The organism is Halobium salinum (assembly GCF_026586625.1).
GTDB classification, from domain to species: domain Archaea; phylum Halobacteriota; class Halobacteria; order Halobacteriales; family Haloferacaceae; genus Halobium; species Halobium salinum.
This window is the reverse complement of sequence record NZ_JAODIW010000006.1, coordinates 784,239-839,265: the sequence shown is the minus strand read 5'-3', so window position 1 is coordinate 839,265 and position 55,027 is coordinate 784,239. Positions and strand designations below refer to the sequence as shown.

The 55,027-nt window shown below is 70.0% G+C and carries 55 protein-coding genes and 2 tRNA genes (1 of these 57 running past the window's edge); 28 read left to right on the top strand and 29 right to left on the bottom strand.

Annotation, left to right across the window (positions count from 1 at the left end; all coding sequences use genetic code 11):
- The 3 genes from N5095_RS07600 to N5095_RS07590 all read right to left on the bottom strand — a co-directional run.
- Positions 1 to 1,192: the 5' portion of a sensor histidine kinase gene (locus N5095_RS07600; protein ID WP_267622155.1), read on the bottom strand. Its footprint begins 767 nt before the window's first position; 1,192 of the gene's 1,959 nt are visible here — the first part of the coding sequence; its start codon is at positions 1,190 to 1,192; its stop codon lies beyond the left edge, outside the window.
- A gap of 87 nt (positions 1,193 to 1,279) precedes the next feature.
- Positions 1,280 to 2,029 carry a twin-arginine translocase subunit TatC gene (locus tag N5095_RS07595; RefSeq protein WP_267622154.1) on the bottom strand — a complete coding sequence of 250 codons (750 nt, stop codon included), beginning with the start codon at positions 2,027 to 2,029 and terminating at the stop codon, positions 1,280 to 1,282.
- Positions 2,030 to 2,164: 135 nt separating this feature from the next.
- Positions 2,165 to 2,794: a ribonuclease H family protein gene (locus N5095_RS07590; protein ID WP_267622153.1), complete on the bottom strand. Its 630-nt coding sequence runs from the start codon at positions 2,792 to 2,794 to the stop codon at positions 2,165 to 2,167.
- 154 nt (positions 2,795 to 2,948) lie between these two features.
- Between N5095_RS07590 and N5095_RS07585 the strand changes: the two genes are divergently transcribed.
- Complete coding sequence (locus N5095_RS07585; protein ID WP_267622152.1) at positions 2,949 to 4,610, top strand: ABC transporter substrate-binding protein; 1,662 nt, start codon at positions 2,949 to 2,951, stop codon at positions 4,608 to 4,610.
- 155 nt (positions 4,611 to 4,765) lie between these two features.
- Positions 4,766 to 5,716, top strand: coding sequence for a DMT family transporter (locus tag N5095_RS07580; RefSeq protein ID WP_267622151.1), 951 nt, complete (start codon positions 4,766 to 4,768; stop codon positions 5,714 to 5,716).
- Positions 5,717 to 5,746: 30 nt separating this feature from the next.
- Here the strand turns inward: N5095_RS07580 and N5095_RS07575 are convergent, their stop codons facing one another.
- Entirely contained in the window at positions 5,747 to 6,022 is a 276-nt protein-coding gene (locus N5095_RS07575; protein ID WP_267622150.1) for a DUF8072 family protein, read from the bottom strand.
- 715 nt (positions 6,023 to 6,737) lie between these two features.
- Between N5095_RS07575 and N5095_RS07570 the strand changes: the two genes are divergently transcribed.
- The 3 genes from N5095_RS07570 (at position 6,738) to N5095_RS07560 (ending at position 8,523) form a co-directional block, all read left to right on the top strand.
- Complete coding sequence (locus tag N5095_RS07570; protein ID WP_267622149.1) at positions 6,738 to 6,986, top strand: DUF8028 family protein; 249 nt, start codon at positions 6,738 to 6,740, stop codon at positions 6,984 to 6,986.
- Between the two features lie 280 nt (positions 6,987 to 7,266).
- The gene (locus N5095_RS07565) at positions 7,267 to 7,860 is read left to right on the top strand and encodes a DUF1684 domain-containing protein (protein ID WP_267622148.1); all 594 of its coding nucleotides are present in this window, start codon (positions 7,267 to 7,269) and stop codon (positions 7,858 to 7,860) included.
- Positions 7,861 to 8,523: an RNA 2'-phosphotransferase gene (locus N5095_RS07560; protein WP_390203038.1), complete on the top strand. Its 663-nt coding sequence runs from the start codon at positions 7,861 to 7,863 to the stop codon at positions 8,521 to 8,523.
- A gap of 5 nt (positions 8,524 to 8,528) precedes the next feature.
- On the opposite strand, the gene N5095_RS07555 is transcribed toward N5095_RS07560, so the two are convergent.
- Both N5095_RS07555 and N5095_RS07550 read right to left on the bottom strand, forming a co-directional pair.
- Complete coding sequence (locus tag N5095_RS07555; RefSeq protein WP_267622146.1) at positions 8,529 to 8,891, bottom strand: hypothetical protein; 363 nt, start codon at positions 8,889 to 8,891, stop codon at positions 8,529 to 8,531.
- 315 nt (positions 8,892 to 9,206) lie between these two features.
- Positions 9,207 to 9,357 (bottom strand) — tRNA-Met (locus N5095_RS07550).
- A 137-nt stretch (positions 9,358 to 9,494) separates the two neighbouring features.
- Here N5095_RS07550 and N5095_RS07545 point away from each other — a divergent pair.
- The gene (locus tag N5095_RS07545) at positions 9,495 to 10,751 is read left to right on the top strand and encodes a DUF7115 domain-containing protein (RefSeq protein ID WP_267622145.1); all 1,257 of its coding nucleotides are present in this window, start codon (positions 9,495 to 9,497) and stop codon (positions 10,749 to 10,751) included.
- A 7-nt stretch (positions 10,752 to 10,758) separates the two neighbouring features.
- Here the strand turns inward: N5095_RS07545 and N5095_RS07540 are convergent, their stop codons facing one another.
- On the bottom strand, positions 10,759 to 11,103 hold the full coding sequence (locus tag N5095_RS07540) for a DUF5830 family protein (RefSeq protein WP_267623017.1): 345 nt from the start codon (positions 11,101 to 11,103) through the stop codon (positions 10,759 to 10,761).
- Between the two features lie 450 nt (positions 11,104 to 11,553).
- Here N5095_RS07540 and N5095_RS07535 point away from each other — a divergent pair, with 450 nt between their 5' ends.
- Positions 11,554 to 12,189: a VTT domain-containing protein gene (locus tag N5095_RS07535; protein WP_267622144.1), complete on the top strand. Its 636-nt coding sequence runs from the start codon at positions 11,554 to 11,556 to the stop codon at positions 12,187 to 12,189.
- A 31-nt stretch (positions 12,190 to 12,220) separates the two neighbouring features.
- On the opposite strand, the gene N5095_RS07530 is transcribed toward N5095_RS07535, so the two are convergent.
- Together N5095_RS07530 and N5095_RS07525 are read right to left on the bottom strand one after the other, a co-directional pair.
- Positions 12,221 to 13,024 (bottom strand): M14 family metallopeptidase, encoded by an 804-nt coding sequence (locus N5095_RS07530; protein ID WP_267622143.1) that lies wholly within the window; start codon positions 13,022 to 13,024, stop codon positions 12,221 to 12,223.
- A gap of 103 nt (positions 13,025 to 13,127) precedes the next feature.
- Positions 13,128 to 13,610, bottom strand: coding sequence for a DUF309 domain-containing protein (locus N5095_RS07525; protein WP_267622142.1), 483 nt, complete (start codon positions 13,608 to 13,610; stop codon positions 13,128 to 13,130).
- 186 nt (positions 13,611 to 13,796) lie between these two features.
- Here N5095_RS07525 and N5095_RS07520 point away from each other — a divergent pair.
- Positions 13,797 to 13,880, top strand: a tRNA-Leu gene (locus N5095_RS07520).
- 336 nt (positions 13,881 to 14,216) lie between these two features.
- On the opposite strand, the gene N5095_RS07515 is transcribed toward N5095_RS07520, so the two are convergent.
- Complete coding sequence (locus tag N5095_RS07515; RefSeq protein WP_267622141.1) at positions 14,217 to 14,489, bottom strand: hypothetical protein; 273 nt, start codon at positions 14,487 to 14,489, stop codon at positions 14,217 to 14,219.
- Positions 14,490 to 15,103: 614 nt separating this feature from the next.
- Here N5095_RS07515 and N5095_RS07510 point away from each other — a divergent pair.
- On the top strand, positions 15,104 to 15,958 hold the full coding sequence (locus N5095_RS07510) for an inositol monophosphatase family protein (protein WP_267622140.1): 855 nt from the start codon (positions 15,104 to 15,106) through the stop codon (positions 15,956 to 15,958).
- A 7-nt stretch (positions 15,959 to 15,965) separates the two neighbouring features.
- Here the strand turns inward: N5095_RS07510 and N5095_RS07505 are convergent, their stop codons facing one another.
- The 3 genes from N5095_RS07505 to N5095_RS07495 form a co-directional block, all read right to left on the bottom strand.
- Positions 15,966 to 16,910 carry a DNA-3-methyladenine glycosylase family protein gene (locus tag N5095_RS07505; protein WP_267622139.1) on the bottom strand — a complete coding sequence of 315 codons (945 nt, stop codon included), beginning with the start codon at positions 16,908 to 16,910 and terminating at the stop codon, positions 15,966 to 15,968.
- A gap of 165 nt (positions 16,911 to 17,075) precedes the next feature.
- A complete protein-coding gene (locus N5095_RS07500; RefSeq protein WP_267622138.1) occupies positions 17,076 to 18,677 on the bottom strand; it encodes an APC family permease in 1,602 nt (533 codons plus the stop codon).
- A gap of 86 nt (positions 18,678 to 18,763) precedes the next feature.
- Complete coding sequence (locus N5095_RS07495; RefSeq protein WP_267622137.1) at positions 18,764 to 19,720, bottom strand: mechanosensitive ion channel family protein; 957 nt, start codon at positions 19,718 to 19,720, stop codon at positions 18,764 to 18,766.
- A gap of 297 nt (positions 19,721 to 20,017) precedes the next feature.
- Here N5095_RS07495 and N5095_RS07490 point away from each other — a divergent pair, with 297 nt between their 5' ends.
- Complete coding sequence (locus tag N5095_RS07490) at positions 20,018 to 20,242, top strand: hypothetical protein (protein WP_267622136.1); 225 nt, start codon at positions 20,018 to 20,020, stop codon at positions 20,240 to 20,242.
- Between the two features lie 87 nt (positions 20,243 to 20,329).
- On the top strand, positions 20,330 to 21,448 hold the full coding sequence (locus N5095_RS07485; RefSeq protein ID WP_267622135.1) for a lysylphosphatidylglycerol synthase transmembrane domain-containing protein: 1,119 nt from the start codon (positions 20,330 to 20,332) through the stop codon (positions 21,446 to 21,448).
- Positions 21,449 to 21,467: 19 nt separating this feature from the next.
- On the opposite strand, the gene malQ is transcribed toward N5095_RS07485, so the two are convergent.
- The 3 genes from malQ to N5095_RS07470 all read right to left on the bottom strand — a co-directional run bounded on the left by malQ (position 21,468) and on the right by N5095_RS07470 (position 24,396).
- Entirely contained in the window at positions 21,468 to 22,961 is a 1,494-nt protein-coding gene (malQ, locus tag N5095_RS07480; RefSeq protein WP_267622134.1) for a 4-alpha-glucanotransferase, read from the bottom strand.
- A 116-nt stretch (positions 22,962 to 23,077) separates the two neighbouring features.
- On the bottom strand, positions 23,078 to 23,662 hold the full coding sequence (locus N5095_RS07475) for an HAD family hydrolase (protein ID WP_267622132.1): 585 nt from the start codon (positions 23,660 to 23,662) through the stop codon (positions 23,078 to 23,080).
- A 53-nt stretch (positions 23,663 to 23,715) separates the two neighbouring features.
- A complete protein-coding gene (locus N5095_RS07470; protein ID WP_267622131.1) occupies positions 23,716 to 24,396 on the bottom strand; it encodes an alpha/beta hydrolase in 681 nt (226 codons plus the stop codon).
- A 97-nt stretch (positions 24,397 to 24,493) separates the two neighbouring features.
- Here N5095_RS07470 and N5095_RS07465 point away from each other — a divergent pair, with 97 nt between their 5' ends.
- From N5095_RS07465 to N5095_RS07455, 3 genes are all read left to right on the top strand, one after another.
- Positions 24,494 to 26,404, top strand: coding sequence for an alkaline phosphatase D family protein (locus tag N5095_RS07465; RefSeq protein WP_267622130.1), 1,911 nt, complete (start codon positions 24,494 to 24,496; stop codon positions 26,402 to 26,404).
- A 119-nt stretch (positions 26,405 to 26,523) separates the two neighbouring features.
- Positions 26,524 to 27,420, top strand: a complete 897-nt coding sequence (locus N5095_RS07460; protein WP_267622129.1) for a PspA/IM30 family protein — start codon at positions 26,524 to 26,526, stop codon at positions 27,418 to 27,420.
- 188 nt (positions 27,421 to 27,608) lie between these two features.
- On the top strand, positions 27,609 to 28,652 hold the full coding sequence (locus N5095_RS07455) for a DUF7972 family membrane protein (RefSeq protein WP_267622128.1): 1,044 nt from the start codon (positions 27,609 to 27,611) through the stop codon (positions 28,650 to 28,652).
- 177 nt (positions 28,653 to 28,829) lie between these two features.
- Here the strand turns inward: N5095_RS07455 and N5095_RS07450 are convergent, their stop codons facing one another.
- The 4 genes from N5095_RS07450 to N5095_RS07435 all read right to left on the bottom strand — a co-directional run bounded on the left by N5095_RS07450 (position 28,830) and on the right by N5095_RS07435 (position 33,683).
- Entirely contained in the window at positions 28,830 to 29,870 is a 1,041-nt protein-coding gene (locus tag N5095_RS07450) for a dipeptide epimerase (RefSeq protein WP_267622126.1), read from the bottom strand.
- Positions 29,871 to 29,877: 7 nt separating this feature from the next.
- Complete coding sequence (locus N5095_RS07445) at positions 29,878 to 30,969, bottom strand: N-acetyltransferase DgcN family protein (RefSeq protein ID WP_267622125.1); 1,092 nt, start codon at positions 30,967 to 30,969, stop codon at positions 29,878 to 29,880.
- A gap of 549 nt (positions 30,970 to 31,518) precedes the next feature.
- Positions 31,519 to 32,583: a siroheme decarboxylase subunit beta gene (gene ahbB, locus N5095_RS07440; protein ID WP_267622124.1), complete on the bottom strand. Its 1,065-nt coding sequence runs from the start codon at positions 32,581 to 32,583 to the stop codon at positions 31,519 to 31,521.
- Positions 32,584 to 32,642: 59 nt separating this feature from the next.
- On the bottom strand, positions 32,643 to 33,683 hold the full coding sequence (locus tag N5095_RS07435; protein ID WP_267622123.1) for a diacylglycerol/lipid kinase family protein: 1,041 nt from the start codon (positions 33,681 to 33,683) through the stop codon (positions 32,643 to 32,645).
- Between the two features lie 556 nt (positions 33,684 to 34,239).
- On the opposite strand from N5095_RS07435, the gene N5095_RS07430 reads away from it, so the two are divergent.
- On the top strand, positions 34,240 to 35,379 hold the full coding sequence (locus N5095_RS07430) for an anthranilate phosphoribosyltransferase (RefSeq protein ID WP_267622122.1): 1,140 nt from the start codon (positions 34,240 to 34,242) through the stop codon (positions 35,377 to 35,379).
- A gap of 86 nt (positions 35,380 to 35,465) precedes the next feature.
- A complete protein-coding gene (locus tag N5095_RS07425) occupies positions 35,466 to 36,014 on the top strand; it encodes a hypothetical protein (RefSeq protein ID WP_267622121.1) in 549 nt (182 codons plus the stop codon).
- Here N5095_RS07425 and N5095_RS07420 read toward each other — a convergent pair.
- The 4 genes from N5095_RS07420 to N5095_RS07405 form a co-directional block, all read right to left on the bottom strand.
- Complete coding sequence (locus N5095_RS07420) at positions 36,004 to 36,291, bottom strand: hypothetical protein (RefSeq protein ID WP_267622120.1); 288 nt, start codon at positions 36,289 to 36,291, stop codon at positions 36,004 to 36,006. The two genes, N5095_RS07425 and N5095_RS07420, sit on opposite strands and share 11 nt — an antisense overlap.
- A gap of 104 nt (positions 36,292 to 36,395) precedes the next feature.
- The gene (locus N5095_RS07415) at positions 36,396 to 37,400 is read right to left on the bottom strand and encodes an alcohol dehydrogenase (RefSeq protein WP_267622118.1); all 1,005 of its coding nucleotides are present in this window, start codon (positions 37,398 to 37,400) and stop codon (positions 36,396 to 36,398) included.
- A 118-nt stretch (positions 37,401 to 37,518) separates the two neighbouring features.
- A complete protein-coding gene (locus N5095_RS07410) occupies positions 37,519 to 38,547 on the bottom strand; it encodes a succinylglutamate desuccinylase/aspartoacylase family protein (protein WP_267622117.1) in 1,029 nt (342 codons plus the stop codon).
- A 75-nt stretch (positions 38,548 to 38,622) separates the two neighbouring features.
- The gene (locus N5095_RS07405) at positions 38,623 to 38,856 is read right to left on the bottom strand and encodes a hypothetical protein (RefSeq protein ID WP_267622116.1); all 234 of its coding nucleotides are present in this window, start codon (positions 38,854 to 38,856) and stop codon (positions 38,623 to 38,625) included.
- Positions 38,857 to 38,980: 124 nt separating this feature from the next.
- Here N5095_RS07405 and N5095_RS07400 point away from each other — a divergent pair, with 124 nt between their 5' ends.
- The 8 genes from N5095_RS07400 (at position 38,981) to N5095_RS07365 (ending at position 46,172) form a co-directional block, all read left to right on the top strand.
- Positions 38,981 to 39,508 (top strand): peptidylprolyl isomerase, encoded by a 528-nt coding sequence (locus N5095_RS07400; protein WP_267622115.1) that lies wholly within the window; start codon positions 38,981 to 38,983, stop codon positions 39,506 to 39,508.
- Positions 39,509 to 39,587: 79 nt separating this feature from the next.
- The gene (locus tag N5095_RS07395) at positions 39,588 to 40,220 is read left to right on the top strand and encodes a hypothetical protein (RefSeq protein ID WP_267622114.1); all 633 of its coding nucleotides are present in this window, start codon (positions 39,588 to 39,590) and stop codon (positions 40,218 to 40,220) included.
- A gap of 189 nt (positions 40,221 to 40,409) precedes the next feature.
- Positions 40,410 to 40,760, top strand: a complete 351-nt coding sequence (locus N5095_RS07390) for a DUF5802 family protein (protein ID WP_267622113.1) — start codon at positions 40,410 to 40,412, stop codon at positions 40,758 to 40,760.
- 291 nt (positions 40,761 to 41,051) lie between these two features.
- On the top strand, positions 41,052 to 41,951 hold the full coding sequence (locus N5095_RS07385; RefSeq protein ID WP_267622112.1) for a Vms1/Ankzf1 family peptidyl-tRNA hydrolase: 900 nt from the start codon (positions 41,052 to 41,054) through the stop codon (positions 41,949 to 41,951).
- Positions 41,952 to 42,047: 96 nt separating this feature from the next.
- Positions 42,048 to 42,788: a helix-turn-helix domain-containing protein gene (locus N5095_RS07380; protein WP_267622111.1), complete on the top strand. Its 741-nt coding sequence runs from the start codon at positions 42,048 to 42,050 to the stop codon at positions 42,786 to 42,788.
- Positions 42,789 to 42,987: 199 nt separating this feature from the next.
- Positions 42,988 to 44,412 carry an APC family permease gene (locus N5095_RS07375; RefSeq protein WP_267622110.1) on the top strand — a complete coding sequence of 475 codons (1,425 nt, stop codon included), beginning with the start codon at positions 42,988 to 42,990 and terminating at the stop codon, positions 44,410 to 44,412.
- A 2-nt stretch (positions 44,413 to 44,414) separates the two neighbouring features.
- Positions 44,415 to 45,668 carry a M20 family metallopeptidase gene (locus tag N5095_RS07370; protein ID WP_267622109.1) on the top strand — a complete coding sequence of 418 codons (1,254 nt, stop codon included), beginning with the start codon at positions 44,415 to 44,417 and terminating at the stop codon, positions 45,666 to 45,668.
- A 159-nt stretch (positions 45,669 to 45,827) separates the two neighbouring features.
- A complete protein-coding gene (locus N5095_RS07365) occupies positions 45,828 to 46,172 on the top strand; it encodes a hypothetical protein (RefSeq protein ID WP_267622108.1) in 345 nt (114 codons plus the stop codon).
- A gap of 220 nt (positions 46,173 to 46,392) precedes the next feature.
- Here the strand turns inward: N5095_RS07365 and N5095_RS07360 are convergent, their stop codons facing one another.
- The gene (locus N5095_RS07360; protein WP_267622107.1) at positions 46,393 to 46,803 is read right to left on the bottom strand and encodes a VanZ family protein; all 411 of its coding nucleotides are present in this window, start codon (positions 46,801 to 46,803) and stop codon (positions 46,393 to 46,395) included.
- A gap of 181 nt (positions 46,804 to 46,984) precedes the next feature.
- On the opposite strand from N5095_RS07360, the gene N5095_RS07355 reads away from it, so the two are divergent.
- On the top strand, positions 46,985 to 48,919 hold the full coding sequence (locus N5095_RS07355; RefSeq protein ID WP_267622106.1) for an aldehyde ferredoxin oxidoreductase family protein: 1,935 nt from the start codon (positions 46,985 to 46,987) through the stop codon (positions 48,917 to 48,919).
- A gap of 409 nt (positions 48,920 to 49,328) precedes the next feature.
- Positions 49,329 to 50,705, top strand: coding sequence for a polysaccharide deacetylase family protein (locus N5095_RS07350; RefSeq protein ID WP_267622105.1), 1,377 nt, complete (start codon positions 49,329 to 49,331; stop codon positions 50,703 to 50,705).
- Here N5095_RS07350 and N5095_RS22530 read toward each other — a convergent pair.
- From N5095_RS22530 to N5095_RS07335, 4 genes are all read right to left on the bottom strand, one after another.
- Entirely contained in the window at positions 50,593 to 51,564 is a 972-nt protein-coding gene (locus N5095_RS22530) for an SIMPL domain-containing protein (RefSeq protein ID WP_390202785.1), read from the bottom strand. The genes N5095_RS07350 and N5095_RS22530 overlap by 113 nt on opposite strands.
- 71 nt (positions 51,565 to 51,635) lie before the next feature.
- Positions 51,636 to 52,034, bottom strand: coding sequence for a DUF8048 family protein (locus N5095_RS07345; protein ID WP_267622104.1), 399 nt, complete (start codon positions 52,032 to 52,034; stop codon positions 51,636 to 51,638).
- A gap of 1 nt (position 52,035) precedes the next feature.
- A complete protein-coding gene (locus tag N5095_RS07340) occupies positions 52,036 to 52,335 on the bottom strand; it encodes a MoaD-like domain-containing protein (protein ID WP_267622103.1) in 300 nt (99 codons plus the stop codon).
- On the bottom strand, positions 52,332 to 52,610 hold the full coding sequence (locus tag N5095_RS07335) for a ubiquitin-like small modifier protein 1 (protein WP_267622102.1): 279 nt from the start codon (positions 52,608 to 52,610) through the stop codon (positions 52,332 to 52,334). Before N5095_RS07335 ends, N5095_RS07340 begins: the two co-directional genes overlap by 4 nt.
- 147 nt (positions 52,611 to 52,757) lie before the next feature.
- Between N5095_RS07335 and cofH the strand changes: the two genes are divergently transcribed.
- Entirely contained in the window at positions 52,758 to 54,194 is a 1,437-nt protein-coding gene (gene cofH, locus N5095_RS07330; RefSeq protein WP_267622101.1) for a 7,8-didemethyl-8-hydroxy-5-deazariboflavin synthase subunit CofH, read from the top strand.
- Between the two features lie 40 nt (positions 54,195 to 54,234).
- On the top strand, positions 54,235 to 54,789 hold the full coding sequence (locus tag N5095_RS07325; RefSeq protein ID WP_267622100.1) for a metal-dependent hydrolase: 555 nt from the start codon (positions 54,235 to 54,237) through the stop codon (positions 54,787 to 54,789).
- Positions 54,790 to 55,027: the final 238 nt, after the last annotated feature.

Below are 55,027 nucleotides of genomic sequence, written 5' to 3'. Positions count from 1 at the left end.
CCGAGTCGGTAGTCGGGCCGAGCCCGAGCTCGGCGAGCGACTCCACGGCGAGGCGGGCGTACCCGTCCGCGACGTTGAGCGGGTTCCGCAGGTCGTGTGCGACGGTGCTCGTGAACTCGTCGAGCTGTCTGTTTTTCTGTTCCAGTTCGCGGCGGTAGGCAACGAGTTCGGTCACGTCCCGGAGGACGAGCGTGTGACCGACGCGCTCCTCGCCGCTCGACACCGGGGTGACGCGCAGCGAGAAGTGCCGCCGCTCGCCCTCGACGGTGAGTGTCAGCTCCCCGGTCGGCGACGACCGGGGCCGCGCCGGGAGGAGCCCGGCGAGTTCCGGCAGAGCGGTCCCGAGCGGCTCCCCGATGTGGTCGCGCTCGCCGAGCGTGGGCCAGAGCGTCGCGGCCGCGACGTTGTGGTCCGCGAGGCGCCCGCGGTCGTCGAATACCAGCACGGCGTCGTCGAACGCGTCGAACAGTACGTCCCGCGCGACCGGCTCGACGTTGAGCGCGCCGAGCCGGAAGACGACGAGCGCGGTCAGCGCGGCGAACCCGCCGATACCGTACACGGAGTAGTCGTAGCCCGCCGCGGGCCCGAGTTCGAGCACCGTCACCACCGCCGGGGCGCTCGCCACCAGCGCACCCACGAGCAGGACGTATACGGCCGCCCGGGAGCGATGGCGCGAGCGGGTGAACAGCTCGGCGAGGTAGTGGATGCCTAGGCCGGTCGCACCGAAGATGTAGAGGTACGTCCCGAACAGCAACGGCCCGGGGGTCAGCTCCAGGAACGGGAACGGGCCGGTTCGGAGCGTCACCGAACTCCAGTAGAGTCCGTGGTACCCGTTGGTGAGGAGGGCGAGGACCGAGGTCGCCCAGCCGGCGGCGAGGAGGCCGTGGACCGGCTTCGAGAGCGAGAACTCCCGACGCGTGTGGGCGGCGGTGAAGCGCACCCAGACGAGCGGAATCGTCGCCTGCACGAGTCCACGGACCACGAGGAGCTCGGTCTTCGCCGGCGGCGCCACGAGCAAACTGAGAGCCGCGGTAGTGGCCCAGACCGCGTCGGCGGCGAGGAGCACGCCGAACCACCGCTGTCCGCTCGTGGCGGTCGTCGAACGAACCCACGCCGCCAGCCCCAAACAGAGCAGGGCGGAGAGTGCCAGAACGACGACGTGGGCGATTCCGGGAGTACCGAGCGATACCATCGGTTACTACACGCTACAACCCGACCTACGTCAAACTGTCGCAATGGGCGATAGTCAACCGAAGTTATGTTAGCCCGTCGAAACGGCTCACCCGAACTCCAGCCACGCGAGGCCGACCGCGAACCCGGCGAACGGCGGGACGGCGACGAGGGCGAGGCTGGGGAGGTCCGGCGGGGAGTACACCGCCGCGAAGGTGACCAACGCGAGCGCGACGAACCCGCGCATCCGGTCGCTGGTGTAACGCGGCGCGAGTCCCGCCCGAACGGCGCCGACGAGGAAACACGGGAGGGCCGCCCCGACGCCGACCGCGACGGGGACGAACAGGCCGAGTTCGGCGAGGGCACGGAGGGCGACGACGGCTCCGGAGGTACCCGATTCGAGGACGGTCGCGGCTCCGACGGTGTCGAGGAGGTGGATGTCGCGGAGGAGCGTCGAGACGAACGTCCGCCCGACGCTCACACCGGCGACGAAGGTCGCCGCCGCGAGGAGGAACTGTGACCGGCCGGCCGCGAGTTCGACCCGGTCGTCGTCCCGTGCCGCCAGCCCGGTCGCGACGACCAGCGCGAGCGTGCCCCCCACGAGCGACGCGACCTCGGCCCCGAAGAGGAGGGCGTCCGTCGGGTCGGTCCCCACGACGGTGACGTCCGAAGCGGACGAACTCAGCGGGGCCGCCGTCGCGAGGAGGTCGACTCCCGAGCCGACGAGCACCAGGAGGGTGACGACCGTCGTGAGAAGCCAGACCCCGAGGAGCACCCCGAAGCGGTCACGAACCGTGGCGCCGAGCGGGGTGTAGCGCGCTCGCCGGAGTCGGACGTCGTACGCTGTGGAGGGAGCCATGCGAGTTCGGTCACTCGACCGTGTTATCAACTTTCTGTACGGTGTTGCGGAGGTCCCGGGTGGCTGGTGATGGTTCCGGCGTTCCTCCCTCCCCGGCAGTCAATGGCCGGTCCGGCGCTCCTCCCTCCCCGGCAGTCAGTGGCCGGTCCGGCGTTCCGACCGCGACGGTGGCGGGACGCCCGGACCCGTCGCTCCTCCGCTCGTCGGCGGTTCCGGGAGGACACAGCGCGGCGCTCGGTCGTTCACGTGGGCGTACTCCTCCGGCGTGTTCGCGAGCGGGTGTGCGGGGTTGCGTCGACCGTCGATTCGGGCCGCACGCAGTTCGCCGAAGCCGGCGATGCGCGCCTGAATGCCGCGCCAGTGGTGCTCGCTACCGGCGGGGATACGGCAGTCGCCGGGCGCCCAGTCGGGGTCGTCCGCGGCGAGGACGGCCCGGTTGACGTTGGCGGCGAGGTCGTCCAAGTCGACGAGCACGCCCACGCGGGCGGTGCGGGGCGCACGCGCGGCGAGCACGTCGAGGCCGAGGTGGAGCGCCCGGTACTCGGCGACGTTGTTGTTCGGCGCCGAGTCGGGGACGGCGAGGCGGGCGATGCGCTCCCCGTCGCGCGTCTCGATGACGGCCCCGAGTCCGCCGCCGTCCGGCCGGTAGGACCCGTCGGTGGCGACGTAGAAGTGACGACGATGGGTCCGCGGCGGGTGCGCGATGTGCGGCGTGGGCGACTCGTCGAACAGGTCACGAAGTCTCGACCGGCCGTGAACGGCCATGGTGGCGTTTCCGGCGCCACCGTACTTAAACGTAATCCGCATCCCGGAAGTGACCCGCCGGCGGGGTCAGCCGTCCGTACATCCCAAGGACGACTCGGGGGCCCGTCCGGGACATGCACAGGCTATTTACGCCAGAGTCTCTGATGTATCTCGCATGCCGGGTGAGGAACGGACTGGTGTGGGGAGGCGGCGCTTCCTGTCGCTCGCCGGGGGTGCGGCGGGTTCGGCGGCGCTCGCCGGATGCTCCGGAGTCCTGGGTAACGACCCGACGGGGGGGACGACTACGGACACCTCCTCCGGGAACGACTCCGGAGGAGCGACCGAGACCGAGAGCGGTGGTGACGGAGCGGACGACGGAGAAGGTGGTGCCTTCCCCATCCGCATCACGCAGGGACAGGTCCCGCAGGGGCTGGACCCACACGACCACCGGCAGACGCCGGCGAAGACGGTGCTGTTGCACTGTTACCAGGGGGTGCTGTCGACCGACCGTCACGGCCGAATCGTCGAGGGACTCGCGACGAACTACCGTCGCATGGAGAACGGGAACCGAGTGCGGTTCGACGTGCGCGAGGACGTCAGCTTCCACGACGGGAGCAGTCTCACCCCCGAGGACGTGGTGTTCAGCGTCGAGCGCGTCGCCGACGACGCGACGGGGTTCAGCAGCCCGCAACGTGACCAACTCGACGGGGTGACCGACGCCGCCGTCGTGGACGGCGAACGGAGCGTCGAAGTGCGCTCGTCGGGCGTCGACCCAGTCGTGTTCACGACGTTCGCGAGCTACTGCGACGTGCTCTCGAAGGAGTGGGTCCAGTCACACGACCGGTCGTACATCGCCTCCAACGCGATGGGGACGGGCCCGTTCGTCCTCGAGAGCTACGAGTCGGGGTCGCGGGTCGAGTTCTCCCGCTTCGAGGACTACTGGGGGGACCGGCCCGCGGCGTCGGCGGTCAGCTTCAGCGCCGAGACGGACCCCGTTGCCCGCATCGACGCACTCCTGGAGGGGGAGGTGGACGTGGCGGTGGGTGTCCCCCCCGCCGGCGTACGTCGCATCAACGATGGAACGCGAGCGCGGGTGGAGGTGGCACCCTCGACGCGGCTCCTGTTCACGGGGATGCGCGACGACACGCAGCCGTTCGACTCGGTCGCCTTCAGACGCGCGCTGAACTACGCGGTCGACCTCGAGAGCGTCGTCGGGAACGTCCTGCAAGGGTTCGGTGAACAGACGGGGCAGCCGACGCTCGAGGGGTTCACCGGCCACAACCCGGACGTAGAACCGTACCCCTACGACCCCGAACGCGCGGAGCAGTTGGTCGAACAGAGCGGCTACGCTGGCGCCGAGATCACCTTACACGTCCCCACCGGGCGCTACCTCAAGGGGTTCGAAATCGCCCAGTCGGTCGTCGGTTACGTCGACGAGCTGTCGAACGTCTCCGCGACGGTCGAACGCCGCGGGTTCCAGTCGCTTGCGTCGGACCTCCTCTCCCCGACCGACAGCGACGACCCGGCGTGGTACCTGATCGGCTGGAACGAGCCGACGGCAGACGGCGTCCTCGTGATGCGGCCGCTGCTCACGTCGGACGGCCGGCTCTCGACGTGGAGCAACGAGGCGTTCGACCGCCTCCTCACCCAGGCCAGCAGCCAGACCGGCGACGAACGCGTCAACACGCTCCGTGACGCGAACCAGCTCGCACACGACCGTGCCCCGTGGGTGTTCCTGAACCGACAGTACAGCGTCTACGGCGTCTCTTCGGCGATTGACTGGCGGGCCCGGACGGACGAGCGCGTCGACGCCGCCGAGATGCGCCGCTCGGAGTAGACTCGGCTCGCCAGCTGCAAGCGGGACCGGAGGTCCCGCTCTGTTCGCCGGGAACGCGGTCGTTCCGCTCACTACGTTCGCTACACTCTCTGCACCCGGCTCGCTTCGCTCGCCGGGAGCGAAACCTTCAGGCGACGCGAGCGGCTTCACCCACCGTGACCCGGTACCGGAATCTCGTCCTCTTCGTCGCTCTCGCCGCCCTCTGGGGCTCCGCCTTCATGGCCATCAAGGCCGGTCTCGACTACTTCCCGCCCGTCCTCTTCGCCGCGGTTCGGTACGACGTAGCCGGCGTCCTCATGCTCGGCTACGCCGTTTACGTCCTCGACGACCCGTTCCCACGGGGTCGCGACCAGTGGGCGGTCGTCGCCGTCGGCGCCGTCCTCCTCATCGCCGCCTACCACGCACTGCTGTTCGTCGGTGAGACCGACCCGGCGGTCAACTCCGCCACGGCCGCCGTCATCGTGAGTCTCTCGCCGGTTCTGACGACCGGCTTCGCCCGCGCGTTCCTCCCGGACCAGCGGCTCACCCTCGCCGGCGTCGCGGGCCTCCTGCTCGGCCTCGTCGGCGTCGCGGTGTTGACCGGTGCCGACCTCGGCGCCGCCGTCTCGGGCGGTGCCGTGGCGAAACTGCTCGTGCTGGCGGCCGCCGCGGCGTTCGCACTCGGGAGCGTCCTCACCCGCCGAATCGACGCCGACCTTCCCATCGAATCGATGGAGGCGTGGTCGATGCTCGGCGGCGCGCTGCTGATGCACCTGCTCTCGGTCGGCCTCGGCGAGTCCGTCGCCGCCGCCGAGTGGACCAACCCGACCGCCCTCGCGGCCCTCCTCTTTCTCGCCGTGGGGTCGAGCGCCGTCGGCTTCCTCATCTACTTCGACCTGCTCGAACGCCTCGGCGCGGTCGAAATCAACCTCGTCTCCTACGTCGCGCCGGTGTTCGCCGCGCTCACGGGGTGGCTGTTCCTGCAGGAGGCGCCGACGCCGGGGACCGTCGTGGGGTTCTGTCTCATCTTCGGGGGCTTTCTCCTCATCAAACGCGACGCCATCCGCGACGAACTGCCGCGGGTCCGACGCGTCGCCTTTCGCGTCCGGACACTGTTCTCACGGTAGGAACCCTCGTTCGTCCCTGACCGGCCGCACTCAGGCCGCCTCCGCTTCGGTCACCGACCCGACGACCGACCAGTCGTCGCTCTCGCCGTCGCGCCGGGCGACGAGCACCCGTTCGTTGTCCTCGCTCGTGACGAACCGGTACTCCCCGTCGTCCCCCTCGCGACGACCTTCGGCGCGGAACTCGAGCTGGAAGAACTCGGTCCAGTCGAGGTGGAACACGGCCGTCGAGCCGTCGTCGAGCGTGCACTCGACCGGGTCGGGGCTGACGTTGTGGAGTCGCTTCGCGATCGGGTTGAGCTCTGCCATGCGGCGAGGTGGGACGCCGGCGTCTAAACCCTTCGGAGACGACAGTAGGGGACCCGTACAGTACAGTAGGCGGAATACACCTTTCCGTGTCGGGTCCCGAGTGTGGGGTGCGCCGACGACCGCGACGCGTGCCATGCAACTCGTGTTCGGCGGTCGGCGGCGCACCGACGCCGGGACCCCCCCTCCCGGCGCCGTTTTCTCGCGTGATAGCTGTCGAGTCGCGGCTCACGGGACGCTCTCGTGTGAACCCGGAGTCTCCGCTCACGGGCGTGGACCCGCGCGGTCACGACGCCACACCGGTCGGCGCCGGTGACGGAGGCGATAGCGGCGGCCTCTCGGCCTCGAGGACGCGCACACGGCCACACTCCTGGTGCACCCGCCGGTCGCGGAGCGTGCGCGTCAGTCGGACCGGCAACGTGTGCGTCGGACGAGTTCCGACCCTTTCCGGGACGGGTCGCGACGAGGGTGGAGGCCGAGCGGGCATCCCTCCACCGTCGAAAGCGGTCGTCACCACCCGAACCATATTCCGTCCTAAGTGACAAGTCATAATACTAGAAAAGCTTCTGTGCCGACCATAAACGGTCTAAACGTCGCTCCACCCGCGATGAAACGTCTTTACTCCCGGCCCAAGGTCGTGAAACGCCCCGAAAGCGACCGAACGCTCGCCCCACTATATGACCCCTTAGGATAATGGAACTATCGAGGAAAACGAACGATGTCGAGTCCCTCCACGCTGGTCGACGAACAACACACGAAGGTGCCACTCGCGGACGGTGCGGCGGCCGGGCGTCGACTGATCGCCGCCCCGCTCCGGTTCGTCGGGTTCTGGGCCGCGGTCGTCATGCCGTTTCTCTACTTGCCTCTGCTGACGAAGGGGCTCACCCCGAGCGAGACGCCCGTGTTCGTCGGGCTCCTCCTCCTGCACGTGGTCGCGCTCGTCGCGGGCCACGGGTACAACCGATAGCTGACCGGCGCCGACACGACGGCCCCGTCGACCCCGCCGCCTACCGTCCCGCCGACCCCGCCGCCCGCCATCTCCTCACCTCGCCGTCACGCGTCCGACCGTTGTCGACGCCCCCGTCCTGCCGTCGCCACACTCCGCGTCCTGCTGTCGTCGCACTCTCGTCGTCGACGTTCACCATCCTCCCGAACGACGTACCCACACAGTCCTCCCTCCTTGCTTCAGTTTCCTCCCGCCGACGCGTCGCGGTCCGCTTTTCCGTCGTCGGGGCGAACCCGGTGCCATGAGCGACGAGCAGACCGACGCCGGCCCCGATGCGGTGTCCGACGCCGAGTTCGACGCCGACGCGTGGGCGGCGCGCCTACGGGAGAACCGGGCGGAGAAGGACGCGTTCTTCGGAGACCACCCGCAGTCGCCGATTCCACCCGAGGAGCGCGAGGCGTTCGACGGACTGGACTACTTCGCGCCCGACGCCGAGAGTCGGGTGACGGCGACCGCGACGGTCCACGACGAACCGGACCCGGTCGAGATGGCGACGACGGCGAGCAACCCGGTGCGATACCTGCGCGTCGCCACCTTCGAGTTCGAGGTCGGCGGGGAGACGCACTCACTGTGTGCGTACAAGCAGGACCCGGCGGAGGACACCCTGTTCGTCCCCTTCCGCGACGCGACGAGCGGCGAGGAGACGTACGAGCACGGTCGGTACATGGAGTTCGAACCGACCCGCGACCTCGAGGCGGGCGACGAGGTCGTCCTCGACTTCAACCTCGCGTACACCCCGTTCTGTGCGTACAGCGAGACGTTCTCCTGTCCCATCCCGCCCGAGGAGAACGAACTCGCCGTCCCCGTCCGGGCCGGCGAGCGCCATACGGCGTGACTGATGGACCCCGTTCGTCGGTGCGCTCGACACGGGTTCTTCGCGGGCGCGACGTGTCCGGCCTGTGACGCGGCGGGCGACCCCGTGGTGGACGGCGACCGACGCGTCCGCCTCTCGCGGTTTCTGAGCGGCGCGTTGCGACACTTCCCCAGGGAGGTGGGTCTCGACCTCGATGAGGCGGGCTGGACGAGCCGGGAGGCGTTCGTCGACGCGGCCTGCCGGAAGTACGACTGGGCCGACGCCGAGACCGTCGAGGGTGTCGTCGCGACCGACCCGAAGGGGCGCTTCGAGCGACGAGAATCCCGTGTTCGGGCCGTCTACGGTCACTCGGTCGCGGTCGACGTCGACCGCGATTCAGGCCGGGAGAGGACGGCCGACGACGAGACACCGGACCGCCTCTACCACGGGACGGCACCCGAGAACCGCGCCGCCATCGAGACGGAGGGACTCCGACCGATGGGGCGACGGGAGGTTCACCTGTCCCCGAGCCTCGAGGAGGCACGGGCGGTCGGCCGGCGCCACGCCACCGACCCGGTCGTGTTCGTCGTCGACGCGGCGGCGATGCGAGCCGACGGTCGACGGGTGTCGAAGCGCGGGACGTCGACGTACACGACGGACGCGGTCCCGCCGACGTACCTGCGGCGGGTGGACCGAGAGGGGTAGCGACACTACTGCGGCGTCTCGTCGACGTGGGACCGGCGTCGGTGTCGGGTCTGCCACCGATACGTTCGGTACTCGGCAACCAGCGTCGCGAACAACAGGGCGGCGACGAACAGCGCCGCCACCTCGGTGGAGTCGGACACGTCCCAGCGGTCGAGCGCGCGATGGAACCAGAAGAGGTCGGCCCACGCGGAGTCGTGCAGCGCCTCCATCGTCGGCGACTCGACGAGGTGCGGCGCGTCGGGGACGAGCGCCCAGCCGCCTCCCGCGAGGGTCACCGTCCGGGGGTACGGGACGAAGGGGAGGAGGAATGCGACGACGAGTGCCGTCAGCGCGGCCCCGAGCGCGAAGTGAGCGATTCCTTGTGACATGCCGGGGATACGTCGGTAGGAACGAAAAGCACAGTCGTTACCTCGCGGTCGGCGACACTCGCCGACGACCGTGCCGGGTTCGTCGCGACTTCCGGTCACGTTCTTCGGTCTCGCCACTCGCTGCCGTTCGTGGCTCAACGAGAGAAAGTGGCCGGGGCGGGCTCCGAACTTCCGGCGGAGCAAGCTCCGCCGACTCACCGCTCACTCCGCTTCGCTCCGTTCGCGGTGACCGCGAGCGGGTTCTCCGCCGCGGTCGCCGATTCGCGTTTCGGCGTCGTTACTCACTTCGTTCGTGACGCCGCGAGAAACGCGAAATGGCCGGGGCGGGCTCCGAACCCGCGATCTCCGCATAACCCAGGTAACGAGGCTCGGCGGGCCTCAAGGGGCGGAGGCTTCCAAGGCGTACCGCACCGAATCTCGGTAAACCCTATGAGTGCGGCGCTATGTCCAGCTAAGCCACCCGGCCGCACTCTCTCGTACTGCCATCGTACCCTTCAAGCTTCCTATCTCCGGGGAGCGTGCACCGTTCTCCCACACCATTTTATCAATTTAATTGACATTCACTCGGCGGATTTATAACATATGAACCGAACATCCCCTCCCATGAGCCTCCCGGAACTCGTGAGTTCGCTTCTCGGCGACGAGTCGGTGGCGGCGGAGGTGTCCCTCGGCGGCGAGGACGCTCTCTACGTCACGCCGTCGCGAACGCTCCTCTACCGCGCGGAGGGACTCCTGTCGGACGAGTCCGTCGACCAGTACGGCCACGACGCCGAACGAATCGCCGTCTCCGAAGGCCGCCGCAAGGCCAAGGTCACCCTCGACTACGGTCTCGACGGCGAGGAACGGTTCTCCGTCCCCGCGAAACGTCTCGACGACGTGCTCCACCCGCTCGTCGCCGGCGTCCTCAACGCCGCCGACATCACGGGGTCGGGCGAGACTGTCCGGCAGACGTTCCGGTTCTCGGAGCTCACCGTCGTCGTCACGGACGCACGCGTGGTGAAACACATCGGGGCCGCCGTCTGGGACGGCGACTTCGAGGAGTTCCACTACGACGACGTGACCGACCTCGACTTCGAGGACGGTACGGTCGCCACCTCGGTCGTCGTCACGATGGGCGACCGGCAGGAACGGTTCAAGGCGCCCAACGAGTCCGCGCGCGCGGTCCGCGAGGCGCTCAAGGCCGCGCTGCTCTCCTATCACGACGCCCCGAACCTGCCGGCGTTCCGGAAGGCGATGACCCCCGACGAAGGCCCCGAAGCGCCGTCGACCGGGTCGGTCGACTTCGGCGACGGACCCGACCCCCTCAGCGCCGAACCCGCCGCCGACGCCGAAGCCGAGGCGGAAGCCGAGACGGACGGCCGGACCCGGACCGACGCGGCCGGGGCCGCCGACCCGGCCCAGCGCGCCGCCGGCGGCGCCACCGGAGCCGAAACGTCGGCGACCGGCGAGTCGTCGACCCCGTCGGCCTCGTCGGCGTCGGTCGCCGTCGCCGCCACCGAGGCGGCCCCGTCGGCCGCCAATGGGTCGGAGACGACGGGCGAACGGCAGCCGGCCTCGCAGTCGACGGCGCCCGCCGACGGCTCCACCGCGGCCGCCGCGGAGCCCGCCGAGTCGACCGAGTCCACCGGGTCCGTCGGGACACCCGGGACCGCCGAGTCGGCACCGACTGCCGACGAGTCGGGTACCGCCGAGGACGAGTTCGCCGAGTCCGGCTTCCAGCCGGCCGGCCCCGTCGACGACCGCGACGTCGCGGAGGGACTGGCGGAGCTGACCGCCGCGGTCGAGGCACAGAGCGAGGAGCTCCGCCGCCAGCGCGAGACGTTCGAGCGGCTCGTCGAGGAGCTCCGTCGCGGCCGATAGCTCCCGCTCACTCCCGCCCGAGCACTTTTCTGACGCAGGAGGGCCCGAACGGACCGAGTTCGCCGGCGTCGAAACGGACGAAGTGGCCGGTCGAGAGCCCGGCCCCACAGCGACGGCACTCGAAGTCGCCCTCGCGCCTGACGACCTGACTCTCGAAGCGGACGAAGGCGCCGCCCCGGCGCGTCCGAATCCGTCCGGACTCGCGGTCGACGACCCCCCGCTTGTCCGCCTCGTCGAGTATCTCTCGGGTGAGCGCCGGGTCCGTCGTGACGGTCTCGATTCGGTCGACGACCGCCGAGAGCGGGAGTTCGTCGTGCTCGAGGTGGGCGAGGAGTTCGAGGGCGAGCTCCACGCGCTCGTCGCGGTCGAGCCCCGAACCGGGTCGGTCTTCGTCGAAGTCGCCGTTGGAGTCGCTGTCGGGGTCGTCGGGGTCGCCGCTCGAACGGTCGGGACGGTCCGCAGTCACGGACTCGGGTTCCCGGCGGGCCGGCTTGAAGCTTCCGCGCTCGCGGAGGCGGTCGCTCGTCGAAGTCGAGTCGGCATCCCGGAGAACATGGCAGGGGGTGGGATGCCGTCGATGTCCCGACATGGCACGCGGGACGGTACCCCGGCATGGCAAGCGGGGCAGCACCCGGACCGTCGTCCCGAGGGGGAACGGGTCGACGTCCGCGCGTACTTTGTCGAATGGGTGCTACTAAAAACAAGATTCTGCCAAAACGATTTGGGAGACGCGGTGGCGCCCTCGGTGACCCGTCCCGTCGCCGAGGGCAAGTGGTTTGGTTCCCGGAGAAGGAAGACCGGTATGAACCGTCGGACGCGCCTCGCCGCCGGCGTCGCCACGCTGGCGCTGGTCGCCCTCCTCGCGTGGCTGGTGTCGCCGGCCGTGGCGCTGTCGGGCCTCCGGTGGCTCGCCGGGCGACCGGCCCTGTTCGGCCTCGTCCTGCTCGTGCTCGCGGTCGTTCGTCCGTTTCTCGCGTGGCCGACGACGCTCCTCGCCGTCGCCGCCGGCTACGGGTACGGCCTCGCCGGGTTCCCGGTCGCTCTCGGACTGATGACGATTACCGCCGTTCCGCCCTACGGGTTCGGTCGCCGGGCGCGAGGACAGGGCGGGCGCGTCTCCGCTACCGCCGAGCGGTTCGTCGCGGAGACCGGCGGCGTGCGGTCGGTGGCGGCGACCCGACTGCTCCCCGCGCCGTCGGACGTGGTGAGCGTCGCCGCCGGCGTCGCCGGAGTCCGCCTCCGAGCGCTCCTCGTCGGGACCGCCCTGGGCGAGGTGCCGTGGGCCGCCCTCGGGACGCTCGCGGGCGCGACGGTCGGGACGCTCACGGCGGGGACGCTCGCGCGAGTCGCCGACCCTCGGGTCGTCGTCGGAGCCGCGACCCTCGGTGCGCTGGCGCTCGCCGGGCCGGTGTACCGGATGGTTCGAGCGACGGAGTGAACAGGAGCCGACCGGACTCGCGACCGTCGCGTCAGTCCAGCACGCCGACCATCTCGCCGGCGTAGCCGAACACGTCCTCGTAGCCGTTCGAGGAGAGGAGGATGGGGTAGAACGGCTCGTCGGCGGTGAACGTCTCGCCGTCGGCCGTGGCGAAGCGCGCGCCGGCGTCGACGGGTTCGAAGTTGTTCACGAACACCTCGTACTGGCCGGCCGGCGGCTTCGGAATCGGCTCGGTGAGGCGGTACACCCGAACCCCCTCGCGCTCGCCGGCGTCGACCGGGTCGTCGGACAGCGGCGCCGGGAGGACGCCCGTCGCGGTCAGGAACGCCCGGACGAGCCAGTAGGCGTTCTCGGCGGCCTCGTCGGAGCCCTGGAGGCCGCACTCGACCTCGACGGTGTGGGGGTGTTCGATGAGCCGGCCCTCGGAGAAGGCGTCGGTCTCGACGACGAGGTCGACCGGGAGGTGTGGACAGATCGACCGAGCGACGGCGTCGACCTCCTTCACGAGCGCGAACGGTTCGCTGTACGACTGCGTCGAGTGCAGCGACAGGACGGTGCAGTCCCGGAGTTCGTTCGTCAGCGCGTGTGCGAGGCGTGCCTCGTGACTGTCGCCGTTCGGGTCGCCCGGGAACGCGCGGTTGAGGTCCTCGTCGACGTAGCGGACGCCGCGCTCCAGCGCCTCCTCGTTGACGACGATGAGCTTCACCGGTCGCTCGACCTCGAGGTCCTCGGTGAGGAGGCGCTCTACCGCCCGCGCCCCGCAGGGTTCGTCACCGTGGATGGAGGCCACGACCGCGACCTCGGGGGTGCCGTCCCCGAGCTGATGGATTCGCATACACCCAATCTACCCGTCAGGGGTTGAAGTGGGTTTAGATTCCGCTCGGACGTGTCACCCGGCTCGAACGTCGGTCGAGGCGGCGTCGACGGCGCCGGCGGCGCTACTCCAGTCCCTCGGCGTACTCGTAGTCGGCGGGGTAGGCGTCCGGGCGCTGGCCGTCGATGGCGATGCGCCAGTCGTGGATGGCCGTCGGGTCCGACAGCGCCGCCCGGAGGGTCTCCTTGATTTCGGCCACGTCGACGCCGTAGAAGTCGTCCGGCACCCCGTGGAGGTACTGGAGGGCGGTCTCGAACAGCGAGCGCATCCCGTCGTCGTTCTCGAAGTCGAAGTGCTTGTACGCGCCCGCGGCCACCTGCACCATCCCGTGGAGGAACGCGCTCTCGACGCTCCCGCTGCCGTAGTTGTACCACTCGTGTTCGAAGCAGTCGTGTGACTCGTGGAAGTCGCCGGCGTTGTAGAGGCGGACGCCGTGTTCGACCGCCCGACGCAGGGTGGCGTGCTCCCAGACACGCCGGTCCTCGGCCCACCCCGTCGGGTTCCCGAGCGGCGGGGCGACGCCCGGGTCGCGGGTGTGTTCGTCCATGGTGATGGCATGTGCATCGAACGGGGTAACTGCGTCGGCGTGGCGGGTGGGACGGGCCGGCAGTCGACGACGGGAACCCGGTCGCCGACACAGGTGACCCCCGCCGAACGATACCGCAGTCGGTTTATATTTCGGTCGACCATAGGTGACAACGCGGGTTCGACGCCCGCGAACAGACTCACCGGTGCGAGGGTAGCCAAGCCTGGAAACGGCGGCGGACTCAAGATCCGCTCCTGTAGAGGTCCGTGGGTTCAAATCCCTCCCCTCGCACTGCGTCCTCGAACGGCAGTGAGAGGACGAGTGCAAGAGGGGTGGGTTTGAATCAGGGAACGCCTCCGGCGCGACCGTGGTTCAAATCCCTCCCCTCGCACTGCGCCTGCCACACAGGCAACGTGCGCGAAGACCGCTCTCGGAGCGCTCTTCCCTCGCAAAATCCTCATCGAAACCGAACCGGGAGCGACCGCTCCGTACCCGCGAGAACTCGAGGGTCGGTGTCGAATCGAGAGCGGTCGCTCTCCGGCCGAAGTCTCGTAGAAAAGCGTCCGGGAATCGCCATCGTCTCGGACCGCGCTCCCTGACCGTGGTCGCGTTCCGGGTTCGACGGTCTCAGTTCTCGGGACCGCCGTCGGTCAGCGGTCGGCCGCCCTCGGTGCAGAGGGTGTCGGCGAACTGCATCATCTCCGGACCCTTCGGCCGGTAGCCGTCCTGCACCTCGTCGCAGATACGGTCGATGACGGCGCCGACGTGTTCGGGCTCGCCGTTCTGCTCTACGTGCTCGAACACCTCGCTGTAGACCTGTGCTTCCCAGTGACCCCACTCGTCTCCGAGTCGGGAGGCGACGGCGTACTCGAGTTGACGGACCGCATCATCCGAACGCATACCAACACGTATGCCCCCGGACACTCAAAAAGGTACTCTGATTCGAAACCGAGTTAATCAACTGGGTGAGAGCTCACGCCCGCGAGTGCGGGCCCGAGAGGACGTTCGTCCGGTGGGCCAGAGCGTCCTGCAGGAGAGTAGAAAGATTCATGTGGTGTGGTGTCGTATCTCGTACTTACGGGAATCACGAGGATTCACCGAACGGCCGCAACTGGCGACGGTTGTGGTGCGACGCAACAACCGAGAACTCCCTAAGAAGAGTTCGAGGTCAACACGTCACGGAGAACCGTAGTGATCCGATTCCACCCGATTCGGGTGGTGTGAAGGCCAAGTACCGGACGACGCAAACGCGGCGTTCTCGAACGCATCGCGTTCGGGGACACGCTACACGCGAACCGCGTTTGCGGCGTTCGCGAAACCGACGTCGTCGGGAAACGGACGACGGCCGGACGAGCCGTAACGGATCACGGACAACGTCTCTCGTTCGGGTCCAATTCGTGGCGCCCGTTCTCCGTTATTCGACCGCCGAGCGACGCCCCCGTCCGAGACTCGGCCCCGAACCGACTACCACGACGAACCGACGGTTATTCGGCGAGCGCGGGCGCCGTGGTGGTATGACCGACCACACCGACCACACCGACCACACCGACCACACACCCGGCCACGACGCCGACGGCCCTGAGGACCGGTCGACGGTCGTCGAGCGGGCCGCCCACGCCGGCGCGGAGGTCGCCGTCCGGCAGTTCCGAACCGACATCGACGTCGAGACCAAAGACGGGAAGACCGACGTGGTGACGCAGGCCGACCGCGACGCGCAGGCCCGCGTCATCGAGACCATCCGCGAGTCTTACCCCGAGGACGCCGTCGTCGGCGAGGAGGAGGACGCGCTCAAGACGGTGCCCGACTCGGGTGCGTCGTGGGTGGTCGACCCCATCGACGGGACGAACAACTACGTCCGCGACATTCGGGTGTGGGGGACCGCGGTCGCGGCCTGCGTCGACGGCGAGCCCGTCGCCGCCGCGACGGTCTGTCCCGCCCTCGGCGACGTGTTCACAGCCGCCGACGGGGGAGCCTTCCGGAACGGCAAGCGGGTCTCGGTGAGCGACGAAACCGACCCGGAGGGGAGCGTCGTCGCCCCGACGGTCTGGTGGGACTTCGACCACCGCGACGAGTACGCCACCGCCTGTCGCGAGGTCGTCGAACGCTTCGCCGACATGCGTCGGTTCGGCTGTGCGCAGGCCACCCTCGGGATGGTCGCCGACGGCTCGCTCGAGGCCACCATCACGAACGTCGACTGCAACCCCTGGGACACCGTCGGTGGCGTCCACCTCGTCCGGCAGGCCGGGGGCACCGTCACCGACCTCGACGGCGAGCCGTGGCGCCACGACTCCGTCGGCCTCGTCGCCTCCAACGGCGGGGTTCACGAGGAGGCGCTCGCGGCGGCGCAGGGTATCGCCCGGCGGAACTGACTCCCGGCTACTCCCCGCCGGTCCGAAGGTGGTTGAACACGTACGTCTGGGCGTAGCCGGCGTACTCGCCGCCGAGTCGTTCGCGGATGGCCCGCGAGGTCTCGGTGTAGCCGCCGCGGTCACAGCCGGAGAAGTGCTCGGCGATGGCCGTCCGAATCCACGTGTCGAGCGGGACGGCCTCCGCGAAGCCCAGCGAGAACAGGAGCACGCAGTCGGCGACCTTCTCGCCGACGCCGACGAACGCCGTGAGGTGTTCGCGAGCCTCCTCGTAGGGGAGCGCCGCCGCCGCCCGCGGGTCGGCCTCGCCGGTCGCGACCATCTCGGCCGTCCGCCGGACGTAGGGGGCGCGGTAGCCCAGCTTCAGCTCTCGGAGGTCGTCCTCCGTGCGGGCCGCGAGCGCCTCGGGCGTCGGGAACGCCCGGTACGTCCTCCCGTCGACCGTCAGCGACTCGCCGAACTCGCGGGCCATCGCCTCCTGCATCCGCTGAATGCGCGAGACGCGCATCTGCGCCGAACAGATGAACGAGACGAGACAGGGAAAGACGGGGTCGCGGACGAGTCGGAGTCCGTAGTACGCGTCGATGGCGCGGTCGACCAGCGGCTCGTCCGGTAGCGAGTCGAATATCGCCTCGAGGTCGTCGTCGAGCCGCAGAAGGTGTGTTAGGAGCGGAACGGCGTCGGTCGTCGACTCCCACTCCAGCCGACCCGTGTCGGGGTTGCCGACCTGACGAACCCGGACCAGTTGGCGCTCGTCGGTGACCCCCGCCACCGGCGGGACGACCGTCTCGTACCACGCGTCGCCGCCGTGAGCGCCGAGCGAGGCGTACATCTCCCCGTCGGCGCGTCGCCAGCAGTACGACTGGCCACATTCGAGGGTCGCCTGCAGGTCGAACGGCCCGTCGAGGTCGGCCACGTCGAGCGCCCCGGATTCGAGCGAGGACTCCGTCTCCATCGGTCGGACCGACGGACCGGACGGGTTTCGGGGTTTCGAAAGCGGCGTTTCGGTGGTCGGCGGGCGGTGGTCGACGGGCAGTGGTCGGCGGGCGGTGGTCGGCGGGCGGCGGCCAGTGTTGGTAGCCGGCGGCCGGTGCTGACAGTCGGCGGGCAGCAGGCGAAATCAGCCCTGCTCCGGAGCCTCGGACGCACCCGACACCTCGCTCCCGTCGCGGACCCCCGTGGCCTCGCCGCTCCCGTCGGGGGTCCCGGTGGTCCCGTCGCCGTCGTCGAGAGTCCGGGGTGCGTCGGCTTCGGCGGCTCCGTCGTTCTCGCCGGGCGCCCGGTAGGCCGCGGCCGTCGGCTCCGTCCCGACCCCGCGCTCGGCGCGGTAGTCGCCGGCGACGACGTACGCGAGGGCGCCGACCGTGAGCCAGCCGAGGAGGGCGGGGACGACGCTTCGAGTCGGCGAGACGAGCAGGAGGGACTCCGGGACGACCGGGACGGCCGGCCGGTGGGTCGTGTACAGCAGCGTCGACACCGGGTCGAGCGTCAGCGCGAGCGCGGCGAGCCCCCCCGCGGCAAGGAGGCCGCCGAGACCGAGGCCGACCGTCGCGGCGACGGGCGGTCGCGGGTCGCAGACGGCGTAGAGTCGCGGACGAACGGCCGGGAGCGCCGCGACTGACAGCGCGTGGACGGCGTAGGCGACCGCCGGCCCGACCGGCACGAGGTAGAGCGCGTAGACGAGCGTGTCGCTCGCGACGAGGGCGCCCGCGGTGCCGACGGTGACGACGAGGGCGGCGTCCGGTGCGCCGAACCGGTTCGTGTGCGCGAGCGGGGGGACGACCTCCCCCATCCCCCGGAGGAGGCGGCTCGGCGCCCACGGGAGGGAGACGAGCCCGACGAACGCCGCGACCGGGAGGCCGACCCCGACAAGGGGGGCCGCACCGACCCCGAGGGAGCCGCCGGCGGCCGCCGCGAACGGCGCTCGGGCGAAGACGAGCCGCGTCCACGGAATCACGCCGAGCGTCACCGTCGCGACGAGCGTCAGGAGGACGCCGACGCCCGCGACGCCCGCGACGAGCGAGCGGGGGACGGTTCGCCGTGCCTCGCGAGCCTCGCCGCCGAGGGTCGCGGCGGCGTCGACGCCGAGGAACGCGGCGGTCGCCGCCAGCGCCGCCCGACCCACGGCACCCAGCGGGTCGTCGCCGATGGCGGGGGTCGGAAAGAGCGGGCGGAAGTTCCGCGGCACCACGTCGAGGGCGGCCGCGACGAGGGCGGCGACGAGTCCGAGGAGGGCGACCGCGACGAGGCCGGCGGTGACCGCGCCGGCGGCTCGGGGGTGGAGGTGGACGACGGAGACGAGCGCGAGCGCGAGCAGGGCGAGACCGGTCGGGTCGACGCCCAGGAGCGGGCCGAGCGCCGGCGCCGCGAGTTCGCCGACCCACGCCGCGACGAGGCCGAGGACGGCGACGTAGCCGCCCACCTCGGCCCAGCCGACGAGGAAACCCAGGCTCCGTGAGTCCCACACGCGCGAGACGTGGAGGTAACTGCCGCCGGTCCGCGCCCCGAGCGGGCTCCCGGCGAGGAGCGCGTAGCCGCCGGCGACCGCGACCGCGCCGACCGCGGCGAGCAGGTAGGCGACGGGAGTGACGGGGCCGGCGAGGTTCTCGACGCCCTTCGGGACGAAGAGGACCCCACCGCCGAGGAGCGAGCCGACGGCGACGGCCGTGACCACCACCGACCCGGGGCCGCCGCCATCGGACTCGCCGCCGACTCCGAGCATACGAGTCGTGTGTGGGTCGGTGACACATAGCTCTCGCGGTGAATCGGGGCCCGGGGCCCGGACCGGGAGACGACCCGTCCCCTCCTTCACCGGTTGCGTCCGACCGGGAACGAGACGCGGTCGGGATGTTCGTTCAGCCGCCGGAGCGCGCGTTCGTACAGCTCGTTTCGGACGCTCGTCGCCTTTCTGGTGGGGACCACGTAGCGAACCGAGAGCTCGACCCAGGAGTCGCCGGCGACGACGTTCACCGTCGGTTCGGCGGCGACCTCGAGGTCGACGGGGGTCCGCGCGAGGCGGCGGCGGTAGTTGGCGATGCGGGTCCCCATCTCGTCGCCGAGGTAGTCGGTCGTCTCCTCGACGAGTAGGTCGCGGACGAACGCGAGGTCCGTCTCGTAGGCCACCTGCACGGTGAACTCGTTCCACACCCACGGGAGGGACTCCTCCCCGAAGGTGACCACCTGCGAGGAGAGGACGACGCTGTTGGGGACGGTGACGACGCGGCCGGACGGTTGGTTGGTCGAGACGAGGCCGCCGTTCACCTCCCACAGCGTCGTGACGAGGAAGTCGACGGCGACCACGTCGCCGCGGACGCCCTCTATCTCGACCCGGTCGCCGACGGCGAACGGGCGCTCGACGACGATGTACCCCCACGCGATGAGCGAGAGCAGGGGCTGTTGGAGCGCGAACGTCACCGCGAAGCCGACGACGCCCAGCGAGAATAGCACCCCGACCCACTGTTCGGTGACCACCCCGAGGGCCGCCACGAGCGCCACCGCCCCGAGCGCAAGTCTGAGGACGTTGCGCACGTCGTGGGCGCGCCGGCGACTGGCGGCCCGCTCGACGACGTACTGGAGGAGGAGCCCGTACACCCCGAACGCGCCGAGCGCCACTGCCGAGACGTACGCGAGTTTCACGACCAGGTCGCTCAGGGGCACGTCGAGGAGCGGCAGGCTCCCGAACGGGCCGGCGGCGGTGACGACCGCGCCCACGACCGCCGAGAGGAAGGCGAGGAGGAAGGCGACACTGCTGGTCGGCCGGTTCATCGTCCGGGACTCTCGCGGGACGACCAAATGGGTTGCCCCGACGGGTCGACGCCGCACCGCCCCGTGGGTCGACCGCCTCCGTCTGCCGACCGCCTCCGTCCACTGACCGCCCCGTCCATCGGCCGCCTCCGTCCGTCGACCCCACCGTACGCCGACCGGGGTCGGTGCCGTCCGCACTGTCGTCCCGTGTCGTGTCACGCCGAGACGGGACGGGCGTAACCCTGTCACACGCCATCGAGCGACCTCGAGACGACCGTTTCGCGCCGCTTATCTCCGTCCGGGTCGGAGCGATGGGTGATGACTGCACTCGATACCCCCTCGTTCGGCGTCGTTGTCGGACTGGGACTCGTGGTCGCCGGCGAACTCGTCGGCTTCCTCGACCTCTCGCTGGTCGGCGTCGCGCTGTTCGCCGTCTCGCTCCTCTCGCTCGTCGTCCTGTCGACGGTCGACCTCCTCGTCGCGACGCGACGCGAGACGGGAACCTCCGATGGGATGTTGGCTCGGGCGCCGCGACCGCGCTGAGACCACCCTCCGACCCGGAACCGATTCGTCTCCCTGACTGTCCCGCCCGGGGAAACGTTCATACCCCCGCACCGACACGTGCGGGTGATGAAGCCGACGCGACCCCCGGAGCCGGTGGCGGTCGAGTCCGAGAGCGCCCGCCGGCGGGTCGTCGCCGGCTTCGGCGTCGTCGTCGGCCTCGGCGGGCTCCTCGCGGTCTCGGGCGTCGACTGGACCGGCATCACCACCGCGGTCGGCGGCGCCGACCCGGCGACCCTCGGAGTGGCGTTCGGGGCCGCGCTCCTCGCCCAACTGGCGTGGGCGTCGACGACCGCAACCTTCCTCCGGTCGGTCGGCGACGCCCCGACCCGGCGCGTCCAGCTCGGCTACCTCGCGGGCACGTTCGCGAAGCAGGTGCTCCCGTTCGGCCACGCCGGGGGCGCGCCGCTCCTCTCGTACGTGTTCTCGCGCGACCTCGACATCGAGTACCGGCGGCTGTTCCCCGCCGTCACGGCGAGCGAACTCGTCGTCTTCCTCGCCTCGGTCGCAGTCGCGGTCGTCGGAGCGGTGTGGTTCGGGCTCACCGGGGGACTCGCGGCCGTCGCGCCGTCTCTCGGGCGGGAGGCGGCGACCGCCGTGGTCGGCGGCGTCGCCCTCTCGGCGCTCGGTCTCGCGGCCGCCGCCCAGGGAGCCACTCGGCGCCGCGCCGTCCTGCGCCGGGTCGCGCTCCTGTTCGCCGCCGTCGGTCGGGCGACCCTCGCCCGGCCCGTCCCGTCGCTCCGTCGCCGTCTCGACCCCGACACCGTCGGGCGGGGCGTCGACGGCTTCGCCGACGCGTTCTCGCGCGCGACCGCCGACCGACGCGCCGTCGTCCGGGCGGCGGGGTTCGCGCTCGCCGGCTGGTTCGTGTGGGCGCTCCCGCTGTACTTCGCCGTGCGGGCGGTCGGCGCGGAGTTGCCGCTCGCCGTCGCGTTCCTGCTCGTCCCGGCGGCCGGCCTCGCGGGACTCCTCCCGACGCCCGGCGGCCTCGGCGGCGCCGAAGTGGGGTTGACCGCCGGCGTGGTGCTCCTCGCCGGGGTCGGCGTCGACGTCGCCGCCGCCGGCGTCCTCCTCTACCGGGTGTGTTCGTACTGGGGCGTCGTCGCCGTCGGCGGGGCGGCGTCGCTGTACCTGTCGACCGGTCGCTCGCGAGGGAGGAGGCGGGTCGTCGCCGGCGACGACACCTGAACGGTCGGGGAACGTGCGCTCAGCGGATGCTCATGTCCGTCAGCATCGCAAGGTGGTCGGCCACGTCGCCGTCGAACCCCTCGCGGGTGACGCGCCACTCCCAGTTGCCCTCCTCCGTACCGGGGGTGTTGAACCGGGCGTGGCTGTCGAGGCCGAGGAGGTCCTGCATCGGCGCGAGTGCGAGCACCGCGTTCGAGTTCCAGACGGCGTCTATCATGTCCCAGTGGATGTCGCCCCCGTCGGTGCCGAGGTTGTAGTGGAGACAGTCGCGCTGCTCGTCGGACATGGAGTTGTAGAAGCCGACCGTCGTGTCGGTGTCGTGGGTGGCGGAGTAGGCGACGGCGTTCTCCGGGTAGTGCATCGGCTGGTTCGGGTCGCCGGCGCGACACCAGTCGGCGTAGTGGGGCACCTTCATCCCGGGGAGGTCGAACTCCTCGCGGAAGTCGATGAGCCCCTGGTCGATGAAGCCGAGGTCCTCCGCGATGAACGGGAGGTCGCCGAACTCCGCCTGTGCCGTCTCGAAGAAGTCGTAGCCGGGGGCGTCGCGCCACTCGCCGGCGGCCGGGTCGTCGGCGTCGGCCGGGATGGCCCAGAACTCGTCGAACCCCTTGAAGTGGTCGAGTCGGGTGATGTCGACGAGGTCGAACAGGCGGCGCAGGCGGTCCATCCACCAGCCGTAGTCGGTCGCCTGCAGGTGGTCCCAGTCGTACAGCGGGTTCCCCCAGCGCTGACCGTCGTCGCCGGGGTTCGGCGGGACGCCGGCGACCGCCGTGGGTTCGTTCTCCTCGTCCAGCAGGAACGCCTCGGGCGCCGACCATACGTCCGCGGAGTCGAGCGCAACGTAGATGGGCAGGTCGCCGACGAGGCCGACGCCGTTGTCGTGGGCGTACTCCGCGAGCGCGGACCACTGGCGGTCGAAGACGAACTGGACGAACTCGTGGTAGCGCACGTCTTCGGCCAGCCTCTCGCGGTACTCTTCGAGGGCCGACGCCTCGCGCGTCTTCAGCTCGCGGGGCCACTCGGTCCAGAGCGCGCCGTCGAACTCCGACTTGAGCGCCATGAACAGCGCGTAGCCGTCGAGCCAGTACGCCTCGGCCTCGCGGAACGCCTCGAAGGCGTCGTGGTCGCCCGCGTCGTGACTCTCGTCGTCGAACCGCTCGAAGGCGGTCTGCAGGAGGGGCGTCTTGTACGCCTCGACGCGTTCGTAGTCGGTCGCGTGGCGGTCGAAGTCCGGGACGGGTTCGAGGTCCTCCGCCTCCAAGAGGCCGCGCTCTTCGAGTTCGGAGAGCGAGACCAGCAGGGGGTTGCCCGCGAAGGCGGAGAACGCCTGGTACGGGGAGTTGGCCATCGCGTCAGAGGTCGGGCCGAGCGGGCAGAACTGCCACAGCGACTGGTCGGCGCGCGCGAGGAAGTCGACGAAGTCGCGGGCGCCCTGCCCGAGGTCGCCGATTCCGTGCGGGCCGGGAAGCGACGTGACGTGCATGAAGACGCCGCTTTGGCGGTCGAATCTCATGGCTCACCGTTCCCGCGGCGGGGATTTGAAGGGTGCGGTCCGCGTGAGATTGGCGACCGGCCGGGGCGACGGTCGTCGACGCCGGTCGACCGGGGGAGCGGGACCCGGGTGCCCGGTCAGTTCCCGCTCCGCTCGGCGTCGACGTAGAGGAAGTCCACCTCCGCCGCCAGCGCGGACTCCTCGTCTCGGGGGGAGTCGCCGACGAACACCGCCGACTCGGGGGTGGCATTCAGCCCGCGAAGGGTGGCGAGCAACGGCTCGGGGTGGGGTTTCCGGGTCGCCACCGAGTCCCGGCCGACGACCGCGTCGACGTCCGCGTCGAGGTCGTGCACGTCGAGGGCGACGCGGCAGGCGCGCTCGCAGTTGAGCGAGCAGACGCCGACCGGCACCGAGAGGTCGGCGACGGTGTCGGCGAGCGGGAGGCGTTCGGAGACCTCGGCGCCGTCGCACTCGCGGGTCGAGAGGATATCCTCGATAGTCGGACGCACGTCGTGTTTGTCGGCGAGGTCGAGCATCGTCCAGAGGTCGACGCCGGCGGCGTCGACCCCCTGCTCGGCGAGGGCCGCTTCCGCCTCCGTGGCCGTAGCGTCCCAGTCGACCAGCAGTTCGACGAGGGTGCCGTCGAGGTCGAAGACGACCGCGTCGTACTCGCTGTCGAGCGCGGAGAGGGCGTCGCGCACGCCGCCGGCGTCGTGACTCATTGCGTCACGTTCGGTGGTGTCCGGCCAAGGGCGCTTCGGTTCGTGTCGTGGGCTCACTCCGAGAGGTGCGCCACGAGGAACTCCCCCACGCGCTCGCCGACTTTCGCCGACTGGCCGACGAAGAAGTGGTCCGCGGGGAGTCCCACCGCGTCGACTCCGCGCTCGCGGGCCGCGTCGACGACGGGTTCCCAGTCGGCGGTGTCGTCGCGCTCGGCGTAGACGACCCGGGTCGGCGTGCCCCGTTCGGCGAGTCGCGCCACGCCGTCGACGGCGTCGATTTCGTCGCTGATTCGCGCCGCCGGGGCGAGTGCCGCGACCGCGGCGAGGTCGTCGCGCTCCCCCCCGACAACGAGCGCCAGCGTCCCGCCGAAGCTGAAGCCGAACAGCGCGACCCGGTCGTAGCGCTCCGTCGCCCACTCAGCGGCGTTCCGGGCGTCGACGCGCTCGCCGGCCCCCTCGTCCCAGTCGCCGTAGTCGAAGCGGAGACAGTCGATGCCGGCCTCGCCGGCGGCGTCGGAGACGGCCACGAGGCGCTCGTCGCCGCGGTGGCCGCGGTGTTGCGGGTGGGGCGGACAGGCGACGACGCAGGCGTCGCCGCCGCGGGCGTCGAGCGTCGCTCGAACGTCGCGGGCGCCGGGGACGAGCACGTCCTCACGGCGGTGGTCGGTCGCGCCGCCGTCGTCCGCGCCGTCGTCGGCGGCCTCGGTCGTCCCGTCGCCGGTCGGGTCGGTCATCGTCGTCCGAGTTGGCCGCGACCCCACATCACGCTGCCGACCGACGCTCGGCGCGCGAAACGGAAGCTTTCAGGCGCTTCGCCCGAAGGAACCGGTGATGGACGGTGCTCGGTCGTCCGGCGAGGGGACGGACGACGGCGACGAAACGCACGACGGCGAGGAGTCGAGCGACGGGAACGACACGACCGACGGGGACGGCCCGAGCGGCCCGAACGAGCCGACCGGTTCGACCGACGAGCGGGCCGTCACCGGCGGCAACGCGCCACCCTCGGACAGCCCCGCCCACGCGGCGCCGGACCACGGCGACCTGCTCTCGGCGCTGTCGGGCCGGGACCTCGCTGTGGCGGCGGACCCGCGTGAAGCCGACGACCCCGAGGCGTTCGAGACGACCGTCGACGCCGACGCGGACCCCGAGGCGGTCGACGTCGTCTTCCCCCAGTCGGTCGCCAGCGGCGGTCCGACACCCGAGGGGGTCATCCTCTGGACGCGCGTCGCCCCCGAGGCGTACGACTCCGAGGACCCCCTCGGCGTCGAGGTGGCGACCGACCCCGACTTCGAGGACGTGGTGTATCGTGGCCTCGTCGAGGACGGCGAGGCGGTGACCGCCCACGACCACACGGTGAAGGTCGACCTCGACGGCGCGCTCTCCCCCGGCACGACCTACCACTACCGGTTCGTCCACGGGGACGTGGCGAGCCGAACGGGTCGCTGTCGGACCCTCCCCGACCCCGACGCCAGCCCGGAGTCGGTCGCCTTCGCGGTGCTCACCTGTCAGAACTACGCCAACGGTTACTTCGGCGCGTTCGACCACGTCGCCGACGAAGACGTGGACTTCGTGGTCCACGTCGGCGACTTCATCTACGAGGACTCCGGCGCCGCCTTCACCGGTCTCGGCAGTCCGGACCTCCCCGACCGACACCTGCCGCTACCGAACGGCCACGACCGCGTCGAGGGCCTCGACGACTACCGCTTCCTCCACCGGACCTACCGCTCGGACCGACACCTCCAGCGGATGCTGGAGCGCCACACGCTCCTCCCGGCGTGGGACGACCACGAGATCGCCGACGACGTCTACTGGGACCGGGAGGCGGGCGTCCCGCGGGCGAACCACCCCGAGAGCGACGACCCGGCGTTCATGACGAACCTCGTCGCCGACGCGCTCCACGCGTGGTGGGAGTACATGCCCGCCCGCGTCGAGTACGACCCGACCGCCGACGACCTCCACGAACGCGTCCAGCTGTGGCGGACCGTCTCCTTCGGCGACCTCGTCGACGTGGCGTTCTCCGACGAACGTCTCTTTCGGGACGGCCCCCGCGAGGACGTGTTCCTCCCGACCGAGCGCGCGACCGCCCCGGAGAACGAGCCGCCGGGCCGGACGATGCTCGGCGAGCGCCAACTCTCCTGGCTGCTCGAGGCCGTCGAGGCTTCGACGGCGACCTGGACCGTCTGGTGTGACGAGGTGTTGACGATGCCGTTCAAGGTCGGCGCCGGCCCCGCCACGTTCTACCCCGTCCAGGGCGGCTGGGACGGCTACCGCCGGGAGCGGACGTACATCTCCCAGCGCTTCGCCGAGTGGGACGTGGAGAACCTCGTCACCCTCACCGGCGACATGCACTGTTACGTCGCGGGCTACAAACAGACGCGCTACCCCGGTCCGTTCAGACGTTTGCTCGGCGACGGCGTGAGCGAGGACGAGCGCATCGGCGTCGAGTTCATGACGCCGCCGGTGACCAGCCTCAACTGGTCGGAGGCGGTGGGGCTCGCGACCGGCCCGTTCAGCGGTGTCGCGAAGCGCCTGCTCAGGTGGGGCGCGACGACGATGAACCCACACATCGAGTACTTCGACAGCCACCACTGGGGGTACTCGGTCGTCGAGTTCACCCGCGACGAGTGCACCTACACCGGCTACGCCGTCGACAAGACGACGGACGAACCCTACCCGGAGCGCGAACGGCTCGTCGAGTACCGCGTCCCCGAGGGACGGGTCGAACTGGAACGGGTCGACTGAGTCGGCCGACTGCGGCGAGCGGGGTCGGGACCCGCTCGGTCGAGGACGCCGTTCCGTCGCTACCGGAGCGACCTATTTACCGCGTGAGGTTTTAAGCATCGGGTGCCCAAGAGGGGGATATGGGAATCCTCTCTCGCGCGTCGTACGTCATCCGCTCGAAGTTCAACGCCATCTTGAACCGGGCGGAGGACCCCAACGAGACGCTCGACTACTCCTACGAGAAGATGCGCGACGAGCTCCAGCAGGTCAAACAGGGCATCGCGGACCTGACGACCCAGAAGAAGCGCCTGGAGATTCAGAAGCGCCGATTAGAGGAGAACGTCGAGAAGCACAACGACCAGGCTCGACAGGCCATCAACGCCGACCGCGAGGACCTCGCGCGCAAGGCTCTCGAGAAGAAGAAGTCGAAGATGAGCCAGATCGAGGAACTGGAGGGCCAGATCGCCGACCTCCAGAACACGCAGGACAACCTCGTCGAGAAGAAGAACAAGCTCCAGAGCCGCATCGAGGAGTTCCGCACGAAGAAGGAGACGATGAAGGCCCGCTACGAGGCCGCCGAGGCGTCGACCCGCGTCTCGGAGGCGATGAGCGGCGTCGGCGACGAGATGGAGGACACCGCCCGGGCCATCGAGCGCGCAGAGGAGCGCACCGACGAGATGGAGGCTCGTTCGGCCGCCATGGACGAACTGCAGGACACCGGCGCGTTCGACGACGCCCTCTCGGACAAGGACTCGCTCGACCGCGAACTCGAGGCGCTCCAGAGCGACTCCGAGGTCGACGCGGAACTGGAGACGCTGAAAGCCGAGATGGGCAAGGGCGAGGCACCCGCCGAGGACGTCGAGGCCGAGAGCGCCGAGGCGGAGGCGAACTCGGCCGCGCTCGACGCAGACGACCTCGACGCAGACGACGTGGACACCGAGGACGTGGATACCGAGGATGTCGAGGCCGACGTCTCCGACGCGGAGGTCGAAGCCGAACTGGAGGAACTCCGCGAGGAGGAGCGAAGCGCCGAGTAACGCCGACTTCGACTCCGGCCCACGGGCCCGCGGCTCCGGCTCCGGTCCCCCGCCGACCGCCACCGGTCCGTCGGTCAACCCGCCCGGACTCCGCGCCCCGAGTTGTACGCGCCGCCACCGCCGCCCCCCGGCTTCGTCCCCGGGTTCCGCCCGCCGGGTCTTTGTAGTCGCCATCCGAAGCGACGGCAATGCCCGACACGGACGAGGACAATCCGAGCGACACGATGCGCGGCCGTGTCGAGGAGAGTCGGTGGAAGCTGTGGGTGCTCATGAACGCGAGCAGACCGCTCGTCGCCGCCGGCGTCGCGTTCGCCGTGTTTCTCGTGCTCGTCCTCGCCAGTTTCCTCGGCCTCTCGCCCATGCGACTGGTAATCCGCCAGTACAACGCGCTCTGGTGGCTGTTCTCGCCCGCCATCAACTCGGTCGTCACCGGCGTGACGCTCGTCGTCACGTTCAATCAGCTCGTGCTCTCACAGGAGCTCGGCCCGCTGGGCGACCAGCGCGAGCGGATGCAAGGGTCGCTCGCCTTCCGACACGACGTGGAGGAGTGGCTCGAAGACGAGACGAGCCCGCCGGACCCGGCGTCCTTTCTCGAGGCGCTCATCGACGGCATCCAGACGTACGCCAACGAACTCGAGGACGCCGTCGAGCGGGTGGGTGACGAGGAGCAGCGCGAGCAGATGCAACAGTACGTCGACAGCCTCACGAGTCACGCGACGTCCGCCGGCGAAGGCCTGAGCGACGCCCAGTTCGGCTCGTTCAGCGTGATATACGCCGCGCTCGACTTCAACTACTCCTGGAAGATATACGAGGCCGAACGGCTCCAGAACCGCTACGCCGACGACTTCGACGACGACACGGCCGAGGCGCTCGACGACGTGATACAGATGCTGGAGTTCTTCGGACCCGCCCGCGAGCACTTCAAGACGTTGTACTTCCAGTGGGAGCTGGTCAACCTCTCGCGGCTGATGCTGTACTCGGCGGTGCCGGCGCTCGCGGTGACGCTGGTGATGCTCCTCTACGTGAGTCCCGGCGCGATTTCGGGGTTCACGCTCGGCGTCGACAACCTCGTGCTCGTCGTCTCCGCGGCGACGACGGTGACGCTCGCACCTTTCTTCCTCCTGCTGTCGTACGTGCTCCGCGTCGCCACCGTCGCGAAGCGGACGCTCGCCATCGGCCCGTTCGTGCTCCGCGAGACGGACCGCTCCGGCGACATCAGCTGGACCGAGTAAGGGAGCCAAAAAGGGGCGAGTAAGGGGCGTACAGGCGGCGCGTCGGACTGCGCTCCGAAGTCGGAAACCGGGACGGCGCGCCGCACACCCGCCTCGACCTCCCGGTCCGAGGGGTCAGGTCACGACGGGTGTGGTCGCGTCCCGCTATTTGAGTCTCGGCACTAGGTCGTTCGGAACCTACACCTCCCGCGCGCCGGTACCCGGTCGGTCGAGGTCGGCGAGGTGAATCTCACCGTCCGAGAGGTCGACTCCCTCGAAGGGGTCCTCGGCGAGCAGGAGCGCGCCGTCGAGGTCGACGTAGTCGAGGAGGGGCGCGAGGTGGCAGGCGGCGGCGATGGCGGCGTTCGTCTCCTCCATGCAGCCGAGCATGGTCTCGAGCCCGTGAGCCCGGGCGGCGTGGAACAGCCGGGTCGCCTCGCGCAGGCCGCCGCACTTCATCAGCTTCACGTTCGCGATGTCGACGCGGTCGGCGATTCGGGGGACGTCTTCGAGCGTGATGCAGGACTCGTCGGCCGCGATGGGGAGTTCGGAGCGCTCGTAGACGAACTTCAGGCCCTCCGGGTCGCCGGCGGGGACGGGCTGCTCGACGAACTCCACGTCGTACTCGGTGAGCCACTCGATGTTCGCCACCGCTTGGCGGGGTGTCCACGCCTCGTTGGCGTCGACCCGCAGGGTGGCGTCGGGCGCGGCGTCGCGGACCGCGTCGAGGATGGCCTCGTCGTCGTCGGTGCCGACCTTCACTTTCAGCAGTGGGTAGCCCGCCTCGACGGCCTCCTCGGTCTTCTCGCGCACCACGTCCGGTTCGTCGATGCCGATAGTGAACGACGTCTTCGGCGTTCGGCCGGGGTCGTGGCCCCACATCCGGTAGAGCGGGACGCCGAGGCGCTTCGCGGCGAGGTCGTGCAGCGCGATGCTCACCGCCGCTCGGGCCGCGGGGTTGCGCTCGACGACTCGGCGGAGGCGACGCTCGACCTCGTCGAGGGCGTGGGGGTCGCCGACCTCGCGGACCTCGTCGAGCAGGCTCGGGAGGACGGCCTCGACGGTGGCCGCGGTCTCGCCGTAGTGAGCCGACGGCGCGGCGGCGCCGACACCGGTCATCCCGCCGCCGTCCGTGATTCGGACGACGACGTTCTCGGCGACCTCGTGGGTGCCGCGGGCGATGGTGAAGGGGTGGGAGAGCGGCAGTTCGACCCGCTCGAACTCGCAGGTGAGGCTCACGCGAGGCTCACTCCCCCTCGACGGCGTTCGATTCGGCGGCGACGCCGTCGAGGACCACGTCGAGAATCTCGTCGGCGCCGAACCGCACCGGGTCGGTCGCGGGGGCGTCGAGTTCGTCCGCGTAGGCTTCGACGGCGTCACGGGCGGCCTCCGCGTCGTCGCCGTGAGTGCGGGTGTTGAGTGCGCCGGCGACGACCTCGGTCTCGTGGACCGGCGCCGCCAGCCCCTCGTAGAGGTCGACGAGCGTCGGCACGTCGGTCGTCGGGAACGATTCGTAGCCGTGGATTGCGTCGCGGTCGACCTCGTGACACAGCACGAGTCTGTCGGCCATCGACCCGTGGAGGATGCCGCAGGTCACGGCGGAGTAGGCCGGGTGGACGATGGCGCCCTGCCCCTCGACGAACAGCACGTCGTGGTCGTTCCCCGTCTCCAGAATCATCTCCTCGACGGCGCCCGCGGTGAAGTCCGAGACGACGCGGTCGATGGGGTTCCCCCAGCCGGCTATCATGATGCCCGTCTGCCCGGTCGGAATGAACCCGGCGTCGACGCCGCGCTCGCGGGCCGCCTCGACGAGTTCGAGGGTGGTCGTCATCTTCCCCGTCGAGCAGTCGGTGCCGACGGTGAGGACGACTTCGGCGTCCACGTCGGCCGCCTTTCCCTCGGCGACGCCGATGCCGTCGTGGGGCTTTCGGACGTCGTCGAGGGTCGCGTCGTGTTCCTCGGCGAGTTCGACGAACTCCTCGTCCTCGGTGAGGAAGTAGTGGAGCCCCGCCTGCACGTCACAGCCCCGTTCGAGCGCCGCGCGTACGTCCGGACGCCAGGAGTCGTCGAAGCCGCCGCCGATTGGGGCGATGCCGACGACGAGCGCGTCACACTCCGGCACCTCGTCGAAGCGCTCGACGACCGGCGCGTCGTCGACGTCGGCGACGTGGTCGTTCACGCGACTCCCCGCGTTGTCCCGGTCGAGGACGGCGACGACCTCGTGGGGACCGTAGCGCAGGAGGCCGACGGCGGTCTTCGCGCGGTCCGGGAACTTCCCGTGGGCGAGGACGGCGATGCGGCGGCCGCCCTCCGTCGCGTGGTTTGCGTCGGGTGTCATGCCTTGTCGGACGGGAGGGTGGGTCATAAAGGGAGGGTCGTTCATGGGAGGGTGGGCTAGGTCTCATCAGAAGACGGAGGAAAGACGGTCGAGATGATAGTGCGTGCGTGACGGACGTCACGGGGACCCTCGAAAGCCCCCGGGCGCTCGACCGGTTGCGACTCGCTGCGCTCCTCGGCTCGCTGCGCTCGCCTCCGGTGCTTGCGTCGTCTCACCGGACCGAGCGCCCGGCCCCTTTCGGAGCCCCACCCAACAGCACCGCCACACCCTCCCCAGCCGATTCACCCGCCGGCTCGCGGCTTCGCCGCTCGCCCCTCCGAGGCCCTCCCTTCGGTCGCGCCTCGCATCGCTCGCTCATCCCTCGCACGGTCGCTCGCCTCGCGAGACCTTCGGTCTCGCTCCCCTTCGCTCGCTACGCTCGCGAAGACGGCCATAAAGGCCGCTCGGCGCGCGCCGAGCGCGGCTCCTTACCGCGAGTAGCGCACGAGGACCTCGCTGAGTCTACTCGACTGCGAACGAGGAAAGCAACCTACGGACGACCCGGAGAACTCACTCCGAGGAGACCAGTTCGTCGTAGCGCGCCCCAGTCTGTTTCAGGGTCTCGGTGGAGTAGAGCCGCTCGTGTTCGAAGGGAAGGTGCTCGCTCGCGAGTTCGTCGACCTTCTCGTCCACCGCGTCGGCCTCGCGTCCGTGGACCATGGTGAAGAGGTTGTACTCCCACCCCTGCTCGGGCCGTCGGGGCCGGTGATAACACAGCGTCACGTAGGGGAGCGACCCGACGCGGACCCCCCGCTCGTCTAACTCCTCGTCGGGGACGTTCCAGACGACCATGCAGTTGTTCCGGAAGCCGGTGACGACGTGGTTCACCACACAGCCGATGCGCTTTATCTGGCCCCCGTCGAGCAGGCGCCGGACGGCGTCGAGCACGTCCGCCACGTCGGCGCCGATTTCGTCGGCCACGTCCCCGTAGGGTGTCTTCGTCAGCGGAAGCCCGCCCTGAATCGCGACGAGGAGGTCGGCCTCGAGGTCGGTGAGCCCGCCGGTGGCGTCTTCGCTGATGCGGGTGGCCTCCACGTGGGTCTCTTCGACCGACTCCCGGGCGAAGCGGTCCCGGTTGACGACGGGGAACTCGAGGTCGATGTAGTAGTCGGTGAGCATCGGGAGGTTCAGCACCGCACAGCCGGTGCGCTCCTCGATTTCGCGGAGGATGCGGTCCCGGGTCTTCCGGCACCCGGCGGTGACGACGAACCACATGTTCCAGGCGTGGTCCCGACGGTAGTTGTGGTTCACCTGGCGGTAGCCGTTGATTATCTCGGCCACCTCGTCGAATCGGTCCTCGGGGGCCTGCACCGCCGCGAGGGTCGAACTCCCGATGACGGGCGGGTTGAGCACGGCGCCGAACCGGCGGAACACCCCCTGTTCGCGCAGTCGACGCACCCGGTCGAGAGCCTCGTACTCGCTCACGCCGAGTTCGTCGGCGACGACCCGAAACGGCCGCTCCGTGACGGGAAACCCGCTCTGGTAGCCGTCGACGAGGGCGGCGTCGACCTCGTCGAGGGCGTCGAGGGTGGCCTGCCAGTCCGGGGCGTTGGACTCGGGGTCCGTGGCACTCATCGACGGCACTTAGGAAGGGGTACACGTACGGTTTTCGGGTTCGGGGCGGGACCGGACGTTCAGTCGTCGGGGTTCGGGAGCGCCGCGTCGTAGTCGGGGCCGACCTTGATTCGGAGGACGCCCGGCCGGACCCCGACGGAGAGGTGGTCGGTCGCGAGGCGCTCGCCGTCGACGCTGAAGGCGAGTTCGTTCGCGGCGTCGATTTCGAGGCTGGTCGACCGGAAGTGCCGGGCGTGGTCGGCGTCGGGGTCGAACAGGTCGCCGGTAGCGGCCTCGGCGAGGAGTTCGCGGGTCGGCATCCGCTCGACGATGACGGCGTCGAGCAGGCCGTCCTCGGCGTTCGCGCGGGCGCGAGGCGGGCCGAACCCGCGGAGGTTGCCCACGAGCGCGACGAGCGCGTCCCCCTCCCACGTCGTCTCCTCACCATCTACGACCGCCTCGACGGAGAGGTGGATGCCGTCGAAGTCGATGGCCTCTCGGAGCGCCGTGGCGACGAACGCGACCGTGCCGAGGCGGGACTTCAGCGCCGAAGAGGTGGCCAGACTCGCCTCCGCAGGGAGCCCGGCGAGAGAGGAGAGGACGAACAGGCCGCGGCTGTCGTCGTCGTCCGCGTCGTCCCGTCCGCTCCGGGGGTCGTCGGCCAGCGCGGCCGACCCGTCACCGGGTGACCCACCCTCGACCGTCCCGAGGTCGACGCGGCGTTCGCGCCCGTCGGCTAACACCTCGAAGGCGTGTTCGACGCCCTCGACGCCGACGAGGTCCGCGAAGATGTTCGCGGTGCCGACGGGGACGACCCCGACTACCGTCCGCGGGAGCGCGTCGGCGTCGTCGAGCCCAGAGACGACCCCGTTGAGCGTCCCGTCGCCACCCGCGGCGGCGACGAGGTCCGCGTCGGCCGCGGCAGCCTCGCGTGCGAGTTCGGGTGCGTGACCCGCGTACTGCGTCTCTCGGACGGTGTACCCCCGCTCCTCGGCGAGCCGGCGAACCCGCTCGCGGTGCCCGCCGTCGCCGCTCTCCGGGTTGAGGACGAGCCACCGCTCCTCCGGGTCGCTGTCGTCGTCCTCCGCGATCCGCATCCCAGTCCCACCATCCGGGTCCATACGCCCACGTTCGAAGCCGAGACGGAAACCCTTGGTCGCCGGTCGTCGGGTCGCCGACCCCGGTCTCGGACGCACCCAGGGTCACGAGTAGAGACGGGACCGGTTTCTGGTGAGTCGCTCCCACCGAATCGACGGCGAGGGCGAGGTCGCACTGGAGGTTTCGATTAGGGCGGTCCCGCGCCCCGCGGGTGCGCCAACCCTACTGAGACGAAAAGTCGCTGGCGCCTATTTAGGTGATTAGGCAGGGACGGTATTCGGCCGCCGTGGGTACATAGCTAACGCAGGAGGCGACTCCTGCGGACGGATGCGATACGCGTTTTCCGGAACACGCGATAGAACTGGCATTCCGGCGCGTGCGCCGGGTTTCGCGGAGACACAGGGAGGTTGCCCGACCGACACACCGGTCGGGCCGGACGTCCCGCTCGCATTCGGCCGGGGGCGCGCGGCCGCCCGTCGGGGCGGTCGCGCCGTCCAATCCGTCGCCGCATCGAGCCACATCGTCAACCCCGCCGACCGTAACGGGACGCTTTTCTCCGCGCCATCCCAACGCCCGTCCATGAGCGACACCGACGACGCGAGCGGCGCCGACGTGTCCGGACAGTTCGGCGAGTGGCCGCTGAAGCGCCTGATGACCGAGGTGGTCGGCACGGGCACGAAGTCCGCCGAGGACATGAACCGCGAGCAGGCGACCGAGGCGATGCGGCGAATCCTCGCCGGGGAACCGGACCACACGACGCTGGGTGCGTTCTGGCTGGCGAACCGCTGGAAGCACAACGTCGCCGAGGAGTTGGCGGCGTTCACCGACGTGATGTGCGAGCAGGTGGAGTACGCCGAACCCGACGCCGACCCGGTCGACTGCGGCGCCAACTACGACGGGAAGGGCGACACCGCCATCCTCGGCGTCGGCGCCGGCATCGTCGCCGCGGGCGCCGGGACGCCGGTCGTCACCCACTCGGGCGACCGCGTGCCGACCCAGAAACAGGACGCGTACAAACACGTCCTCGACGAGTTGGGCGTGCGCACCGAACTCGAACCGGCGGAGTCCGCCGACATGGTCGACGAGACCGGCTTCGGCTTCTACTACCAGCCCGCGTTCAACCCCGCGGTCGACGCCCTGAACGAGCGCCGGGACCAGATGGGCGTCCGCACGTTCGTCAACACCGTCGAGACGCTGGCGAACCCCGCCCGCGCCGACGTCCACCTCGGCTCGTTCTACCACCTCGCCTTCGCGAAGAAGGTGACCGACACGTTCGAACTGTCGGAGAGCCACGACCTCCACCGCGTCATCATGTTCCAGGGGATGGAGGGGTACGACGACATCCGACCGGGGTACACCAAAGTGGCCGAGTGGACGCGCGAGCCGCGGAGCGGCTCGGAAACGGCGAGCGGCGACGGTGAGGAGCCGCGAGCAGGGGAGTTCACCGACTACGAGATAGAGACGCCCAACTACGGGATGGACTTCGAGAACGAGGACCTCGAAGTCGACGACGTCGCCGCCGACTCCGCCCGCATCGCCGAGGAGGTCGTCGCCGGCGAGCGCGACGACCAGTTCGCGGACGCGATTGCGCTCAACGCCGCCTTCCGTATCTACGCCCGCGAGGACGCCGACTCGCTCGACGAGGGGCTGGAGATGGCCCGCGCGGCCATCGACGACGGAAGCGCCGAGGCCGTGCTCTCGGACCTCCGGGCGTTCTGAGGCCACGAGCACGAGGTTCGTGCCGGCCCGCGGGCCCGGAGTCCCCGGAGAAGACTTTATTATCGAGAACGAACGTCTAGCCTGTCGTGACTAACGTCGGGCCGGGGTTCGTGTACGGGCTGTTCGCGCTGGCAGCCTTGCCTCTGCTCGCACTCCCCGTGACGTTCCTCGCGCACCTCCTGCGGCGACCCCTCGGTGGGTTCGGCCGCGGGCTAGCCGGCGCCCTCGCGGTCCCGCTGGTCGTCGGCGGCTTCCTCGCCGGTCTCACCGGACTCGACCTCGACACCGCGTCGATTCCGCTCCTGCTCGGGGGCGCGTACGTGCTCGTTCCGCTCGGGGTCGGCTGGACCGTCCTCCTCGCCGTCGGTGCCGACGCGGAGGTCGGCCTGCGCTGGGCGGTCGACGGCTGGGTCGTCGCCACCACGCTCGCCACGCTCGCGACGTTCGTCGGGTTCGGCATGGTTCGGTTCGTGACCGATACCCCGTCGCTGTTCGGGGTCGCGTGGTTCGGCGGCTACCTCGCGTACCTCGTCGGCGTCGGTGCGCTCGGGGGGGTCCTGGGCAGCCTCGCGTACCGATGGCGCCGGGGAGCGTCGACGACTCCGACGGGTCTGTTTCGCCGGGTTAGTCGGTAGCGTCGCCATTCCCGGATTCGACCCGTTGGACGACCCGACCCCGCTCGCCGGCGGCGACGTCGCCGTACCGGTCGGCGTCGTGCTCCCGGAGGAGGTCGGCGAGCGCCGCCGGGTCGGGCTGGACCTCGAACTCCAGGTCTACCTCCCGGCCGTGTTCGTGTACCTGTGCGAGCGACACGTCGACGTCGACGCCCAGTAGCTCCGAGAGGTCCGCCTGCAGGCGCTCCTCGTACTCGTCTTCTTTCCGCACGTCCCCCGGCTCCCGGGTTCCACTCATGGGGCAACGGTAGCGCGAGCCACGGGCTTAACCCTCGTGGCCGGGCGTCGGAAGAAAGTCCGGTGGACGGGACGGTACGGTCGGCTACGGGACGCTCCAGCCGGTTAGGGTTCGATGACGGCCCGGAAACGGGCGTCCCCCGAGAGCATCGCCTCGTAGGCGTCGGCCGCCTCCTCCAGCGAGTACGTCTCGACCATCGACTCCACGTCGCGGAGCGCGCCGAACTCCAGGGTGTCCTGTGAGTCCTTCGCCGTGCCCGAGGGCCACCCCTGGACGCGGCGGCGACCCTGCACGAGCGCCTGCACCGACACGGGCACCTCCTCGCCGGGAACGGCGACGGTGAGCAGTTCGCCCTCGACGCCGAGGCCGCCGACGACCGAGGCGATGGCGTCGGCGCTCGGGGCGGTCGCGAGGAGCACGTCCGCGCCGCCGAGCTCCTGGAGCGCCTCGGCCGGGTCCTCGGCCTCGCTGTCGACGAAGTGGTCCGCGCCGAGTTCCATCGCGAGGTCGCGCTTGTCGGTGCCTCGCGACACCGCCGCGACCTCGAACCCCGACGCGCGGGCGAACTGGATGCCGAGGTGGCCGAGCCCCCCGACGCCCTGCACGGCGACCAGGTCGCCCGGCTCGGCGCTGCTGTTTCGAAGCGAGTTGAACGTCGTCACGCCGGCACACAGAAGCGGTGCGGCGCTCGTCGCGTCGAGGTCCTCGGGCATCGACGCCAGCGCCTCGTGGGGCGCGACGACGTACTCGGCGTAGCCGCCGTCGAAGCTGATGCCGGTGACGCCCGCGTTCTCGCAGGCGATGAAGTCGCCGCGGCGACACGGCTCGCAGGTGAAGCAGTGGCCGCCGTGCCAGCCGACACCGACGCGGTCGCCCTCGTTCCACTCGGTTACGTCGTCGCCGACGGCGTCGACGTAGCCGGCGATTTCGTGGCCGGGGACGCGGGGGTACTCGACGCCGGGCCACTGGCCCTCCTTGACGAACACGTCGCTGTGACAGACGCCGCAGGCCTCGACCTCGATTCGGACTTCGTCGGCCGCCGGGTCGGGAATCTCGGTCTCGACGACCTCGAAGTCGGCGCCCGGCTCCGGAACCTGAACCGCTCTCATCTGGGACATAGAACGACTGTGGGTTCGATGGGCACGGGGTTAGTGGCGCGCCAACCGGCGGGGCTTGCGGCGTCTCACTCGGGGAGAACGTGACGACGCCGGAGACGTCGACCCGGGTTCACGCTCCGCCGTCGTCCCCGACCGGCTCGTCGGCATCCGCCTCGGCGTCCTCGTCGGCCCACGTCTCGTCGTGGTACGGCATCGCGACGCCGACGAGCGTCTGGCCGGCGGTGACTGTCGCCTCCCGGGCGACCGAGTACACCAGACCGTCTCGGACCGCCTCGACCTCCTGCAGTTCCTCGTAGCTCGTCGGGTCGTAGACGCGCCCGAGGAAGTCACCCTCCTCGACGGTCTCGCCGAGTTCGGCGTTCGCACTCGGCCGGTACAGGCCCGAATCCTCGGCGACGACGCGGCCGAGATGGTTGCGCCCGAGGCGCTGTTCGGGATGGGGATCGGGAGCTCCCTGCAGCATGTCGAGGTGCCGGAGGACGTTGAACACGCCGCGGACGCCGGTCTCGATGGCTTGCTCCACCAGTTGCTTGCTGTGGGCGAGTTCGGGCGTGATGGCGGGGACGCCGTCCCTGGTCGCGGTGACGCGGAGCTTTCCGTCGAAGCCGCGTTCGGACCACTCCACGTCCGCTTCGTCGCCGGCGGCCTCTGCGAGGAGGAGTTCGGTGCCGAACGCCTCCGCGAGCGCGGCGGAGCCGGGGTCGCCCTCCTGGAAGACGGTGTGGGTGAGCATCGTCGGGCTCCCCGTGTGGAGGTCGACGAGGGCGTCGGCGTCGCTCGCGAACTCCCAGAGCCGGGCGGCCATGCGCTCGTGGAGCGTCCCCTCGGGGTCGCCCGGCCAACACCGGTTCATGTTGGCGTTGACCGAGTCGAGCACCTCGGGCGTGGTGTAGGAGACGCGGTCGAAGGTGAGCGGGTCGGCGACGGGGACGGCGACGAGACGGCCGGCGAGCGCCTCGTGGTCGATGCGACCGTGGAGCCGGCGGAGCACCTCGGTACCGTTGACCTCGCGGCCGTGCTGAGCCGCCTGCACGTAGAGCGTCGGCCCCGATTCGTTACCCTCGTAGACGTGGACCGTCGTCTCCACGTCGACGCCGGAGGGCAACCGCGCGAGGGAGATTCGTTCCGCGGTGTGCATAGGGGGTGACAGGCCCGCCGGCAGTATGAATCTGGGGGCCCCTCCGCCGGCCCTCGTTCCGCGGAAACGCCCGGTTCAGAGCTTGTTCAGCCGGACCGCGTCGTCGGTGACGCCATCGACGCGGTGGCTCTCCAGCGTGGCGCTTCCGGTGTCGTCGACGTCGAGGGCCTGCCGGACCTCGTCGGGCGCGTCGGGGTCGGCCGTCAGGCGGGCCTCGCCGTCGACCACGTCCGATACTTCGCCGATTTCGTTCCCCTCCGAGTCGAGGACAGGTTTCGACACGTCGTCCGGTGTGAAGTCGTGGGCCATCGCGGACGGGGATACGGACGCGAACCGAAAGGGCGTGACGGCCCCGGGAAGCGACCGGGCCGGAGGAGGAGTGTGAGCGGGGCGTGGCAGTAGGTTCTTCCCCCGGGAGCGATACGGGTCGGGTATGGACCAGGAGAACCCCGACAACCCGACCGCGAAGATTCAGACGAGCAAGGGCGACATCACGGTGGAACTGTTCGAGGAGCGCGCCCCCCGCACCGTCGAGAACTTCGTCGGCCTCGCGACGGGCAGTCAGGAGTGGGAGGACCCGGAGACCGGCGAGACGCGGACCGACTCGCTGTACGAGGGGACCATCTTCCACCGCGTCATCGACGACTTCATGGTGCAGGGCGGGGACCCGACCGGGACCGGCCGCGGCGGCCCCGGCTACCAGTTCGACGACGAGTTCCACGACGAACTCAGCCACGAGAGCGAGGGTATCCTCTCGATGGCGAACTCCGGGCCGAACACGAACGGCTCGCAGTTCTTCATCACGCTGGACGCCCAACCCCACCTCGACGGCCGCCACGCCGTCTTCGGGAAGGTCATCGACGGGATGGACGTCGTCCGCGACATCGGCAACGTCGACACCGACGCCCAGGACAAGCCCACCGAGGACGTCACCATCGAGTCCGTGATGGTGTACCGGTAACTCCGGCGAGTCGAGAGCGCCTCACCGCCGCCACCGGAGCCCACTTTTTTGTCGGTACGACGGCTAACTACCGACCTGGATGTCCCTCCTCGAACGCTTGCTCGGCGACGACACGACCGACGAAGGGGTCGACCTGAAGGACCGACAGAATCGCGCCGACGACGCCCTCGAAGACCGCCTCTCGGGCGCGGTCGGCGTCGAGGACGCCGCCGTGGCGGGCGTGGCCGTGGTCAACGAAGGGCCGGACGACGAGCCGATAGTCGTCCCCATCGCCCGGTTCTCCCTCGGCGAGGACGTGGCGGAACCCGACTACGACCGCGTCTGGCGACTGGTCGGCGAGGCGCTGTCGGCGCTCGTCCCGGCGTTCGAGGGCGTCTTCGTCCGGCACTACGACGTCCAGTTCACCTTCGACGGGGACGAACTGTTCGAGGCCGAGGAGTGCCGCCGCGTCGCCGTCACCCCGGAACTGGCCGACCGGTTCGTCTCCGACACGGGGCTCGGCGTCGACGCGCTCCGGGAGGCGATGCTCGACGCCGACGACATCGACGACGAGATCGCCCCCGTCGCGTGGGGCGAGTGTCGCGACTACAGCAGTCGGACGAACGCCGCAGTGGTGACGAGTGGCGCCGCGGCGGCGGCCGGAGCGAGCGCGAGCGCCGCGAGCTGTGCCGGTGCGGGCGGGGCGGGCACCGGAGCCGGCGGCGGCTGCTGACCCGACCCCGGCCGGTCCTCCGGGCACCGGTAGGCTGACCGAACACGCCCGTGCCACTCGAATTCTGTGTGCTGCTCGTCGTCGACCCCTCCTCGGAGTAGCCCGTTCGTACAGCCCACTGAATGCGGTCCTACATAAGCTACCGTGACAATACTTATCAACTATCGTGGGTCATATTCACATGCACAGATGTTCGAACGCTTCTCAAGCGGGTACTACCTCGGCGAGATGTTCGTCGAGCCGTACGACGGTGCCAAAGCGGCGATTCAGCGCGCGGACCACGAGCGGATGAACGAGCAGTTGTACACCGACGGCGAGGGGGTCGAGCGGATCGACGCCCCGCTGGTGATGAAGCTCGACCGAACACACTTCCCGGTGCTCGGCGACGACGAGGTGCCGGCCGGAACGCTGCTCGTCCCGCGCGACCTCGACCTCGAACCTCGGTCGCTGCCGGACCGCCGCCAGGTGTTCCTCGCGAAAGCCGAGCGCGCGTACCAGCTCCTGCGTATCTCCGGCTACGAGGCGCCGGACGCGGCGTAGTCGGGGTCGGTGCCGGACGCGGTTCGCCGGCGACGACCGCCGACCAGCCGCCAGCGACGACTATCGAGAAACGACAGGGTGGGGCTCCGAAAGGGGCCTGTCGGTCGACGAAGGCGGGCGACGCAAGCACCGCAGGGAGCGAGCAACGCGAGCGACTGAGGAGCGCAGCGAGCCTCCCGAGTCGAGCGGCAGGGGGCTTTCGAGAGTCGCGAACTCCGACCCGACGGCACCGACGACATCGGCTGCGAAAAGACTCCCAAACTATACGTACCCGCACGCGACGAAACGAGTATGCTCGACGAGCTGCTCGGCCGCAGCGAGCTCAAGGCGCGGATCGAGGAGCTAGAGGAGGAGAAGCGTCGGCTGGAGGAACGCCTCGAAGCCGAGGGCGAGCGACGGAGCGAGGCCGTCACCGCCCGTCAGGCGGCCGAGGAGCGCGTCAACCGGCTGGAGGACCGCGTCGAGGAGCTAGAGGACCGCGTCGAACGACTCGGCGGGGACGCCGCCGACCTCGACTACCGGGGCGTGGAGAGCCTGCGCGGGAGTCGGCTGGACGACGTGCTCGCCCGCCTGCGGAGCGTCGACGCCGGCCGCGAGGGGGCGATGAGCGCCGCCGTCGTCTCCGACCGCGCCGACGACCTGCCCGAAGCGGTCGAAGCGGCGTTCGGCGACCGGGCGCCGCTCGTCGCCGAGGCCGCGCCCTGTCTCGCCTACGCCGACGACGCGGGGCTGGTGAGCGTCGCGCTCGCGCCGCCGCTCCCGCCGGAGCCGTTCGCCCAGTGGGCCGACGGGTTCCGCGTCGACGACGCCCCGTTCCGACCCACCGACGAGTTCGGCTTCGCGCTGGTCCGCGCCGACCTGTTCGCCTACGGCGAGTACGACGGGAGCGAGTTCGCGTCGGCGGCGGGGTTCGAGAGCGACGTGATGAACCGCCACTCGAAGGGCGGCTTCTCGCAGGCCCGCTTCGAGCGCCGCCGCGAGGACCAGGTGGACGAACACCTCGACCGATGCCGGGAGGCGATTGCGGAGCGGCGTCCCGACCGGCTCATCGTCGTCGGTGACCGTCGGGCCGTCCGCGAGCTTCGGGACCTCGCCGACCACACGGCCGTCAGCGACGCCAGCGGCGACCCCGACGAGGCGCTGACGGCGGCGTTCCGGGACTTCTGGACGACCCGGCTGTACCGGGTGTAGTCGCCCCGGCAGACGCTCGTCGCACGTCGGTCGGACACGTCACGAACCCGCACATTGGGAAGCCTTAACACGGCTATTCCCGTACCGACTACCCGTATGGCAGCCGACCGGGAGGAGCCGACGGAGGCGTCCGAGGGGAGTGCCGGAGCCGGTGGGTCGCGTCTGACCCTCGACATCTGGCACCCGAACTGCTGGACGCTCCAGGTGACGGCGGCCGTCCCGGGTGGCCTGCTGGGCCACGGCGTCCACCACGTCGAGGGGAAGGCCCAAGGGCGGTTCACGGCCTACGCCGACTCGACGGCGGAGCTGGAGACGCTCGTGGAGACCATCGCCGACAGCGACCTCGTCGACGACGTGTGGGGGGTCGACGAACCCCACCAGCTCGCCGACGACCGGCTCGCCCCCGGCGCCGCGGCGCAGGGTATCGTCGTCCGCTACGCCATCGAGAACTCAATCAACGACGCGCTCGTCTCGCGGGGGTTCATCCCCGACGAGCCGGTGCGGATGTACCGCGGCCGGGAGTACTGGACCGTCGTCGTCGACAAGGACCGCGACGCCGTGACTCGGGCGCTCGACGAGGTGCGCGAGGAGATGCGCGCCGACGTGGAAGTCGAGCACATCGCCACCCTGGAGGACGGCGTCGGCTCCGGCATCTTCCGCAGCGACGGCCTCTCGGAGCGCCAGCGCGAGGTGTTCGAACTCGCGCGCAAACGGGGGTACTACACCTGGCCCCGGGAAGTGTCGGCGTCGGAGCTCGCCGACGACCTCGGCCTCTCGAAGGCGACGGTGCTCGAACATCTCCGGAAGGCCGAGGCCAAACTGCTCGACCCGGAGTGAGTCGGGCGCCGGGAGGGCGACCGCGAGGAAGTCGGCCCGGCGCCGGGGAGACCAATCACGAGCGAGCCTCCCCGAACGAGCCGACCTCGGGCAAGCACGCGGGCAGGCGTCGGTCGAGCCCGCCGCATCCTGTCCCACCTCCGACGACCCAACCATGCTAGGGACGGGGTTTACCGTCGAATCCGTGATGTCTCTTCGCATGGCATCGACTGACGCGAACGAGGGGAACAGCCTCGCACGCAACATGGGGCCGCTCGCGGCGATAAGCACCGTCGTCGCCGGCACGCTCGGGGCCGGGCTGTTCGTCACGCTCGGGACGGCGAGCAGCACCACCGGGCCGAGCGTCATCCTCGTGGTGGCGGTCTCGGGGCTGCTCGCGATGGCCATCGCGACGAACTACAGTTGGATGGCGACCATCTTCCCCGGCGCCGCCGGGTCGTACAGCTACATCACGCGGACGTTCCGGAATCGGTTGCCGGGCTTCGTCGTGACGTGGTCGAAGTGGCTCGGCTACATGGCCGCCGACGCCGTCCTCGCCATCGGGTTCGGCTCGTACCTGCAGGTGTTCTACCCGAGCGTCGACCCCGCGCTCGCCGGGTTCGGCCTGCTCACCGTCCTCTTCCTCGTGAACCTCGTCGGCACGAAGGGGTACAGCGTCTCGCAGAACGTCATCTTCGGCTTCCTCATCCTCTCCATCCTCGTGCTCGTGATTCCGGGGTCGATGAACGTCGACCCGGCGAACTACCAGCCGTTCTTCACCGGCGGGTTCGACGGGTTCGTCGCCGCCGCCGTTCCCCTCTTTTATGCCTACATCGGCATCGCCGTCGCCGGGCAGATGGGTGCGGAGGTGAAGAACCCCTCACGGAACCTCCCGCTCGCGATGGTCGGCGGGACGCTCGTGCTCATCGTCCTCTACATGTGGACCGCGGCGGTCATCTACGGCGTGGTCGCCGAGTACACCGTCCTCGCGGACTCAGCGCGTCCGCTCGCCACCGCGGCGGAGGCGTTCCTCGGCGACCTCGGCATCACCGTCGTCGCAGTCGGCGGCCTGCTCGCCACCGCCTCCTCGGTCCACGCGGTGATGGCCGCTGGCATCAAGATGCCGTACTCCTGGTCGTGGGACGGCATCTTCCCGAGGCAGTTCTCGCAGGTGAGCGAGCGATTCAACACGCCCCACTGGTCCCTGCTGACGCTGTACGTCGTCGCCAGCTTCCTCACCTTCTGGAGCACCGGGCTGAACCAGGCGCTCGCCATCGCGACGTTCAGCTACCTCATCGCGTACTTCGCGGTGTCGCTGACCGCCGGCTACGTGTACGTGAAGCGCCCCGAAATCGCCGAGCGCGCCGCCTTCGACCCCGGGAACTGGATATACGTCCCGGTCGTCGTCGCCGTCCTCGGCTCCGGTGCGCTCCTGACGCAGGCGTACCAGGGCTCGCTGGAGATCTACCTCCCCTGGCTCGCGGTCGGCCTGCTCGTCTTCTACTGGTACCGCGACAGCGCGGACACCGACGTGGAGGCCATCCTCGACACGCTCCCGGGCGTCCCGAGCGACGAGTACGACCCGGCCATCCGCGAGGAGCCGGAGGTCGAGCCGGACCGAGCGCCGGCGGCGGGGGGTGACTGACGATGGCGGAGTCGGAACACACGGCGTCCGAGACCGTAGCCCAACGCGTCGACGCCGACGACACCCTCTCGCTGCTGCAGGACCTCGTCCGCATCCCCAGCCCCTACTTCGAGGAGGAGGAGATCGTCGAGTTCGTCCACGACTGGCTCGACGAGGCTGGTCTCGACCCGGAGTACCACCGCGTCGAGGAGCCCGACATCACCGGTTACGAGGGGCGAAACGTCCTCGCCCGGCTGGAGGGGTCGGACCCGGACGCGCCGACGCTCCTCCTCAACGCCCACGTCGACACGGTGAAGATCGTCGACGCCTGGGAGGAGGACCCCTTCTCCGGCCGCATCGAGGACGGGAAGCTGTACGGACAGGGGGCCTGTGACATGAAGGGCGGCCTCGCCGCGGTGCTGGTCGCGTTCCGGATCCTCGCCGAGGCCGTCGACGCCGGCGACCTCGACCTCGCGGGCGACCTCCTGCTGACTGCGGTCGTCGACGAGGAGGGCCCGTACGGACTCGGCACCGACCGCTTGCTCCGGGACGGTCTCCTCGACGACGTGGACGCCGCAGTCGTGACGGAGCCGGGGCCCATTCTCGCCCAGTCGGACGTGTCGAACCCGGCGCTGATTCTCGGCGCTCGCGGCCGGTTCCTCTACGACATGGAGATTCGGGGGCGGGCCGCACACGGCTCGCAGCCGCACAAGGGCATCAACGCCGTCGTCGACGCCGGTCGGGTGGCGGAGACGCTCGACGGGCTCGACGTGGACTCCCACGAGAAACTCGGCGACGGGTCGGTCTGTCCCATCAAGGTCGAGGGGGGAAGCCAGACCCTCTCGGTGCCCGAGCGCGCCCGACTGATGGTCGACCGACACGTCGTCCCCGGCGAGAGCCGCGAGGTCGTCCGCGAGCAGGCCGAGGCCGCCGTCGAGGCGCTCGACCTCGACAGCGAGGTCGCGGTCGGCTTCCGCGAGTCGCCGGACCCCGGCATCAAGTACGGTCCGTACGTCACCGACCCGGACCACGCGCTCGTGGGCTCGCTCGAAGGGGCGACGAGGCGCGTCACCGGCGTCGCCCCCGAGACCGCCTACTTCGCCAGCGTCGGCGACTTCAACTACCTCGGCGACCCGGACCGGGGGAACCTCCCGACGGTCATCCTCGGCCCCGACGGCGAGAACATCCACTCGGCGGGCGAGTTCGTCTACACCGACGAGGTGGTCGAGGTGACGGAGATTCTGGTCGAGGCCGCGGCCGACCTGCTCGGGGAGTAGTCCCGGCTCGGCCGTTGAGGTCCGGTTCGGTCGTCGGGGTTCGGTTCGGCCGCCGGAGCCCCGGCCCGTCCGCCGGAGCCGTGGCTCGTCCGCCGGCGTCCCGGGTAACGGCGAGTAACCGCCCACTCAACTCCTCCCGCGACGAACGCACTAGCGTCGATGAAAGCCATCGTCGAGCAGTTGGGCGGCGCGGAACTGGGCGAGCGAATCCGGCTGACGCTGGCAGACGGGACGACGGTCGAGGGGCTGGCGGGGCCGGTCGAGTACGTTCCCGGCCGACGCGTGCGGGTCGAACTCCGGGGAGACGGCGAGCGCTACGACGCGTCCGCGGCCTGCGAGGACCGGAAGTGGGACCCGGTCGAGGCGCGTCGGGTCGCCGAGGGCGGGACCGACCCGACCTGGGACGTACTCGGGATGGTCGAGTCGGTCGAGACGGAGTTCGACGGCCCCGGCCGCGACGCGAGGCCGAACCGCCACCGCCCCGTGAGCGGCGGCCACTTCTGAACCCGGGCGAGGGCGGGGGACGGGGCGGAACCGCGGCTCAGACGTCGAGCGCGTGGAACGTCCCGTCACGGGTGCTCACGTAGGCCCGTCGGCCGTCGACGGTCACGTCGGCGACACCTCTGTCGACGTCGAACGCCCACGCCCGCTCGCCCGACGGAGCGAACGCCTCGACGGTCGGCGCTCCCTTCCACGGTCGGGTGAGCGCGCGGTCGCCGGGCGGTCAGTCCCGGTCGGCGGAGTCCGACTCCTCGACGGTCCCGACGAGAACCCACATCCCGACCGCCGCGACGACCGCACCGACCGCGTTGGCGAGCATATCCGCGACGTCGAACTGCCGTGCCGGGAGCGGTGCCTGCACGACCTCCATCGCGACGCCGTAGCCGGCCGAGAGACAGACGGCGAGGACGAGCGCCCGCGGGACCGGTCGGTCGAGGAACACTGCCCACCCGGCCGTCGCCGCCAGTCCGGCGTAGGCGGCGGCGTGAAGCCACTTGTCGCCCGCGACGCCGAGGAGGACGAACGGCTCGCCGGTGTCCGGACCCGGCGGCGCCACGGAGGCGGCGAGGATGGCGACCGCGACGACGAGGACGGCGGTCCAGCGGAGCCGACGCCCCGGTGACGGGAGCCTCATTCGACGGGTCGGAGGCGATGGCGGGTCAAAACTCCCGCGGTCCGAGCCGCCGACCCCCACCGAGCACGCCGCGACGGCCACCACCGAATCGCCCGACTCGGCGGACGAAACTGAATTCGGTTACGCCCCTACACCAACGACTAACGGAGTTCGGCCCATACATAACCATAGACTATTAACCATGACAGAAATGGGCGGCTACCAGGACCGCGTGGCTCGCGTCGACCTGTCGTCGGGTGACGTGAACTACGAGGGAATCGACGACGAGGACGCGAAGAAGTACATCGGCGCCCGCGGCCTCGGTGTGAAGTACGTGTTCGACGCCGGCCCGGACGTCGACCCGCTCGGCTCGGAGAACGTGCTCGCGTTCATGACCGGCCCGCTGACGGGCACCCAGACCGTGATGAGCGGTCGCATCGCGCTCTGTACGAAGTCGCCGCTCACCGGGACCGTCACCGACTCGCACCACGGTGGCTGGTCCGGTGCGCGACTCAAGTGGTCGGGCTTCGACGGCCTCGTCTTCGAGGGACAGAGCGACGACCCCGTCTACGCGTTCGTCGAGGACGGCGAGGTCGAACTCCGCGACGCCTCCGACTACTGGGGGACGGGCGTCCACGAGACCATCGAAGGGCTCGGCGAGGAAGTGGAGGGGAGCGTCGGCAAGAACCTCTCCGTGATGGCCATCGGCCCCGGCGGCGAGAACGAGGTGCGCTACGCCTGCGTGATGAACGAGGACGACCGCGCCTCGGGCCGGGGCGGCACCGGCTGTGTGATGGGCAACAAGGGGCTCAAAGCCGTCGTCGTCAAGTCCGGCACGAAGATGCCCAAGCCGAAGAACCCCGAGACGTTCCAGGAGGGGTACCAGCAGGCGATGCAGGTCATCCAGGAGTCCGACGTGACCGCCCCGAACGAGGGCGGCCTCTCGATGTACGGGACGAACGTCCTGATGAACATCACCGAGGAGATGGACGGACTCCCGACGAAGAACGGGAAGTACACGTCGACGCGCTCGTTCGACGACGACACCGGAAGCGACATCGACTCCGAGGAGGTCTCGGGGGAGAACGTCCGCGAGAACATCCTCGTCGACGAGCCGACCTGTCACTCCTGTCCGGTCGCCTGCAAGAAGGAGGTCGAGACCTCCGCGACGGTGAAGGGCGAGGAGATGAACGTCCGGATGGAGTCCTACGAGTACGAGTCCGCGTGGGCGCTCGGGCCGAACTCCCAGCACACCGAGCGCGACAAGATCGCCGTGATGATCGACCGCTGTAACGACATGGGGGTCGACACCATCGAGGTGGGTAACATCATGGCGATGGCGATGGAGATGACCGAGAAGGGGTACCTCGACGACCTCGGGGACGGCATCGACTGGGGCGACGCCGACACGATGGTCGAACTCATCACCCGCATCGGAAAGCGCGAGGACGACCTCGCCGACCTGCTCGCGGAGGGCCAGCGTCGCGTCGCGGAGGCGAAGGACGCCCACGACTGCCGCCTCGACGTGAAGGGGCAGTCCATCGCGGCGTACGACCCCCGTTGCATGAAGGGGATGGGCATCGGCTTCGCCACCTCGAACCGCGGCGCCTGCCACCTACGGGCGTACACGCCGTCGGCCGAAATCCTCGGCTTCCCGGAGAAGGTCGACCCCTACGCGTACGAGGGGAAGGGCGAACTCGCGGCGACGTTCCAGGACCTCCACGCCATCTCGGACTCGTTCGACATCTGCAAGTTCAACGCGTTCGCGGAGGGCATCGAGGAGTACGTCCTCCAGTACAACGGGATGACCGGCCTCGACGTGACCGAGGACGAGCTGATGGAGACCGGCGAGCGCATCTACACCCTCGAACGGTACTACAACAACCTCGCCGGCTTCGACGGCGACGACGACTCCCTGCCGGACCGCTTCGTGAAGGGCAACGAGAACGCCGTTCCCGGTCAGGGCGCGAGCGAGGGCGAGCTGTGTGAGCTGGACGAGATGAAAGAGGAGTACTACGCACACCGCGGCTGGGTCGACGGCGTCGTCCCCGACGAGAAGCTCGACGACCTCGGCATCGACATCGGCCCCGGCACCGGTGTAAGTAGCGGTGACTCGGCCGCGCCGGCAGACGACTAGCCCGGAGCGACCGCGGTCGGAGCACGGCTCGTCGTGCTCCGACTCGCCGTCGCGGAGGTGCGACTGAGCGCCACGACGGCCAGAGTTCGTCTCTGGCCGCCTCGCTGACGCGGTGGCGTGGCAGACTACGTTTTCGGGAAACCACGAGCCCGGAGTGACAGCAGTCGCGGACGTTCGACCGAGCGAGACGACGACTGTCGGTTCGTCGGTGGTCGTCCCCCGGACCCGACGGCGTCGCGGGCCGGGAGAGGGGTGTCGACGGCCGGCGACCGCGCTCCCGAGCGCCCGGAATCAACGCCCCGTTGCGTTCGCCGTCGGTGGCGTGGTGGGCTGCGACGGCGACACGGTTGCCCGCGGGTTGTGCTTATGGGCGTGATAATAAAGGCCGAGGGGGCCAAGGGGTTCCCGTATGGACGGTGACCGACGGCAGAACCGCCGGGCGTACCTCAAGGCGCTTGGCGTGGCCGGCCTGGTGGGACTGGCAGGATGTAGCAGCGAGGGCTCCGGTGGGACGACCACCGAGAACGGAACGACGGCGACGGAGACGACGGCTACGCCGACAGCCGGAACGACGACCGGAAACGGGACCGCCGGCAACGAGTCCGCCGGCAACGAGTCCGCCGGCGAGGAGGGGAGCGACACTCCCCAACCCTCGGGCGACGCCCCGGGGAGTTACGAGCCGATGATTCCGAAGGCGGCCGGATTCGAGGACGTCTCGGCGTGGGAACCCGACAACAACGTCACGATGAAAGCGGACACGGAGACCGTCTACGGCGGGGAGCAGTCGTTCCGCGTCCAGGGTGGACCGGGGACCATCCGTCGGGACTTTCCGGTGCCGCTCGACCTCTCGAATCGGGACCTCTCGATAGCCATCAGATTGGAGGAGCCCCGACCGACGAACGTCCGAATCTGGATGCAGGACACCGGGGGGAAGACCATCAAGCTCATCCAGCAGATCAGCCAGAACCACCCGAGCGGGTGGCTGCGCATCAACCCCTCCATCAACGACGCGTACCAGCGCAACCTCGGGGGTATCGAGTCGATGCTCATCACGGTCGACGGGCGAGGGTCGACGGCGCCGACGTACAACGTCGACGAACTGCTCTTCCACGACAAGATGGCGAAGAAGGGACAGGTGATGCTGACGTTCGACGACATCACCCCGTCGCTGTACAACGAAATCTTCCCCATCATGCAGGAGTTCGACCTACAGGGGGTCGCCGCCGTTCCGGTCGACCTCCTCGGCGACAGCGGTCGCCTCTCGGAGGCGCAGTTGCAGGAGCTCTCGGACGCCGGCTGGGAGATCGCCAGCCACAGTAACGACCTCCAGAACCTCTACGGGATGGACCGCGCGACACAGCGAAAGAAAATAGAGTACACCAAGCAACAGCTCCAGGAGATGGGCTTCGGCGACGTGCGGGCGTTCATGTACCCCGGCGGCGCCTGCGACCGCAACACGTTCGAACTCGTCACGGAGTACCACGACTACGGGTTCCTCGCGTTCAGGGGGAGCGAGAAGGGGCTGTCACAGTCGACGCTGTTCGAGCCGGCGTTCGTCAACCGCTCACGGCCGAACACGCCCGCAGCGGTGAAGAACCAGCTCGACGAGGTGGCGGCCTACCGCGGGCTCTACACGCCGTTCCTCCACGGTGTCGACGGCGGCGACCAGTTCGTCAACACGCCCTCGGAGTTCCGCAAGATGTGCAAGCACGTCGCGAACTACCGGGACCAGGGGAAGGTCGAAGTCGTGAAGCCGGGAGACCTCTCGCTACCGACCTCGAACTGAGCGGGTCGGACGACGGCGAGTTGGGGCGACCGCGGTCGCCCGCGAACCGGTAGACGGGCGCGACATCGGCGTGCTCCGGTACGGCGCCCGAAACCGGCCGGCGCCGCACCCGGCGAGACGGCACCGGCGGTCGTGATGAGCCACGGCGGGCCACACCGCCGGGCGCCGAAGCACTCCGACGCCTACGTGCAGTTCCTCGTCGTCGTCGCCAAGGGCTCCGCGGTCCTCCAGCCCACCTTCCGCGACTGCCGCGCTCAGTCCAGTCGGAACGTGGCGTCGACCGCGACGACGACCTCGACCGGTCCGCTCGACGGACCGACGTCCTCCGCCGTGTCCAGCGCCAGCCCGGACGTGCGCTGTCGAGTTCGACTCCGCTCGGTGACGTCGAGCGCCAGCGCGTCGGCGGCCGTCGCGCCACGGCGACCCCCTTCCGGGTGGCCGTCCGGACGAGTTCGGCGCGGCGCTCCTCGGAGAAGGTGAACGTCACCTCGTCGACGCCGACGCCCGCGTCGTCGACGGCGCCGGTGAGAACCGGCCCGACGTCGTCCGGGTCGGCGACTGTCACGTGCACGGACTCCGTCGCGGTGTAGGGGTCGGGTTCGTCGGCCGCCTCCGACCGCTCCGGTCGTTCGGGTCGCCTCGGTCGCCGGACGATTCGGAACTCGCTCGTTCGAACCGTGTCGTCGGGGACGCCCGCCTCTCGGAGGCTCTGCCTGAGCGCGACGGACTGGCCGCCGACGGCGCGCCGTGCGGCCATGGGCTCCGGGTCGACGGCCTCCGCCGAGAGCTTGAGTTCGGCCCTATTTGGGTGGCCGGCGGCGCGCCCCGTCGCGGTCGTGCTGACGGTTCTGTCGTTCATGAGCCGGTGTCACGGCGTCTCGACAAAACTGTTCGGTGGGAACGATCGACCGCTCGGTGGAGTGAGCCGTGTCAGTCGAGGCCGACCACCGCCGCGGCCCGCAGTTCTAGGGCCGTCTCGAACTCGTCGCGCCGGTCCGTTCGTGAGCCGACCCGCCGAAGCTGTTCCTCGTGGGCGCGGCGGACGGCGTCGGTCTCGCGGCGCCCGAACCCCAGTCGGTCGCCGACGGCGTCCCAGTGGTCGGGTTCGACGAAGAAGGTTGCCCGCCCGTCGTCCTCACTGGCGAGTTCGTAGCGCCGACGGTACTCCTCGATTCGGGGGCCGAGGTCCGCCTGCACCCGCGTGAGGAGGTCGGGGAGCGCGCCGGGACCGACGCTCGCCTTCGCGGCCGTCAGCAGGAGTACCTGCCCCTCGATCGGGTGCTCGCTCCCGCCGGAGTTGTCGCTACCACCCCCGTCGCCGTCCGTCACGCTACCCTCCGGCCCGCATCGCCTTCTGCGAGAACTTCTTCACCAACTCGTCCAGCGTCTCGGGGTCGCCCGCGAAGACGACGGTGACCTCGGTGAGTGTGACCGAGGGGCCGACCTCGACTTTCTCGCTCGACAGGTCGGCCGACCAGCCGTCGCCCTCGACGGCGTCGACGGTGCCCTCGTCGCCCTCGCTCACCGCCTCGCCGCCGAGGTTTCCGAGGTAGTGGGCGGCGAGGCGCTGGGAGATGCCGCGGTAGGACTTCTCGCGCCGGGAGCCCTCGCCCACGTCGTCGCCGATCATCCGCCGGCCACCGGCGGGAACACCGACAGTGAGTCGCCGTCCTCCAGCGTGGTGTCCATCCCGTCCATGTGCAGCACCTCACGGCCGTTCTTCAGGACGTTTATCTGTGGGCGGAGGTCGCCGTCCTCGACGAGTTGGCCCTCCAACCCGTCGTACGACGCCTCGAGTTCGTGCAGCACGTCGCCGACGGTGGCGCCGTCGTCGACTTCGCGGGAGACGACTTTGGTGCCGACCGCCTCCCGGAAGGTCGCGAAGAAGCGGAGTTCGAGTTCCATGTGACGGGATGCGGCCGCCGGCGTAAAAAGCTGCCACCCCCGGCAGCGTCCGCGTCGGCGGGGGTGGTCGAACGACGTCCCGGTCGCTCGCCCCGCGGACTCGCCGCGACCCAGCGCTTTTTAGCCGTCGCCCGACAGAGGGTTCGTATGACCGACCCCGCCGCCTCCGCACCCCCCGGAGACGCCGAGGACGACGCCAGCGCCGCCGCCGGCACGCCGGAGGAGTTCGACTTCGTACACGTCCCGGAGACGGACCAGTCGTTCGAAAACGCGCTCGCGAAGGCGCGCGACGGCGACCGACTCACGGTGGACGACGGGGTCGAACTGCTGACGACGGGGACCGACCGGGACGGGATAGACCCCGTCAGAAAGGAACAGGTGTTGGAGGCTGCCGACCGCCGCCGGGCGGAGGTCGTCGGCGAGGAGGTGACGTTCGTCGCCAACGTCAACAACAACGTCACCACCGCCTGTAACACCGGCTGTCTGTTCTGCAACTTCAAGAACACCGCCCACCAGTTCGAGTCCGACTACGAGGGCGAACACACGGGGTTCACGAAGACCGTCGAGGAGTCCCGGGAGGTCGTCGCCGACGCGGTCGAGCGCGGCGTCTACGAGGTCACCTCCGTCTCGGGACTCCACCCCGCGCTCGTCCTCGACGAGGAACACCGGGAGGTTCTCGAGTCGTACGACCGGCCGGCCCAACAGGTCGACTACAAACCGCCGGCCGTGTACGACACGGACCCCGGCAGCTACACCGACCAGATTCGGGCGATGTCGGAGACGGGCGCACACGTCCACTCGATGACGCCGGAGGAGGCGTACCACGCGAAGCGCGGCACCGACTGGAGTTACGAGGACGTGTATCGACGCATAGCCGACGCCGGTCTCGCGTCGGTGCCCGGCACTGCCGCCGAGATTCTCGTTCCCGAAGTCCGCGAAGTCATCTGCCCCGGCAAAATCGGCACCGACGAATGGCTCGTCGGGATGGAGGGAGCGGTCGCCGCCGGCCTCGACGTGACGGCCACGATGATGTACGGTCACGTCGAGAACGAGATGCACCGGGCCATGCACCTGAAGGAGATTCGCGACCTCCAGGACCGCACGGGCGCCATCACGGAGTTCGTCCCGCTCTCGTTCGTCCACGGGAACACCCCACTGTACGAGCGCGGACTCGTCACCGGCGGCGCGAGCGACGACGAGGACGAACTCGTCATCGCGGTCTCCCGGCTCTTTCTCGACAATATCGACCATATCCAGTCCTCGTGGGTGAAGTTCGGCGACGCGAAGGCGCTCAAACTGCTCAACTGCGGCGCCGACGACTTCATGGGGACCATCCTCTCGGAGGAGATCACCACCCGCGCCGGCGGCGGCTACGGCGAGTTCCGCTCGTTCGACGACTACGTGGAGATGGTCTCGGCCATCGGGCGCGTCCCGGTCGAACGCTCGACCGACTACCGCACGCGACGCCGCATCGACCCCGACGACGGACCGCACGGCCCCCGCCTCGGGCCGGAGGCCGACGGCACCCCGTTGCTCGGTCGGCACGCCAAGGACGCGGCCGCGGGCGCGCGGGCGGACGACTGACCGTGCGGACCGCTCGAGAGACCGGGAGTCCACGCACGTGATGGTCACAACCCACGCCGGCGCCGGACTGCTGCTGGCGCTCCCCGTGGCGCTGCTCGTTCCCGAACTCGCTCCCGTGGCCGGTCTGGCAGCGTTCGCCGGCGGCGCGTTCCCCGACCTCGATATGCTGGTCGGACAGCACCGGCGAACGCTCCACTACCCGGCGCTCGGGTGGGTGCCGGCCGTGCCGGCGGGGGCGGCCGCGATAGTCGCCCCCGGACCGGTCACGGTCGCCGTCGCGCTGTTCCTCCTCGCAGCCGCGCTCCACGCCGTCTCGGACGCCTTCGACGGCGGTCTCGCCGACCGACCGTGGGAGCAGGAGAGCGAGCGAGCCGTCTACTACCACGTCGGGGACCGGTGGCTACCGCCCCGCGGGTGGGTCAGGTACGACGGGGCGCCGGAGGACTTCGGGCTCAGTGCCGTGCTGTTGGTTCCCGGACTGTTCCTCTACGGGGACCTCGTCACCTCCCTCTCGCTCGGCGGGCTAGTGGTCGCCGCGGTGTACACCGCCGTCCGGAAGCGGCTGCCGGACGTGGCGCTCGAGTTCATTCAGTAGGCGACGGTGGCGGGGTCGGCCGGACACGAACGCGCGTTCGTCACGGCGCTCGGCCGTCCACACCACCGCGTCAGCGAGAGGAGCAGCGGCCCGCCGCTGCTCGGGGTGGCGCTCGGTCGCACCTGCGCGACGGCGCTTCGGGCCGCGATAGACGCGTCCCGGTCGCGGTCGCTTCGGGGTAGTCGTCCACACCACCGCGTCAGCGATTGCCGAGCCGATGAAACGGCTCGGCGTCGTG

Excerpts from the sequence above, each read along its gene's own strand:
- N5095_RS07490 (WP_267622136.1), top strand. The coding sequence starts at position 20,018 with ATGACTGCACTCGATACCCCCTCGTTCGGCGTCGTTGTCGGACTGGGA.
- N5095_RS07445 (WP_267622125.1), bottom strand. The coding sequence starts at position 30,969 with ATGACACCCGACGCAAACCACGCGACGGAGGGCGGCCGCCGCATCGCC.
- N5095_RS07535 (WP_267622144.1), top strand. The coding sequence starts at position 11,554 with ATGAACCGTCGGACGCGCCTCGCCGCCGGCGTCGCCACGCTGGCGCTG.
- N5095_RS07590 (WP_267622153.1), bottom strand. The coding sequence starts at position 2,794 with ATGGCCGTTCACGGCCGGTCGAGACTTCGTGACCTGTTCGACGAGTCG.
- N5095_RS07505 (WP_267622139.1), bottom strand. The coding sequence starts at position 16,910 with ATGGAGACGGAGTCCTCGCTCGAATCCGGGGCGCTCGACGTGGCCGAC.
- N5095_RS07355 (WP_267622106.1), top strand. The coding sequence starts at position 46,985 with ATGACAGAAATGGGCGGCTACCAGGACCGCGTGGCTCGCGTCGACCTG.
- N5095_RS07410 (WP_267622117.1), bottom strand. The coding sequence starts at position 38,547 with ATGCACACCGCGGAACGAATCTCCCTCGCGCGGTTGCCCTCCGGCGTC.
- N5095_RS07435 (WP_267622123.1), bottom strand. The coding sequence starts at position 33,683 with ATGGACCCGGATGGTGGGACTGGGATGCGGATCGCGGAGGACGACGAC.
- N5095_RS07510 (WP_267622140.1), top strand. The coding sequence starts at position 15,104 with ATGACCGACCACACCGACCACACCGACCACACCGACCACACACCCGGC.
- malQ (WP_267622134.1), bottom strand. The coding sequence starts at position 22,961 with ATGAGATTCGACCGCCAAAGCGGCGTCTTCATGCACGTCACGTCGCTT.
- N5095_RS07390 (WP_267622113.1), top strand. The coding sequence starts at position 40,410 with ATGTTCGAACGCTTCTCAAGCGGGTACTACCTCGGCGAGATGTTCGTC.
- N5095_RS07325 (WP_267622100.1), top strand. The coding sequence starts at position 54,235 with ATGGTCACAACCCACGCCGGCGCCGGACTGCTGCTGGCGCTCCCCGTG.
- N5095_RS07335 (WP_267622102.1), bottom strand. The coding sequence starts at position 52,610 with ATGGAACTCGAACTCCGCTTCTTCGCGACCTTCCGGGAGGCGGTCGGC.
- N5095_RS07515 (WP_267622141.1), bottom strand. The coding sequence starts at position 14,489 with ATGCGTTCGGATGATGCGGTCCGTCAACTCGAGTACGCCGTCGCCTCC.
- N5095_RS07465 (WP_267622130.1), top strand. The coding sequence starts at position 24,494 with ATGGACGGTGCTCGGTCGTCCGGCGAGGGGACGGACGACGGCGACGAA.
- N5095_RS07545 (WP_267622145.1), top strand. The coding sequence starts at position 9,495 with ATGAGCCTCCCGGAACTCGTGAGTTCGCTTCTCGGCGACGAGTCGGTG.
- N5095_RS07570 (WP_267622149.1), top strand. The coding sequence starts at position 6,738 with ATGTCGAGTCCCTCCACGCTGGTCGACGAACAACACACGAAGGTGCCA.
- N5095_RS07500 (WP_267622138.1), bottom strand. The coding sequence starts at position 18,677 with ATGCTCGGAGTCGGCGGCGAGTCCGATGGCGGCGGCCCCGGGTCGGTG.
- N5095_RS07370 (WP_267622109.1), top strand. The coding sequence starts at position 44,415 with ATGGCGGAGTCGGAACACACGGCGTCCGAGACCGTAGCCCAACGCGTC.
- N5095_RS07375 (WP_267622110.1), top strand. The coding sequence starts at position 42,988 with ATGGCATCGACTGACGCGAACGAGGGGAACAGCCTCGCACGCAACATG.
- N5095_RS07455 (WP_267622128.1), top strand. The coding sequence starts at position 27,609 with ATGCCCGACACGGACGAGGACAATCCGAGCGACACGATGCGCGGCCGT.
- N5095_RS07400 (WP_267622115.1), top strand. The coding sequence starts at position 38,981 with ATGGACCAGGAGAACCCCGACAACCCGACCGCGAAGATTCAGACGAGC.
- N5095_RS07385 (WP_267622112.1), top strand. The coding sequence starts at position 41,052 with ATGCTCGACGAGCTGCTCGGCCGCAGCGAGCTCAAGGCGCGGATCGAG.
- N5095_RS07530 (WP_267622143.1), bottom strand. The coding sequence starts at position 13,024 with ATGCGAATCCATCAGCTCGGGGACGGCACCCCCGAGGTCGCGGTCGTG.
- N5095_RS07360 (WP_267622107.1), bottom strand. The coding sequence starts at position 46,803 with ATGAGGCTCCCGTCACCGGGGCGTCGGCTCCGCTGGACCGCCGTCCTC.
- N5095_RS07575 (WP_267622150.1), bottom strand. The coding sequence starts at position 6,022 with ATGGCAGAGCTCAACCCGATCGCGAAGCGACTCCACAACGTCAGCCCC.
- N5095_RS07585 (WP_267622152.1), top strand. The coding sequence starts at position 2,949 with ATGCCGGGTGAGGAACGGACTGGTGTGGGGAGGCGGCGCTTCCTGTCG.
- N5095_RS07565 (WP_267622148.1), top strand. The coding sequence starts at position 7,267 with ATGAGCGACGAGCAGACCGACGCCGGCCCCGATGCGGTGTCCGACGCC.
- N5095_RS07525 (WP_267622142.1), bottom strand. The coding sequence starts at position 13,610 with ATGGACGAACACACCCGCGACCCGGGCGTCGCCCCGCCGCTCGGGAAC.
- N5095_RS07460 (WP_267622129.1), top strand. The coding sequence starts at position 26,524 with ATGGGAATCCTCTCTCGCGCGTCGTACGTCATCCGCTCGAAGTTCAAC.
- N5095_RS07430 (WP_267622122.1), top strand. The coding sequence starts at position 34,240 with ATGAGCGACACCGACGACGCGAGCGGCGCCGACGTGTCCGGACAGTTC.
- N5095_RS07380 (WP_267622111.1), top strand. The coding sequence starts at position 42,048 with ATGGCAGCCGACCGGGAGGAGCCGACGGAGGCGTCCGAGGGGAGTGCC.
- N5095_RS07485 (WP_267622135.1), top strand. The coding sequence starts at position 20,330 with ATGAAGCCGACGCGACCCCCGGAGCCGGTGGCGGTCGAGTCCGAGAGC.
- N5095_RS07475 (WP_267622132.1), bottom strand. The coding sequence starts at position 23,662 with ATGAGTCACGACGCCGGCGGCGTGCGCGACGCCCTCTCCGCGCTCGAC.
- N5095_RS07395 (WP_267622114.1), top strand. The coding sequence starts at position 39,588 with ATGTCCCTCCTCGAACGCTTGCTCGGCGACGACACGACCGACGAAGGG.
- N5095_RS07470 (WP_267622131.1), bottom strand. The coding sequence starts at position 24,396 with ATGACCGACCCGACCGGCGACGGGACGACCGAGGCCGCCGACGACGGC.
- N5095_RS07365 (WP_267622108.1), top strand. The coding sequence starts at position 45,828 with ATGAAAGCCATCGTCGAGCAGTTGGGCGGCGCGGAACTGGGCGAGCGA.
- N5095_RS07350 (WP_267622105.1), top strand. The coding sequence starts at position 49,329 with ATGGACGGTGACCGACGGCAGAACCGCCGGGCGTACCTCAAGGCGCTT.
- cofH (WP_267622101.1), top strand. The coding sequence starts at position 52,758 with ATGACCGACCCCGCCGCCTCCGCACCCCCCGGAGACGCCGAGGACGAC.
- N5095_RS07595 (WP_267622154.1), bottom strand. The coding sequence starts at position 2,029 with ATGGCTCCCTCCACAGCGTACGACGTCCGACTCCGGCGAGCGCGCTAC.
- N5095_RS07420 (WP_267622120.1), bottom strand. The coding sequence starts at position 36,291 with ATGAGTGGAACCCGGGAGCCGGGGGACGTGCGGAAAGAAGACGAGTAC.
- N5095_RS07415 (WP_267622118.1), bottom strand. The coding sequence starts at position 37,400 with ATGAGAGCGGTTCAGGTTCCGGAGCCGGGCGCCGACTTCGAGGTCGTC.
- N5095_RS07405 (WP_267622116.1), bottom strand. The coding sequence starts at position 38,856 with ATGGCCCACGACTTCACACCGGACGACGTGTCGAAACCTGTCCTCGAC.
- N5095_RS07340 (WP_267622103.1), bottom strand. The coding sequence starts at position 52,335 with ATGATCGGCGACGACGTGGGCGAGGGCTCCCGGCGCGAGAAGTCCTAC.
- N5095_RS07495 (WP_267622137.1), bottom strand. The coding sequence starts at position 19,720 with ATGAACCGGCCGACCAGCAGTGTCGCCTTCCTCCTCGCCTTCCTCTCG.
- N5095_RS07555 (WP_267622146.1), bottom strand. The coding sequence starts at position 8,891 with ATGTCACAAGGAATCGCTCACTTCGCGCTCGGGGCCGCGCTGACGGCA.
- N5095_RS22530 (WP_390202785.1), bottom strand. The coding sequence starts at position 51,564 with ATGAACGACAGAACCGTCAGCACGACCGCGACGGGGCGCGCCGCCGGC.
- ahbB (WP_267622124.1), bottom strand. The coding sequence starts at position 32,583 with ATGAGTGCCACGGACCCCGAGTCCAACGCCCCGGACTGGCAGGCCACC.